The 53,264-nt window shown below is 68.5% G+C and carries 63 protein-coding genes and 2 pseudogenes; 26 read left to right on the top strand and 39 right to left on the bottom strand.

Features of this window, described 5'->3' with window-relative positions:
* Positions 1-443: 443 nt before the first annotated feature.
* The 4 genes and pseudogenes from ACXC9Q_RS17085 to ACXC9Q_RS17070 form a co-directional block, all read right to left on the bottom strand.
* Positions 444-914, bottom strand: coding sequence for an ATP-binding cassette domain-containing protein (locus ACXC9Q_RS17085; protein WP_457057489.1), 471 nt, complete (start codon positions 912-914; stop codon positions 444-446).
* 100 nt (positions 915-1,014) lie between these two features.
* A pseudogene (locus tag ACXC9Q_RS17080) lies at positions 1,015-1,176 on the bottom strand (ATP-binding cassette domain-containing protein); the annotation flags it as partial.
* Positions 1,177-1,220: 44 nt separating this feature from the next.
* Positions 1,221-1,445 carry a hypothetical protein gene (locus ACXC9Q_RS17075; RefSeq protein WP_457057488.1) on the bottom strand — a complete coding sequence of 75 codons (225 nt, stop codon included), beginning with the start codon at positions 1,443-1,445 and terminating at the stop codon, positions 1,221-1,223.
* Positions 1,406-2,560 carry a 2-isopropylmalate synthase gene (locus ACXC9Q_RS17070; protein WP_457057487.1) on the bottom strand — a complete coding sequence of 385 codons (1,155 nt, stop codon included), beginning with the start codon at positions 2,558-2,560 and terminating at the stop codon, positions 1,406-1,408. Before ACXC9Q_RS17070 ends, ACXC9Q_RS17075 begins: the two co-directional genes overlap by 40 nt.
* A 196-nt stretch (positions 2,561-2,756) precedes the next feature.
* Here ACXC9Q_RS17070 and ACXC9Q_RS17065 point away from each other — a divergent pair, with 196 nt between their 5' ends.
* A complete protein-coding gene (locus ACXC9Q_RS17065; RefSeq protein ID WP_457057486.1) occupies positions 2,757-3,425 on the top strand; it encodes a FadR/GntR family transcriptional regulator in 669 nt (222 codons plus the stop codon).
* On the opposite strand, the gene ACXC9Q_RS17060 is transcribed toward ACXC9Q_RS17065, so the two are convergent.
* From ACXC9Q_RS17060 to glpX, 3 genes are read right to left on the bottom strand one after another with little or no spacing between them, the layout of a single operon-like run.
* On the bottom strand, positions 3,422-3,892 hold the full coding sequence (locus ACXC9Q_RS17060) for a hypothetical protein (RefSeq protein WP_457057485.1): 471 nt from the start codon (positions 3,890-3,892) through the stop codon (positions 3,422-3,424). The two genes, ACXC9Q_RS17065 and ACXC9Q_RS17060, sit on opposite strands and share 4 nt — an antisense overlap.
* A 2-nt stretch (positions 3,893-3,894) precedes the next feature.
* Entirely contained in the window at positions 3,895-4,842 is a 948-nt protein-coding gene (locus tag ACXC9Q_RS17055) for a carbohydrate kinase family protein (RefSeq protein ID WP_457057484.1), read from the bottom strand.
* Positions 4,839-5,873 (bottom strand): class II fructose-bisphosphatase, encoded by a 1,035-nt coding sequence (glpX, locus tag ACXC9Q_RS17050; RefSeq protein ID WP_457057483.1) that lies wholly within the window; start codon positions 5,871-5,873, stop codon positions 4,839-4,841. Before glpX ends, ACXC9Q_RS17055 begins: the two co-directional genes overlap by 4 nt.
* A 69-nt stretch (positions 5,874-5,942) precedes the next feature.
* On the opposite strand from glpX, the gene ACXC9Q_RS17045 reads away from it, so the two are divergent.
* Entirely contained in the window at positions 5,943-6,674 is a 732-nt protein-coding gene (locus ACXC9Q_RS17045) for a DUF4245 domain-containing protein (protein ID WP_457057481.1), read from the top strand.
* 188 nt (positions 6,675-6,862) lie between these two features.
* A complete protein-coding gene (locus tag ACXC9Q_RS17040) occupies positions 6,863-7,540 on the top strand; it encodes a nucleotidyltransferase family protein (protein WP_457057480.1) in 678 nt (225 codons plus the stop codon).
* 35 nt (positions 7,541-7,575) lie between these two features.
* Here ACXC9Q_RS17040 and ACXC9Q_RS17035 read toward each other — a convergent pair whose 3' ends face one another.
* Entirely contained in the window at positions 7,576-7,896 is a 321-nt protein-coding gene (locus ACXC9Q_RS17035) for a DMT family transporter (protein ID WP_328526773.1), read from the bottom strand.
* Positions 7,896-8,498: a flavodoxin family protein gene (locus ACXC9Q_RS17030; RefSeq protein WP_457057479.1), complete on the bottom strand. Its 603-nt coding sequence runs from the start codon at positions 8,496-8,498 to the stop codon at positions 7,896-7,898. The genes ACXC9Q_RS17035 and ACXC9Q_RS17030 overlap by 1 nt, the downstream gene beginning before the upstream one ends.
* 40 nt (positions 8,499-8,538) lie before the next feature.
* Between ACXC9Q_RS17030 and ACXC9Q_RS17025 the strand changes: the two genes are divergently transcribed.
* On the top strand, positions 8,539-9,165 hold the full coding sequence (locus tag ACXC9Q_RS17025; RefSeq protein ID WP_457057477.1) for a TetR/AcrR family transcriptional regulator: 627 nt from the start codon (positions 8,539-8,541) through the stop codon (positions 9,163-9,165).
* Here the strand turns inward: ACXC9Q_RS17025 and ACXC9Q_RS17020 are convergent.
* Together ACXC9Q_RS17020 and xseA are read right to left on the bottom strand one after the other, a co-directional pair.
* Positions 9,162-9,380 carry an exodeoxyribonuclease VII small subunit gene (locus ACXC9Q_RS17020; protein WP_457057476.1) on the bottom strand — a complete coding sequence of 73 codons (219 nt, stop codon included), beginning with the start codon at positions 9,378-9,380 and terminating at the stop codon, positions 9,162-9,164. The two genes, ACXC9Q_RS17025 and ACXC9Q_RS17020, sit on opposite strands and share 4 nt — an antisense overlap.
* Positions 9,377-10,597: an exodeoxyribonuclease VII large subunit gene (gene xseA, locus ACXC9Q_RS17015; protein ID WP_329481335.1), complete on the bottom strand. Its 1,221-nt coding sequence runs from the start codon at positions 10,595-10,597 to the stop codon at positions 9,377-9,379. The genes ACXC9Q_RS17020 and xseA overlap by 4 nt, the downstream gene beginning before the upstream one ends.
* Positions 10,598-10,995: 398 nt before the next feature.
* On the opposite strand from xseA, the gene ACXC9Q_RS17010 reads away from it, so the two are divergent.
* Positions 10,996-12,036 carry a 4-hydroxy-3-methylbut-2-enyl diphosphate reductase gene (locus ACXC9Q_RS17010; RefSeq protein ID WP_457057475.1) on the top strand — a complete coding sequence of 347 codons (1,041 nt, stop codon included), beginning with the start codon at positions 10,996-10,998 and terminating at the stop codon, positions 12,034-12,036.
* Here ACXC9Q_RS17010 and ACXC9Q_RS17005 read toward each other — a convergent pair.
* The 9 genes from ACXC9Q_RS17005 to ACXC9Q_RS16965 all read right to left on the bottom strand — a co-directional run bounded on the left by ACXC9Q_RS17005 (position 12,029) and on the right by ACXC9Q_RS16965 (position 20,113).
* Complete coding sequence (locus ACXC9Q_RS17005; RefSeq protein ID WP_457057474.1) at positions 12,029-12,802, bottom strand: hypothetical protein; 774 nt, start codon at positions 12,800-12,802, stop codon at positions 12,029-12,031. The genes ACXC9Q_RS17010 and ACXC9Q_RS17005 overlap by 8 nt on opposite strands.
* 3 nt (positions 12,803-12,805) lie before the next feature.
* Positions 12,806-13,324 (bottom strand): SigE family RNA polymerase sigma factor, encoded by a 519-nt coding sequence (locus tag ACXC9Q_RS17000; protein ID WP_457057473.1) that lies wholly within the window; start codon positions 13,322-13,324, stop codon positions 12,806-12,808.
* Between the two features lie 102 nt (positions 13,325-13,426).
* On the bottom strand, positions 13,427-14,539 hold the full coding sequence (locus ACXC9Q_RS16995) for an aromatic ring-hydroxylating oxygenase subunit alpha (protein ID WP_457057472.1): 1,113 nt from the start codon (positions 14,537-14,539) through the stop codon (positions 13,427-13,429).
* Between the two features lie 39 nt (positions 14,540-14,578).
* A complete protein-coding gene (locus ACXC9Q_RS16990; protein ID WP_457057471.1) occupies positions 14,579-15,028 on the bottom strand; it encodes an SRPBCC domain-containing protein in 450 nt (149 codons plus the stop codon).
* Positions 15,025-15,405 carry an ArsR/SmtB family transcription factor gene (locus ACXC9Q_RS16985; protein WP_457057470.1) on the bottom strand — a complete coding sequence of 127 codons (381 nt, stop codon included), beginning with the start codon at positions 15,403-15,405 and terminating at the stop codon, positions 15,025-15,027. Before ACXC9Q_RS16985 ends, ACXC9Q_RS16990 begins: the two co-directional genes overlap by 4 nt.
* Before the next feature lie 40 nt (positions 15,406-15,445).
* On the bottom strand, positions 15,446-16,639 hold the full coding sequence (locus ACXC9Q_RS16980) for a glycoside hydrolase family 64 protein (RefSeq protein ID WP_457057469.1): 1,194 nt from the start codon (positions 16,637-16,639) through the stop codon (positions 15,446-15,448).
* Between the two features lie 324 nt (positions 16,640-16,963).
* Complete coding sequence (locus ACXC9Q_RS16975; protein ID WP_457057468.1) at positions 16,964-18,133, bottom strand: DNA recombination protein RmuC; 1,170 nt, start codon at positions 18,131-18,133, stop codon at positions 16,964-16,966.
* A 122-nt stretch (positions 18,134-18,255) separates the two neighbouring features.
* Positions 18,256-19,026 carry a polysaccharide deacetylase family protein gene (locus tag ACXC9Q_RS16970; protein ID WP_457057467.1) on the bottom strand — a complete coding sequence of 257 codons (771 nt, stop codon included), beginning with the start codon at positions 19,024-19,026 and terminating at the stop codon, positions 18,256-18,258.
* Between the two features lie 73 nt (positions 19,027-19,099).
* Entirely contained in the window at positions 19,100-20,113 is a 1,014-nt protein-coding gene (locus ACXC9Q_RS16965) for a DUF817 domain-containing protein (RefSeq protein WP_457057492.1), read from the bottom strand.
* Between the two features lie 120 nt (positions 20,114-20,233).
* Here ACXC9Q_RS16965 and ACXC9Q_RS16960 point away from each other — a divergent pair, with 120 nt between their 5' ends.
* The 5 genes from ACXC9Q_RS16960 (at position 20,234) to ACXC9Q_RS16940 (ending at position 23,706) form a co-directional block, all read left to right on the top strand.
* On the top strand, positions 20,234-20,764 hold the full coding sequence (locus ACXC9Q_RS16960; RefSeq protein ID WP_328526789.1) for a GNAT family N-acetyltransferase: 531 nt from the start codon (positions 20,234-20,236) through the stop codon (positions 20,762-20,764).
* A gap of 50 nt (positions 20,765-20,814) precedes the next feature.
* Complete coding sequence (ychF, locus tag ACXC9Q_RS16955; protein WP_457057466.1) at positions 20,815-21,891, top strand: redox-regulated ATPase YchF; 1,077 nt, start codon at positions 20,815-20,817, stop codon at positions 21,889-21,891.
* 126 nt (positions 21,892-22,017) lie between these two features.
* Positions 22,018-22,320 (top strand): helix-turn-helix domain-containing protein, encoded by a 303-nt coding sequence (locus ACXC9Q_RS16950; RefSeq protein ID WP_457057465.1) that lies wholly within the window; start codon positions 22,018-22,020, stop codon positions 22,318-22,320.
* A complete protein-coding gene (locus ACXC9Q_RS16945) occupies positions 22,317-23,555 on the top strand; it encodes a type II toxin-antitoxin system HipA family toxin (RefSeq protein WP_457057464.1) in 1,239 nt (412 codons plus the stop codon). The genes ACXC9Q_RS16950 and ACXC9Q_RS16945 overlap by 4 nt, the downstream gene beginning before the upstream one ends.
* Positions 23,556-23,565: 10 nt before the next feature.
* Complete coding sequence (locus ACXC9Q_RS16940; protein ID WP_457057463.1) at positions 23,566-23,706, top strand: hypothetical protein; 141 nt, start codon at positions 23,566-23,568, stop codon at positions 23,704-23,706.
* 108 nt (positions 23,707-23,814) lie between these two features.
* On the opposite strand, the gene ACXC9Q_RS16935 is transcribed toward ACXC9Q_RS16940, so the two are convergent.
* Both ACXC9Q_RS16935 and ACXC9Q_RS16930 read right to left on the bottom strand, forming a co-directional pair.
* Positions 23,815-24,267: a WYL domain-containing protein gene (locus ACXC9Q_RS16935; RefSeq protein ID WP_457057491.1), complete on the bottom strand. Its 453-nt coding sequence runs from the start codon at positions 24,265-24,267 to the stop codon at positions 23,815-23,817.
* Between the two features lie 356 nt (positions 24,268-24,623).
* Positions 24,624-24,779, bottom strand: a pseudogene (locus ACXC9Q_RS16930) (HTH domain-containing protein); the annotation flags it as partial.
* Positions 24,780-24,840: 61 nt separating this feature from the next.
* Between ACXC9Q_RS16930 and ACXC9Q_RS16925 the strand changes: the two are divergent.
* The 4 genes from ACXC9Q_RS16925 (at position 24,841) to ACXC9Q_RS16910 (ending at position 28,250) form a co-directional block, all read left to right on the top strand.
* Positions 24,841-25,815, top strand: a complete 975-nt coding sequence (locus ACXC9Q_RS16925; protein ID WP_457057462.1) for an ABC transporter ATP-binding protein — start codon at positions 24,841-24,843, stop codon at positions 25,813-25,815.
* Entirely contained in the window at positions 25,812-26,579 is a 768-nt protein-coding gene (locus ACXC9Q_RS16920) for an ABC transporter permease (protein WP_457057461.1), read from the top strand. The genes ACXC9Q_RS16925 and ACXC9Q_RS16920 overlap by 4 nt, the downstream gene beginning before the upstream one ends.
* On the top strand, positions 26,576-27,361 hold the full coding sequence (locus ACXC9Q_RS16915; RefSeq protein ID WP_457057460.1) for an ABC transporter permease: 786 nt from the start codon (positions 26,576-26,578) through the stop codon (positions 27,359-27,361). Before ACXC9Q_RS16920 ends, ACXC9Q_RS16915 begins: the two co-directional genes overlap by 4 nt.
* 169 nt (positions 27,362-27,530) lie before the next feature.
* Positions 27,531-28,250, top strand: coding sequence for a class I SAM-dependent methyltransferase (locus ACXC9Q_RS16910; protein WP_457057458.1), 720 nt, complete (start codon positions 27,531-27,533; stop codon positions 28,248-28,250).
* Here ACXC9Q_RS16910 and ACXC9Q_RS16905 read toward each other — a convergent pair.
* The 4 genes from ACXC9Q_RS16905 to ACXC9Q_RS16890 are packed head-to-tail and all read right to left on the bottom strand — an operon-like array spanning position 28,237 to position 30,177.
* Positions 28,237-29,124: an aminoglycoside phosphotransferase family protein gene (locus ACXC9Q_RS16905; protein WP_457057490.1), complete on the bottom strand. Its 888-nt coding sequence runs from the start codon at positions 29,122-29,124 to the stop codon at positions 28,237-28,239. The two genes, ACXC9Q_RS16910 and ACXC9Q_RS16905, sit on opposite strands and share 14 nt — an antisense overlap.
* A 58-nt stretch (positions 29,125-29,182) precedes the next feature.
* Positions 29,183-29,341, bottom strand: a complete 159-nt coding sequence (locus ACXC9Q_RS16900) for a hypothetical protein (protein WP_457057456.1) — start codon at positions 29,339-29,341, stop codon at positions 29,183-29,185.
* Positions 29,304-29,492, bottom strand: a complete 189-nt coding sequence (locus ACXC9Q_RS16895) for a hypothetical protein (RefSeq protein ID WP_457057455.1) — start codon at positions 29,490-29,492, stop codon at positions 29,304-29,306. The genes ACXC9Q_RS16900 and ACXC9Q_RS16895 overlap by 38 nt, the downstream gene beginning before the upstream one ends.
* 34 nt (positions 29,493-29,526) lie before the next feature.
* Positions 29,527-30,177 (bottom strand): LysE family translocator, encoded by a 651-nt coding sequence (locus ACXC9Q_RS16890; protein WP_457057454.1) that lies wholly within the window; start codon positions 30,175-30,177, stop codon positions 29,527-29,529.
* 91 nt (positions 30,178-30,268) lie between these two features.
* Between ACXC9Q_RS16890 and ACXC9Q_RS16885 the strand changes: the two genes are divergently transcribed.
* Together ACXC9Q_RS16885 and ACXC9Q_RS16880 are read left to right on the top strand one after the other, a co-directional pair.
* Positions 30,269-30,451, top strand: a complete 183-nt coding sequence (locus ACXC9Q_RS16885; protein ID WP_329481294.1) for a hypothetical protein — start codon at positions 30,269-30,271, stop codon at positions 30,449-30,451.
* A 78-nt stretch (positions 30,452-30,529) separates the two neighbouring features.
* Complete coding sequence (locus ACXC9Q_RS16880) at positions 30,530-30,706, top strand: DUF5302 domain-containing protein (RefSeq protein WP_158441106.1); 177 nt, start codon at positions 30,530-30,532, stop codon at positions 30,704-30,706.
* 739 nt (positions 30,707-31,445) lie between these two features.
* On the opposite strand, the gene ACXC9Q_RS16875 is transcribed toward ACXC9Q_RS16880, so the two are convergent.
* Positions 31,446-31,886: an SRPBCC family protein gene (locus ACXC9Q_RS16875; RefSeq protein WP_457057453.1), complete on the bottom strand. Its 441-nt coding sequence runs from the start codon at positions 31,884-31,886 to the stop codon at positions 31,446-31,448.
* Positions 31,876-32,193, bottom strand: coding sequence for an ArsR/SmtB family transcription factor (locus ACXC9Q_RS16870; RefSeq protein WP_457057452.1), 318 nt, complete (start codon positions 32,191-32,193; stop codon positions 31,876-31,878). The genes ACXC9Q_RS16875 and ACXC9Q_RS16870 overlap by 11 nt, the downstream gene beginning before the upstream one ends.
* A gap of 60 nt (positions 32,194-32,253) precedes the next feature.
* On the opposite strand from ACXC9Q_RS16870, the gene ACXC9Q_RS16865 reads away from it, so the two are divergent.
* The 3 genes from ACXC9Q_RS16865 to ACXC9Q_RS16855 all read left to right on the top strand — a co-directional run bounded on the left by ACXC9Q_RS16865 (position 32,254) and on the right by ACXC9Q_RS16855 (position 35,432).
* Positions 32,254-33,435 (top strand): cytochrome P450 family protein, encoded by a 1,182-nt coding sequence (locus tag ACXC9Q_RS16865; RefSeq protein WP_457057451.1) that lies wholly within the window; start codon positions 32,254-32,256, stop codon positions 33,433-33,435.
* Between the two features lie 98 nt (positions 33,436-33,533).
* The gene (locus ACXC9Q_RS16860; protein ID WP_329481287.1) at positions 33,534-34,163 is read left to right on the top strand and encodes a DedA family protein; all 630 of its coding nucleotides are present in this window, start codon (positions 33,534-33,536) and stop codon (positions 34,161-34,163) included.
* A 75-nt stretch (positions 34,164-34,238) separates the two neighbouring features.
* The gene (locus ACXC9Q_RS16855; RefSeq protein WP_457057450.1) at positions 34,239-35,432 is read left to right on the top strand and encodes a hypothetical protein; all 1,194 of its coding nucleotides are present in this window, start codon (positions 34,239-34,241) and stop codon (positions 35,430-35,432) included.
* A gap of 160 nt (positions 35,433-35,592) precedes the next feature.
* Here the strand turns inward: ACXC9Q_RS16855 and ACXC9Q_RS16850 are convergent, their stop codons facing one another.
* Entirely contained in the window at positions 35,593-36,417 is an 825-nt protein-coding gene (locus tag ACXC9Q_RS16850) for an acyltransferase domain-containing protein (RefSeq protein WP_457057449.1), read from the bottom strand.
* A 49-nt stretch (positions 36,418-36,466) separates the two neighbouring features.
* Between ACXC9Q_RS16850 and ACXC9Q_RS16845 the strand changes: the two genes are divergently transcribed.
* The gene (locus tag ACXC9Q_RS16845) at positions 36,467-37,303 is read left to right on the top strand and encodes a helix-turn-helix domain-containing protein (RefSeq protein ID WP_457057448.1); all 837 of its coding nucleotides are present in this window, start codon (positions 36,467-36,469) and stop codon (positions 37,301-37,303) included.
* Between the two features lie 11 nt (positions 37,304-37,314).
* The gene (locus ACXC9Q_RS16840) at positions 37,315-37,668 is read left to right on the top strand and encodes a VOC family protein (RefSeq protein ID WP_457057447.1); all 354 of its coding nucleotides are present in this window, start codon (positions 37,315-37,317) and stop codon (positions 37,666-37,668) included.
* A gap of 12 nt (positions 37,669-37,680) precedes the next feature.
* Here the strand turns inward: ACXC9Q_RS16840 and ACXC9Q_RS16835 are convergent, their stop codons facing one another.
* The 10 genes from ACXC9Q_RS16835 to ACXC9Q_RS16790 form a co-directional block, all read right to left on the bottom strand.
* Positions 37,681-37,968, bottom strand: coding sequence for a 4a-hydroxytetrahydrobiopterin dehydratase (locus ACXC9Q_RS16835; protein WP_328526809.1), 288 nt, complete (start codon positions 37,966-37,968; stop codon positions 37,681-37,683).
* Between the two features lie 9 nt (positions 37,969-37,977).
* Positions 37,978-39,471 (bottom strand): carboxylesterase/lipase family protein, encoded by a 1,494-nt coding sequence (locus ACXC9Q_RS16830; protein ID WP_457057446.1) that lies wholly within the window; start codon positions 39,469-39,471, stop codon positions 37,978-37,980.
* Position 39,472: 1 nt separating this feature from the next.
* Entirely contained in the window at positions 39,473-40,042 is a 570-nt protein-coding gene (locus ACXC9Q_RS16825; protein ID WP_457057444.1) for a TetR family transcriptional regulator, read from the bottom strand.
* A 14-nt stretch (positions 40,043-40,056) separates the two neighbouring features.
* Positions 40,057-41,466, bottom strand: a complete 1,410-nt coding sequence (locus ACXC9Q_RS16820) for an MFS transporter (protein WP_457057443.1) — start codon at positions 41,464-41,466, stop codon at positions 40,057-40,059.
* 34 nt (positions 41,467-41,500) lie between these two features.
* On the bottom strand, positions 41,501-43,477 hold the full coding sequence (locus ACXC9Q_RS16815; RefSeq protein ID WP_457057442.1) for an ABC1 kinase family protein: 1,977 nt from the start codon (positions 43,475-43,477) through the stop codon (positions 41,501-41,503).
* A gap of 316 nt (positions 43,478-43,793) precedes the next feature.
* Positions 43,794-44,546, bottom strand: a complete 753-nt coding sequence (locus ACXC9Q_RS16810; RefSeq protein WP_457057441.1) for a succinate dehydrogenase/fumarate reductase iron-sulfur subunit — start codon at positions 44,544-44,546, stop codon at positions 43,794-43,796.
* Positions 44,543-46,423 (bottom strand): fumarate reductase/succinate dehydrogenase flavoprotein subunit, encoded by a 1,881-nt coding sequence (locus tag ACXC9Q_RS16805; protein WP_457057440.1) that lies wholly within the window; start codon positions 46,421-46,423, stop codon positions 44,543-44,545. The genes ACXC9Q_RS16810 and ACXC9Q_RS16805 overlap by 4 nt, the downstream gene beginning before the upstream one ends.
* An 18-nt stretch (positions 46,424-46,441) precedes the next feature.
* Positions 46,442-47,242 carry a hypothetical protein gene (locus ACXC9Q_RS16800; RefSeq protein WP_457057439.1) on the bottom strand — a complete coding sequence of 267 codons (801 nt, stop codon included), beginning with the start codon at positions 47,240-47,242 and terminating at the stop codon, positions 46,442-46,444.
* A complete protein-coding gene (locus ACXC9Q_RS16795) occupies positions 47,242-47,556 on the bottom strand; it encodes a hypothetical protein (RefSeq protein ID WP_457057438.1) in 315 nt (104 codons plus the stop codon). The genes ACXC9Q_RS16800 and ACXC9Q_RS16795 overlap by 1 nt, the downstream gene beginning before the upstream one ends.
* A gap of 82 nt (positions 47,557-47,638) precedes the next feature.
* Positions 47,639-48,280 (bottom strand): hypothetical protein, encoded by a 642-nt coding sequence (locus tag ACXC9Q_RS16790; protein ID WP_457057436.1) that lies wholly within the window; start codon positions 48,278-48,280, stop codon positions 47,639-47,641.
* A gap of 41 nt (positions 48,281-48,321) precedes the next feature.
* Here ACXC9Q_RS16790 and ACXC9Q_RS16785 point away from each other — a divergent pair, with 41 nt between their 5' ends.
* The 5 genes from ACXC9Q_RS16785 to ACXC9Q_RS16765 all read left to right on the top strand — a co-directional run bounded on the left by ACXC9Q_RS16785 (position 48,322) and on the right by ACXC9Q_RS16765 (position 52,619).
* A complete protein-coding gene (locus tag ACXC9Q_RS16785) occupies positions 48,322-48,690 on the top strand; it encodes a (deoxy)nucleoside triphosphate pyrophosphohydrolase (RefSeq protein ID WP_329481260.1) in 369 nt (122 codons plus the stop codon).
* 131 nt (positions 48,691-48,821) lie between these two features.
* Positions 48,822-49,118, top strand: a complete 297-nt coding sequence (locus tag ACXC9Q_RS16780; protein ID WP_457057435.1) for a LuxR C-terminal-related transcriptional regulator — start codon at positions 48,822-48,824, stop codon at positions 49,116-49,118.
* Between the two features lie 76 nt (positions 49,119-49,194).
* Positions 49,195-50,106 (top strand): N-acetyl-1-D-myo-inositol-2-amino-2-deoxy-alpha-D-glucopyranoside deacetylase, encoded by a 912-nt coding sequence (gene mshB, locus ACXC9Q_RS16775; RefSeq protein WP_457057434.1) that lies wholly within the window; start codon positions 49,195-49,197, stop codon positions 50,104-50,106.
* Between the two features lie 66 nt (positions 50,107-50,172).
* A complete protein-coding gene (locus ACXC9Q_RS16770) occupies positions 50,173-50,691 on the top strand; it encodes a flavin reductase family protein (RefSeq protein ID WP_457057433.1) in 519 nt (172 codons plus the stop codon).
* A 149-nt stretch (positions 50,692-50,840) separates the two neighbouring features.
* Entirely contained in the window at positions 50,841-52,619 is a 1,779-nt protein-coding gene (locus ACXC9Q_RS16765) for a VanW family protein (protein WP_457057431.1), read from the top strand.
* Positions 52,620-53,264: the final 645 nt, after the last annotated feature.

The following is a 53,264-nucleotide window of genomic DNA, read 5'->3' as shown; positions in this document are numbered from 1 at the left end:
CGAGTCAGGACGACCACTGCGGGGGACCACACCCATCATCCTCACTGTGAGTGGTGCGCGTCCGGTCCGCGGCGCGGCATCACCAGACCCGCCACCGCCGCCCGGCCGGGGTGTGGCGGACTTGCAGGCCATCACAATCACCGAGACGCCGCGATCGTCGGTGGGAGGCCTTCGTCGTCGCCTCGTTGTGATGGCCTGGCGATTCGGTCGACGGCGCGGGCAACGCCCACGGAACCGACCGGAGCGCCGGACATCCCCCGAAGTTGCCCGTTCGAGACCGCAAGGGATCCCGGCGACCGGTTCCTCGGGCGGGAGACGTCGTACCGGTCGAGTACGTCGTCGCCCGTCCGGCGGATGGTCGTAGTACTTGGGCCGTTGTGGCGGCGCGGTCGGACGGGTGTTCGGGTTGGCGGTGGCCGTCGGATGCGCCGTGCTGGGAGTTCTCAGTGGGGTCGGTTGGCTTGTTGGGCGGTGGCGGTCCAGCGGCCGGTGGTGTGGTGGATCTGGATGGGGTGGTTGAAGGTCTCTGAGATGCGGGCGGTGGTGAGGACCTCTTCGGCGGGGCCGGCGGTGAGGACCCGGCCGTCGCGGAGGAGGGCGGCGTGGGTGGTGCTGGTGGGGAGTTCCTCGAGGTGGTGGGTGACCAGGACCCAGGCCAGGTGGGGATGCGACGCGTGGATCTGGTCGAGGGTTTCGAGGAGCTGCTCGCGGGCCGCGACGTCGAGCCCGGTCGACGGCTCGTCGAGGAGCAGGAGACGAGGGTCGGGGATCAGCGCGCGGGCGATCAACGCCCGGCCGCGCTCGCCCTGGGACAGCGTGGTCCAGCGCGCCGCGGACAGGGCGCTGATGCCCAGCAGTTCGATCAGCTCCAGAGCCTGCGCTCGCTGAGCCGCCGTCGGCTGCCAGCGAGGCATGAGTTCGATGGTCCCCGTCAGCCCGGGTGAGCACAATGTCCACGATGCTGAGCGGCGACCGCAGCGGGTGTCGTGGGTTGACGTGGCCGATCGACTCGCGGAGCTCCCGGATGTCGACGGTGCCGAGGCGGCGGCCGAGGATCTCGACCGTGCCTCGGGTCGGGTGGGTGATCGCGCCGCACAGGTTGAGCAGCGTGCTCTTCCCCGCGCCGTTCGGCCCGAGCAGCGCCCATCGCTCACCCTCGCCGACCGTCAGCGACACCCCGCCGAGCAGCAGCTTGCCGTCCCGGACGAAGTCGACGTCCTTCAGTTCGAGCACCCGAAAACCTCCTCGTACAACCCCTTCAACTCCTCCGCACTCGCTTCCCGCCCGGTCCGGTCGGTGTGCCGCTGCACGTGCTGCGCGAACGCCCTCTCCTGCGACGCTGACAGCCGAACGCCGTGCGCAGTCTCCAGTACGTGCGCGATCCCGCCCTTCCCCGATTGGCTGTTCACGCGTACGACGGCCTCGTAGCCCCGACCCACATCCATCGGATCGATCGGCAGGTACGGCACCTCCCAAGGACCAGACCCTGGACGGCGAATCCCTTCCGGATCGCGTCCTGATGCGTCCCCGAGAACGCCGTGTACACGAGCTCCCCGACGTACGGGTGCCGTGGATGGATCGGCATCCGCGTGCAGTACTCGACCACCTGCCGGATCCCGTCGATGTCGGAGAAGTCGATCATCGGGTCGACGCCCTGCGCGTGCAGGTTCAGCGCGAGCGTGGCGATGTCGACGTTCCCGGTCCGCTCGCCGTTGCCGAAGATGCACCCCTCGACCCGCTGAGCACCGGCGAGTACGGCGAGCTCCGCGCAGGCGATGCCCGTGCCGCGATCGTTGTGCGGGTGCACCGACAGGATCACGCCGTCCCGCCGCGGCAGGTTCTTGTGCATGTACTCGATCTGGTCGGCGTACACGTTCGGCGTCGCGGCCTCGATCGTGGCCGGCAGGTTGAGGACCACCGGCCGCTCCGGCGTCGCATCCCACTGCTTGGTCAGCTGATCGCTCAACTCCAGCACGTAGTCCGGCTCGGTCAGGTTGAACACCTCGGGCGAGAACTGGAACCTGATATTCGGTTGCCCGTCGGTGAGTCGCAGGATCTCCTCCGACCCCGAGTAGATCATCGACGCCAGGTCGTCGCGGGTACGACGCAGTACGACGTCGCGCCACACCGGCGCGGTGGCGGCGTACATGTGGATCACCACCTGACCGCGCATCCCGGCCACGGACTCGACGGTCCGTCCGATCAGGTCGGGCCGGGCCGGCGTGAACACGACGATCGTGACGTCGTCCGGTACCAGGTCCGATGTCGCCAGCATCCGGACGAAGTCGAAGTCCGGCTGCGAGGCGGACGGGTAGCCGACCTCGATCTCTTTGTAGCCGATGGCAACCATCAGCTCGAAGAAGCGGCGCTTGCGCTGGGGATCCATCGGGTCGGCGAGAGCCTGGTTGCCGTCGCGGAGGTCGACCGGCACCCAGAGCGGTGCGGTGGTGATCCGGCGGTCCGGCCACTCGCGGTCGACCGGAGCGACCGGCACCTTGCGGAAGATGTCGCGGTAGCGGTGGCTGGGCAGGGGGGAGTGCTGCTGGCGGTTCCAGTCCATGAGCTGTCCTTCGGTTTGCTGGCGTGAGACCGGCGGACGACGGCACTCCACGGAGGGAGCGCCGATCGAATCAGCTCCCGCCGTGGCGGCCGAGGAGGAGAAGGCCGAGCAAGAGGTTCGAGGACATGCCGACCACGCTAACCCGAAACCAACTCCTCAGACAAGCTGAGAACTTCAGGCGACTAGACTGACCGCCATGATTCGCCGTCACCCGCTCGCCGAGCAGGCCGCTGAGGAGCTGCTCCGCCGCATCGGCAGTGGCGAGTGGGCGCTCGGCCAGAAGCTCCCCGGCGAGACGACGCTGGCCGCGCAGCTGGGCGTCGGCCGGTCCACGATCCGCGAGGCGGTCCGGGAGCTGGCCGGTCGCCGGGTGCTCGAGAGCCGTCAGGGCGCCGGTGTGTTCGTGATCGCCCACCAGGCCGCTGAGGACTGGGACAAAGTCCTCCGCCGCGCCGACATCACCGACGTCCTGGAAGGCCGGCTTGCGATCGAGACCGAGGCGGCCCGGCTCGCCGCTGCCCGCCGTACGCCGGCCGACCTGAAGAACTTCCGCTACACGCTGGCGGACCGGAAACGGGCGTCCGAGAAGTCACCGGACGACTGGTACGTCGAGGCCGACCTGGCCTTCCATCGCGCGGTCGTCACGGCCGCGCACAACGCCGTACTGACGGAACTGTTCGACACATTCGTGCCGCGGATCCGGCGGGCGATGCTCGACATGTTGAAGCTCGACGACCAGCACCGGCATCGCCACGACCAGGCGGCTCACGAGGCGATCGCCGACGCGATCCGGGCGCGCGATCCCGACCTCGCCGCGGACTGCGCCCGCGAACACCTGAGCGCGGTCCGGAGCAGCGTGTCCTAAGGCTGGTGCTGATCGAGCAGCGAGCGCAGCCAGGGCGTCAGCGTGTCCAGATCCTCGACGTTGTCCTGCGGGATGCTGATCGGCCGCGTCCGCCGATCGACCGGCCGGATCAGCACGCTCCGGAACCCCGGCAGTCCGGCCGGGTCGTCGATGCTGGTGATCCCGGACCACTGCAGGCTCCGGCCGCGGGTGATGCCGTCGGCATCGACCCGGACGACCGGACGGTTGGTGATCAGCTGCCACAGCGTCAGCCCGGTGCCGTAGACGAACGCTGCCAGCGCCGTGATCCGCAGTACGCCGAGCATCCCCGACACGTCATCCGCGCGGAGATGGTCGAGGTTCGACCACGCGGACAGCGCCATCAGCAGGGCGAACCCGGCCAGCCGGAGCGCGAGTCGCCCCCGGCGCGGCCGGAACACCACGCTGCCTTTGGACTCCAGTTCCGACGTCCAGGTCTCGGCGGACACTCTCAGGAACCCCACTTCGCCTTGTGCTCGGCGGCGGTCGGCGGGTCGGCGCCGGGCCGGGTGCAGGTGATCGCGGCCGCCTTCACCGCGTAGTCGACGACATCCTGCAGGTCCTCGGGGGTCAGCCCGGTCAGCCGCGTCGCACCGAGCAGGCCGCGCGCGTTCAGCCCGGCCAGCAGCGCCGCCATGAACGAGTCGCCCGCGCCCACCGTGTCGACGACCTCGATCGCCGGCGCCGGCACCTCCACGCGTACGTCGCGGCTGATCCCGAGCGCACCGTCCCCGCCGCGCGTGATCACCACGCACTGGGTCCGCTCGACCGCCAGGAGCTCGGCGGCGATCTCGTCCGGTGCCACGCCGGGACGCAGGAACTCGCAGTCCTCATCGCTCAGCTTGACCAGATCGGCCAGCCCGGCCAGCTGCCGTACGGCGGCCCACGTCGCGACTGGGTCGGGGGTGATCGACGGCCGGGCGTTCGGGTCCAGCGTCACCGTGACCGGTTGCGGCGCGACCGACTCCAGGAAGCTCCGGATCGCCGTCGCCCCCGGCTCGAGCATGGTTGCGATCGAACCGGTGTGGATCGCCGGGCACCCGCGTGTCAACGACAACGCCGGCGGATCCCAGGTGATGTCGAACTGGTACGACGCCACTCCGGCCGCATCCAGCGTCGCCGTCGCGGTGCTGGTCCGGAACCCGGGGTCGACCGCCCCAGGGGCGAGTTGGACGCCGTTCCCGAACAGGTGTGCTCCGAGCTGGTCGCCGTACGCGTCGGTCCCGAAGCGTGCCACCAGTTCGGTCGGTACGCCGAGCCGCGCGAGACCGACCGCAACATTCGCAGCGAAACCGCCCGGGGTCGCCTTGCCCTTCCCGTTGCCGTTGCGGGTGGTACGCGGCGCCGGCGCAATGATGTCCACGAGCGCCTCACCGATAACGAGGACAGGTGCACTCATCGGGCGTGCTCGAAGTCGATGGCGGAGTAGGCGCGCAGCTTCTCGAGCTGGTGCACGCTCTCGATGCTGCGGATCGTGCCACTGCGCGAGCGCATCACCAGCGAGTGGGTCCGGGCGGTGGAGCGGCCGTAGCGGACACCGCGGAGCAGTTCGCCGTCGGTGATCCCGGTCGCGACGAAGAAGCAGTCGTCACCGCTGACCAGGTCGTCGGTGCTGAGCACCCGGTCCAGGTCGTGGCCGGCGTCGATCGCCTTCTGCCGTTCCTCGTCGTCGCGCGGCCAGAGCCGGCCTTGGATCAGTCCACCCACGCACTTCATCGCGCAGGCGGCGATGATGCCCTCCGGCGTACCGCCGATGCCGAGCAGCATGTCCAGACCGGTATCCGGCCGGGCCGCCTCGACCGCGCCGGCCACATCGCCGTCGCTGATGAACTTGATCCGCGCACCGGTGGCCCGGATCTGCTGGGTCAGTTCCGCGTGCCGCGGCCGGTCCAGAACGACGACCGTGACGTCGTCGACCGACGAGCCCTTCGCCTTTGCGACCCGGCGGATGTTCTCGGCGACCGGGAGCCGGATGTCGACCACGTCGGCCGCCTCCGGGCCGACCACGAGCTTCTCCATGTAGAACACCGCGGACGGGTCGTACATCGAGTTCCGCGCGGACACCGCCATCACCGCGATGCCGTTGTTCATGCCCTTCGCGACCAGCGTCGTACCGTCGACCGGATCGACCGCGACATCGCACTCCGGGCCGTCGCCGTCGCCGACCTGCTCGCCGTTGTAGAGCATCGGGGCGTTGTCCTTCTCGCCCTCGCCGATCACCACCACGCCGTTCATCCCGACCGTGCCGATGAGCGTGCGCATCGCGTTCACCGCCGCGCCGTCGGCGCCGATCTTGTCGCCGCGACCGACCCAGCGGCCCGCCGCCATCGCCGCGGCCTCGGTGACCCGGACCAACTCGAGGGCCAGGTTGCGGTCAGGCGCGTGCGCGTCGACCTCCAGATGGGCAGGTGGCGTGGTCGGGTCGCTCATGTCAACGGATCGTAGCCAACCGGTGTGGGCGCTGTTCGGGCGCATTGGGCGTCGCGAGACACTGGTGCCATGAGTACGACAGGTCAGGGCCCATCCGGCGACAGCGCACCCGCGCCGACCGACGACCCGCGGGCGGCGACGGAAGCGCCGCAGGCCGCGGCGGAGGACCCGCGGGCCGGGACGCAGGACCCAACGGCCGCGGCAGAGGACCCGCGGGTCGCGGCGGAGGCGCGGGAGAAGGCGCGGGCCCGGGCCGAGGCGATCACTTACCGCGAGCAGAACCGGAAGGACCGGGCCAAGGCGCGCACATTGACCAACATGGTCTGGGCGCTGCTGGCCTGTTTCGTCGTGGTCGCGTTCCTGATGATCGTCACCTGGCGGCCGAAGGAGGAGAAGGTCCGCGCGGTCGAATACACCGCCCAGCTGCAGGACGCCCGGAAGGTCGCCCCCTGGGTCCGCGGCCCGGAGCCGATGCCGGCCGGCTGGGCGGCGACCAGCGTCGAATTCCGCGCCCCGGAGCAGCAGCCGATCACCTGGCACCTCGGCGTCGTCACCGACGCGAAGAAATACGTCGGCCTCGAGCAGTCCAATGTCACCGGTGGGGAATTCCCGGCCGACAAGCTCGGCCGCACCACCGACGACGGCACCTCGGCGGTCGGCGGCGTGACCTGGCAGCGCAAGGTTCTGCTCGACCGCACGCAGGAGAACGCCTTGGTGCTGGTCGGTTCCGGCGTCACGACGATCGTCACCGGGAATGCGGGATATCCCGCGCTCGAAGCCTTTGCTTCGACGTTGCGCTGACATTCAACTGCGTACTGTCACCGCCGGAGCGACCATATTTCCGGGCATTCCTGACCACTTACCGGACGCACGTTGACACAACTGTCCGCCGCGGGTTTCCATCAATGCTCGGCTTGTCCACGCTCGGGGAAACAGCGCGAAGGAGCCTCACGTGAGTGCGCCATCCCGGGCGGGGGGTTGATGCGGCCATGTTCGTCACGGGGTTGCTACTCGCCGCGGAGAGTTCACCGCACCTCGGCGTACCGCGGCAATTGCTTGCCTATCACGGTGAAACCCTGCTCGGCGCGACGCTGGAGACGGCCCAGGAGTGCGGGTTCGACCAGTTGATCGTGACGTTGGGTAGCGCGTCGGAGCAGATCCATGAGCGGGTCAACCTGGACGGCGTTCGCGTGGTCGAGTCACCGCATGCGGACACCGGCAGCTCGTCGATCGTGCCGGCGCTGGACGCGGTCGACCGCCGCTCCGACGGCATCGTCGTAATGCTCGGCGATCAGCCTGGCGTGACGCCGGCCGCCGTGTGGTCGCTCGTCGCCGAGGTTGCCGGACCCGCGACGCCGATCGGAGTCATCCGGTACGCCGACGGCCACGGGTACCCGTGCTGGTTCGGCCGGGAGCTGTTCGGCGAACTGCGGCAGCTGCGCCATGACGGCGACCTCTGGGCCCTGATCGAGGACGGCCACTACCCGATCACCCAGGTAGATGCCATCGGCAACGTTCCGCTGCGCGCCAGTACCTGGGACTCCTACCGCCGCCTGGTCTCCGGCTACAGCCCCGCCCCCGGCACGGTCACCCCCGGCGCCTTCGACGACACCCACCCCGTCCCCCTCCCCAGCCGCACCCGCCCCCGCCGCCGCACCCCGCACTAGCCCTCGCCGCCCCGCAGTGAGTTCCGGCGGTTCGTCTACTCGGCGCCGACCAACCGCAGGCCGACGACGCCGCTGACGATCAGGGCGATGCACGCGAGGCGGGCCGGGGTCAGGGGTTCGTCGAAGAGGACGATGCCGAGGGTGACCACCCCGACCGAGCCCAGGCCGGTCCACACCGCGTACGCCGTGCCGACCGGGAGGCGGTCCAGGGTCCTGGCCAGCAGGACGACGGAGATGACACCGAACACGAGCACGCCAAGCGTCGGCCAGAGCCGGCTGAAGCCCTCGCTCGGTTTCAGACTGAGCGCGAAAGCAATCTCGAACGCCGCAGCAGCGAGAAGTACGAGCCACGCCATCAGGCCGCCAGCGCTCCCCGCAGGTGCCGCTGCGTGACGGTCGCGACCCGAGCGCCGAGCGTTGCCGCGGTCCGCAGGTCCGTCGCCGGTGGTGCCTTCTCGGCCGACAGATCGGCATCGGACTGCGCCATCGCACCCAGCCAGCTGCCGAGCCGGTTGAGGTCCTCGATGCTCGCGGTGCTCTCCGCCCAGCCGGGGTAGATGTCCAGCCCGACCCAGATCATCCCGTGCTGCGCCGCGAACACGGCGAGGTCGACCAGGCTGTTCAGCTTGTCACCGGACATCGCCTTCGAGTTGGTGAACCCGGCGGCGATCTTGTCCCGCCAGGCCAGGTCGGCGGCCCAGATCCGCACACTCTCCTCGGCGAACTTCTTGAACACCCAACTCGGGCTGCCCATGTACGTCGGTGTTCCGAAGATGATCGCGTCCGCAGCGGTCAGCCGCGCCCACACGTCGTCGGTCAGCGGCTCGTCGAGGAGGACGAGGTCGGTCACCGTGCCCGGCACGGACTTGGCACCGGCGGCAACCGCCTCGGCCTGCTTCGCGGTGTGGCCGTATCCGGAGTGAAAAGCGATCGCAATCCGGGCGGGGGTGTTGCTCATGTGCTTCCTCCCACGTCGTTAGCGGACTACAGTCCGTCTTATGAACGACAGTACCGGACCGCAGTCCGCTTCACAACGGGGTCTGCCGCTCGTCGGCGAACCCCGCCCGGAACGCGCGGATGCCCGGCGCAATCGGCTCCGGGTGCTGGAGGCGGCCGACCGCCTGTTCACCGAGCAGGGCGTGAAGAACGTGTCGCTCGATGCGATCGCCGCCGCGGCCGGCGTCGGCAAAGGCACGGTCTTCCGCCGCTTCGGTGATCGCGCCGGCCTGGCGGTCGCGCTGCTCGACGAGCGCGAGCAGGAACTGCAGGCCAAAATCCTGACCGGCCCGCCGCCGCTGGGCCCGGGCGCGCCGCCGGTCGTCCGGGTGATGGCCTTCCTCGACGCCTACCTGGACCTACTCGATCGTCATGTCGAGCTGTTCATGGACAGCGAGAACGCATCGGACGGCGCGCGCTACCGCATCGGCTCGTACCATCTCTGGCACCGCCACCTGTCCCACCTGATCGAAGCCGCCCGCCCGGACCTCGACGCCGACTACACGGCCCATGTCCTCCTGGCCCCGCTGGCGGCGGACCTCCACAGTGCGCTGCGCACGCAGGGCTTCGACCTCGAGCGCATGAAGGCAGGTCTTCAGGCCATCGCCACGAACCTGCTGAGCCCTTAGGGCGTGGGCTTCTCCTCGTGGGCGGCCTGGGCCTTGGCAAGGCGCTCGCGGGCGCCGTCCAGCCAGCGTTGGCAGGTGGACGCCAGCTCCTCGCCGCGCTCCCACAGTGCGAGGGATTCCTCGAGGGACGTGCCGCCGGCCTCGAGTTTGCGGACCACCTCGACGAGCTCCTCGCGGGCCTGCTCGTAGGAAATCTCCGGTCGGTCGCCGCTCACGTGTTCTCCTCGGACTTGACTTCGACCGCGAACCGGCCGTCACTGACCCGCGCCTGCAGCAGGTCGCCAGGCGCCACCTGCGCCACTTCCCGTACGGCGCTCCCGTCGGCCAGCTGCAGCACGGAGTACCCGCGCTCCAGCGTCGCCTTCGGGGACAGCGCCCGTACGCTCGCCAATCGGTGGGTGATGTCGTCACTCGCGCGATCCAGGCGGTGCGTCAGCGTCCGCCGGCTCCGCTCGACCAGCGCCGCGATCTCATCGGAACGCCGTTGCAGATCCGTCACCGGCGCCGCCAGGGCAGGCCTGCTCCGGATAGCCGCCAGCGCATGCGTCTCACGCTCCAGCCACGAAGTGATCGCCCGCAGTCCGCGCTCCCGCAGCAGCCGTACGCCGTCCAGCTCCTCGCGCACATCCGGCACGATCCGCTTCGCCGCGTCCGTCGGCGTGGACGCGCGCAGGTCCGCGACCAGGTCGAGCAGCGGCGAGTCCGGCTCGTGCCCGATCGCGCTCACCACCGGGGTCTTCGTCTGCGATACAGCCCGGATCAGCCCCTCGTCGGAGAACGGCAGCAGATCCTCCAGCGATCCGCCGCCGCGCGCGATCACGATCACCTCGACCGTGTCGTCCGCGTCCAGCTTCCGTAGCGCCGTCATCACCTCGCCGGCCGCGGCCGGCCCCTGCACCGACGCGTACTCGATCCGGAACGCGACCGCCGGCCACCGCCGCTTCGCGTTCTCCAGGACGTCCCGCTCCGCCGCCGAGTCACGCCCGCAGATCAGCCCGATCGTGTGCGGCAGGAACGGCAGCTTCTGCTTCCGGTACGACGCGAACAGCCCTTCGGCCGCGAGGAGTTGCTTCAACCGCTCGATCCGGGCCAGCAGCTCGCCGATGCCGACGTGCCGGATCTCGCTGACCGCGAGCGCGAGCGTGCCGCGCCGGGCGAAGAAGTTCGGCTTCGCGTTCACCACGACGCGCGATCCGTCGGTCACTGGCGGATCGACGGCCTCGAAAACCCTCCGATTGCAGGTGAACCGCAACGAGATGTCCGCGTCCGTGTCGCGCAGGGTCCCGAACACTGTCGTCGTACCGCGCCCGATCGAGACGTCCGTCAGCTGCCCCTCGACCCACACGGCGCCGAGCTGGTTGATCCAGCTGGCGATCCCGTTCGCAATCGTGCGAACGGCCGCGGGTGCATCCGGCGACGTCTCCAAAGCCACCCCCAGACCCTACGACCCCGCACCGACAAACCCTGCGCGGCGCACCTAACGTTGAGTGATGCGCCCACTCCTGCTCCTCGACTTCGACGGCCCGCTGAACCCCCACCGGGCCAAGACCGTCCCGCCCGGCTACCAGCCGCACGAAATCACCGAGGGCGCCAAGACCTGGCGCGTCCTGCTCAACCAGCACCACGGCCTCGAGCTGAACGCCCTCGCGGATCCGCGCTTGGGCGCGCGGAAAATCCTTTGCGGGCAAGGCGTTCGGGCCGCATCCTTGAACACAGGTAACACCTCCCACGGGGGAGCCGTCCGGACAGGGCGGACGGCTCCTCGACGCACCGTCTGTCGTGATGCTGCTCACAAAGGTAGGGATCGGCGGGCCACATGTGGCCCGTACCATGGGGAGCGTGACTGCCCAGCCTGACGACCCTGGTACGACGACCGGCGTGCGGACCAAGCGGGTGCTGCTCGCTGCGCCACGCGGGTACTGCGCCGGCGTGGACCGGGCGGTCGTGGCGGTGGAGAAGGCGCTCGATCTGTACGGGCCGCCGGTCTACGTGCGCAAGGAGATCGTGCACAACAAGCACGTCGTGCAGACCCTGCAGGCGCGCGGCGCCATCTTCGTCGACGAGACCGACGAGGTGCCCGAGGGCCAGACGGTGATCTTCTCCGCACACGGTGTCGCCCCGGTGGTGCACCAGGAGGCTGCCGCGCGGCAGCTGAAGACGATCGACGCGACCTGCCCACTGGTGACGAAGGTGCATCACGAGGCCAAGCGGTTCGCGGCCACCGATTACGACATCCTGCTGATCGGCCACGAGGGTCACGAGGAGGTCATCGGGACCAGCGGCGAGGCGCCGGAGCACATCCACCTCGTCGACGGGCCGCGCGACGTACCGAATGTGACCGTCCGCGACCCCGAGAAGGTGGTCTGGCTGTCCCAGACCACGCTGTCGGTCGACGAGACGATGGAGACGGTGCGGCGGTTGCGCGAGCGGTTCCCGAAGTTGCAGGACCCGCCGAGTGATGACATCTGCTACGCGACGCAGAATCGCCAGGCCGCGGTCAAGAAGCTGGCCGCCGACGCCGACCTGATGATCGTCGTCGGCTCCCGCAACTCGTCGAACTCGGTGCGCCTGGTCGAGGTCGCCGTTGAGCATGGCGCCAAGGCGGGCTACCTGGTCGACTACGCCGACGAGATCGACGAGTCCTGGCTGGCAGGCGTCGACTCCGTCGGCGTCACCAGCGGCGCGAGCGTGCCGGAGATCCTGGTCCGCGACGTGCTGCGCTGGCTGGCCGAGCGCGGGTACGCCGACGTCCAAGAGGTCACCACGGCCGAGGAGAGCTTGACGTTCGCCCTGCCTCGTGAGCTCCGCAGTGACCTCAAGGCCGCCGGCCTCCCCACGACCGGCACCTCCGACCACGCCTGGACTATTTGACCGTCACCTGCGTGGTCTTGGTCACCGGCACCCAGCCCTTGGTGCTGCAGTAGCGGACCGTGTAGCTGAAGTTGTACGTGCCGGCTTTCGAGTACGTGTGCGTGCCTACGGGTTCGGCCTGCAGAGTGTAGGTCTGGTGTCCGGTGGTTCGTTTGGTGCCGCTCAGGCAGTTCACCGCGCCGGCGTCGGAGCCGCTCTGGCCGCCGTCGCCGAAGAAGTACTGCGTCCCGCCCAGCAGGTCGAGGAAGGGCGTGGTCGCCGTCGACAGCGGCGTGCCACCCGCGGCCGTCGGCACCAGCGCGGTCCCGGACAGCGTCACCTTCATCGTCAAGAGCCGCCCCTTCACGGTCGGCTTCAGGCTGATGTGCACCCCGAGCGGCGGTGCGGCCGGTGTGTTCGGGGTCGACGGCGGTGGAGTGTTGTTCTTCGGCGTGTGCACCGCGCCCGTCACGCCTGAGGTTCCCGTGGTCTTCGCCGGTGGCCGGACCGTCGGCACGGTGGTCGGCGTGGTGGTCGGCGGGCCGGTGACGATGGTGGTCGGTGCGCTGGGCGTGTGGCTCACCGGCGGGCTGCTGTCGATGTCGGTCATGTTGCCTGCGGCAACGGCGACGGCGACCACCGCGGCCGCGGCCAGCGTGAGCACGCCGGCGGTCCGGCGACGCCGTACCGTCCGGACTTTCGCGAACACGGCCTCGCTGGGCACCGCGCTCGGCGGCGGCGGATCGGCGACGAGCCGCTCGAACTTGTCCTTGAGATCGTCGGTCATAGGTCAGCCCTCCTTCTGGGCCGGAGCGGAAACGGCGTCGAGCAGGTGGTGTTCGCGGAGCTTGGCCAGCCCGCGGGAGACAGTGGACTTCACGGTGCCGATCGAGCAGCCCATGATCTGGGCGATCTCGGCTTCCGGCCGGTCCTCGAAGTACCGCAGCACCAGCGCCGCGCGGGTCCGGCGGGGGAGTTCGGCGAGTGCCCGCAGCAACAGGTCGCGGTCGTCGACGGCGCCGTACTGCTCCCGGGCGTGCGCCTCGGGCAGTTGTTCGGTCGGCGTCTCACCCCGCCACTTCCGCCGCCACCACTGGGTGCTGGTGTTCACCATCACGGTCCGGGTGTAACTCTCCAGCGCGTTGCCGCTGCGCAGCGAGTTGCGGTGGAACCACACCTTGGTGAGCGAGGTCTGCACCAGATCCTCGGCCAGATGCCATTCCCCGGTCAGCAGATACCCGAACCGTTGCAGTGCGGTGAACCGCCCGTCCACGAACTCGGCGAACTCGTGGTCGCGTCCTGGATCCATCCCAACCCCCATCTCGTCCATCTCGGTCAGAAGTGTGATGACCGGGTGGGATCAAAAGGTTGAGTCGCAACCGGCCGCAGCGGAGGTTGTGACCTTTCCGACTCAGCTGAGTGGCTTGCCCAGGTATCCGCGGGCGATCATTGTCACCCACTGGTAGACGGCGTCCTCCGCGGGGGCCAGCGGGCCCGGGCGGAAGTGCGGCGACTCCGCGCCGCGCTGGACCGACTCGCAGGCAGCCCAGTCCTCGCGATTCGTGACGTCCCAGAAGTCGACGGCGTACGACGGATCCGTCACCTCGGCGGGGAAGTACCACGAGCACTCGATCGCGGTCAGTCCCGGCGCGCGCGGCTCGAAGCGGTGCGTCATCACGTAGTCCGGGTGCAGCGAGAGCAGCAGGTTGGGGAACAGCCCGAGGTAGTTCACCCGCCGCGGGTCCACGCCCGGCAACGGGATCCCGCGCGACCGCCCGTCGAGCGACATCGTCTCGGCATCCGGGCGGAGGTCCATCAGCCCACCGATCCACGCGCCCGGGAGGTTCCAGTTGTCGCCCGAGGTCGGCGGCGAGACCTTGCACAGCTCCGGGTGAATCAGCGGGCAGTGGTAGCACTCATGGTAGTTCTCGGCGATCGTCTTCCAGTTCGACGCCACGTCGTACTCGTGCCGCGCCTTCAGGACGAGACTTTCCGGCGCGTACGGCGCGACCAGGTCGGTGATCCCACCGAGATGCTCGGCGAACGACGCCGCCGTACCGGTCGCATTCACGAACAGCCAGCCGTGCCACGCCTCGGCGGGCAACTCGACCAAGTTGTACGGCGTGGGGTCGAAGTCCTCGCCCATCCGGGGTGCCGTCTTCACCGCGCCGTCGAGCTCGTACGACCAGCCGTGATACGGGCAGATCACGGCGCGGCGATCGCTGGACTCGTCCCGCTGGAGCAGTTCGTGCCCGCGATGCCTGCAGGTGTTGGCGAACGCGCGCGGCCTCTGGCTGAAGGTCAGCACGACCCCTATGTCGCCGACGGTCACCGCGCGATGCGTCGTACCAGCCGACAACTCGTCGAGTCGGCCGAGACACGTCCAGCTTCCGGCGAAGAAGTGCCGGCGTTCCCACGCGAGTACGGCCGGATCGGTGTACGCCTCGCGCGGCAGCATGACCGACTCGCCATGCGGCCGCAGCGAGGCCTCCAGGGCGCGAGCATCAACGGGAGCGTTCGCCATCTGCCAACTATCAGGCGTGTACGGCGACCAAGTCGAGGCCTACTGCCAGGAGGTCACGTACCGGCCCAGGACGTAGTCCCAGCCAGTGTCGTAGCCAGTGCGAGCACGGACGCCGTCGGGACGGCGCTCCCAGCCGCTGTGCACGAGTTCGACCTCGGTACCGTCGCCGACGGGCGTGAACGTGACTGTCACCTGCCCCGCCTGCTGCGGATCGCTGCCCGGGTGCCAGGTGAAGCTGACCGACTTCGGCGGATCCCAGTCCGACACCGTGCCCCAGGTTGCGATCTCGCCGTCGTCGCCGTACTCGACGATCCGCCCACCCACGGCTCCCTCGAGCCGCACCTCGCGCGCCTGGTCCTCCCCGACCGAATGCGACGGCAATGGCCACCACGCCGACATCTCCGCCGTGAACACCTCGAACGCCCGCTCCACACCAACTGGCACGACAACCTTCTTCACCAGCGGCGCAAGCCCCTGCTCCACAGTCATCCCCGCTCCTCCTTGGTACGGCGCCCAGCCGTGGGCGGCTCGTCCGCACGGATCTCGGTCCGCCGGACGTGATCGGCGTACGCATCCAGTGCGTCACCCCAGAACTGGTCGAGCCACTCGCGCAGCTCGTCGAGCCCGGCCCGGTCGACGCGGTAGATGTTCCGCGTCCCGCGCGACTCGTGGTCGACCAGCCCGGCGGCCCCCAGCACCTTCAGATGCTGGGAGATCGCCGGCCTGCTGACGGGCACCCGCTCGGCCAACGCAGTGACCGAGCTGGGCCCGCCCCGCCGCAAAGTCTCCAGAATCACCCGCCGCGTCGGATCTCCCAGTGCGTCCAGCACCGGGCCCGCCGCCTCCAGCAATCCGTAAGTCCCCACGAACGGTAAGCTGCCACTAACCAAGTCCGGAGTCAAGCCCTCAGTTGAACGGGTCGAGGGTGAGGTTGGCCTGCTGGGGGTTGCCGTCGTGGACGAGGGACTCGTGGTTGCCGACATCGTCGAAGGCGAACGCGTACGCGTTGCCGTCAGCCATCTGGGCGTGGATCTTGCGGGCGTAGTGGTTGGTGACGGTGTCCTTGTAGAAGTTGCTGCTGTTCGGGTCGGGCTGGTTCGGGTTTACGAGCAGGGTGGAGCGGTTGTAGCCGGCGCACAAGGTGCGCGAGATCGGCCCGCGGACCTGGTCGTTGGGTGCGTCGAGCAACTTGAAGCAGCCGAAGATGCTGGCCGCGTCCGGCTTCTGGAACGAGGTGACGACGGCGCCCGAGCTGTTGGTGAAGTTCAGGACGTTGCCGGAGACGCGACCGAAGTATTTGGTGTTCGGCTGGTCGCCGAAGGGGGTGACCGTGAGGGTCTCGTTGCTGTACTTCGCCCACACCCGGTTCACGTAGTCGTCCATCACGTTCGCCGGGAGCGCACCCGTCTCTACGGCGTACGTCGGCGAGAGCGCACGCAGTACCGAACCATCCGGTGCCGTCTGGATCAGGTTGGCCCAGCCGCCCGGCTGACCGCGCAGCGCGTTGTAGAAGTTGTTGTAGCCGCCGGCCACGAGGTGACCGGTGGTCTTGGTGCTCCCGTCCGCCAGCCGCACTCCGACGGCGTACGGCGCGGAGAACATGTCGACCTGAGTGCTGTTGATCCACAGCCCCGAGTCGTTGAGCGTGTACTCCGACCAGTTGAACAGGATGTTGCGGTTCGAATCGGTCGGATTCTGTACGGCGGGTTGGACCAATCCGCCTGTGGTCAGCTTGAAGACCAGCTTCTGTCCGTAGGAGAAGTACACGCGGCCGGAGAACTTCGGCATCCGGATCGTGACCGACTGCCCGTTGCCGGGCCCGGCGATTGACGCGTCCGGGGCGGGAGTCGGCGGGTTGCCGCCGGCCGGCCAGGCATGGAAGTTGCCTGCGGCATCGGCCCACCCCTGCTGTCCGGTGGCCAGGTTGGTGCCCAGGTTGTAGACGTAGACCGCGTCACCGCGGCCGGAGTTGTTAGTGATCTGCAAGGGAATGGTTGCCGGCACAGCAGCCTCTGCCGACCGGTCGACGCTTGTTGTGATGACGCCGGCAACACTCGCCGCAGCCGCGACGATCGCCAGTACGCGAATTCTGGACCGCACAGTTCCTCCTCAGGTCAGTCCCGTACGAGAAGGCGACGCGCCGGCCGACCTGCCGCACCACCAGGCGGCAGCAGGATCCGAACCGGCGCTCAGGTCCGAACGGCGAGGGACGGTAGACCGCCGAACGACCGAGAGAGCGCTCTCATCGTTCCGCAATCCGACCCCCCACTGTCAACACCCCACGCCTGTCGGCTTTCCGACAGGCGTGGGGTGCGTGCAGCGATGGGCAGGCCGACGCGTCTCCGCGCGGAGCGCCCTCGCCGACGAGGCCGTCGATCGACTCGCGGATGAGGTCGGCGTGGCCAGTATGCCGCGCGTACTCGGTCAGCCGGTCTGGGGCGGGGGCCAGCGTCGGGTGGAGTGGGGGTCTTCCAGGGCGACGAATTCGGGCGCGGTGAGTGGGCGGACGGAGGCTTCGATGGATTCCATCGCGGTGAGTTCGGCTTCGGTGACGTGGAGGTCGCGGAGCTTGCGGGCGGTGATGAAGACGCGTCGCTCGAAGGAGCCGACGGTGCCGTTGTAGGCCTCGACAGCGGCGGTCAGGGAGCGACCGACCCGGCCGAGGTGATCGCCCATGGTGCCGAGACGTTCGTACAGTTCGCGTCCGAGCTCGAAGACCTGCTGGGCGGACTCGGTCAGCGCCGACTGGTTCCACGCGTACGCCGCCGCGCGCAGGGTGGCGATCAGCGTCGTCGGTGTCGCCAGGATCACCCGGCGCTCAGCGGCGTACTCGAGCAGGGACGGCTCAACGTCGAGCGCGGCGGACAGGAACGACTCGCCGGGCACGAACAGGATGACGAACTCCGGTGACGGCGACAGTCTTGTCCAGTACGCCTTCGCCGACAGTTGATCGACGTGGATCCGCAGATGCCGGGCGTGGGCCCGCAATCGGTCCTCGCGGAAGTCGGCGTCGTCCGACTCGGTCGCCTCCAGGAATGCTGCCAGCGGCACCTTCGAGTCGACGACGAGATTCTTGCCCTCGGCAAGCCTCACGACGAGGTCCGGCCGCAGCAGCCCGTCCTCGCCGACCGTCGTCGTCTGCTCGGTGAAGTCGCAATGCGCCACCATCCCGGCCAGCTCGACAGTCCGACGCAGATGCAGCTCACCCCAACGCCCGCGCACCTGAGGCTTGCGCAGCGCGGTCGACAGCGACGCCGTCTCGCGCCGCAGCGCCTCGCCGCTGATCCGCACTTCGTTGACCTGTTGATGGAGTTGGCTCTGCCAGGCCGCGCGACCTTGCTCGAGCTGATTCAGCTGTGCGTGCAGGCGATCCAGCGCGTCCTTCACCACCGCCTGCCCGGACATCTGCTGTCCGACCGCGGTCCGCTCGCCGGTCAGCTCCACCACCCGATCCTCGGCCGCGTCCCGCTCAGCCGTCACGCGAGCCAGTTGAGCCCCGTCGCGCCCGCGCACCCAGAGCACACCGAACACCGCCCCGAGCAGCAACCCCACCAGGAGAAACAGCAGCACCAACAACACCGTCGTACCGGTCATGTCACAGATAGTGCCGAACTCCACCGACAGTTTCGGCGCATCACGCCGGAGCGCCGGGAAAGTGCCGGGAGAATGCCGCCTCGGTGCCGGGTGTGGACCGGGTTCGATTGGCAAGCTGAAAGTCAGCAGTCCATGGCTGGGAACGAGTAGCCCTGGGCTTCGAGGAGGGGCAGGACCCTGTCCAGGGCGGCGACCGTCTCCGAGCGGTTTCCGCCGCCGTCGTGAAGGAGGATGATGTTGTGGTTGTGCGCGTGAGTCAGGATGTTGTGCACGATCGCCTGGGTGCCGGGGCGGGCCCAGTCGCGGGGGTCGACGTCCCAGAGGACCTGGACCATGCCGGCGGCCTTGATGTCGGCGCGGACCTTCGGGTTCGAGGCGCCGTACGGCGGGCGGAAGCAGGTCGACCGCGGTCCGTCGAAGATCTCGTGGTGCCGCCTGGCCGGCGAGATCGCGGTCAGCTGCGGGTGCGTGATCGAGTGGCTGCCGATGGTGTTGCCGGCGGCAAGCACCTGCTCGCGCAGTCCTGGGTGCGCGGCCTGCATACCGCCGAGCTCGAAGAAGGTCGCGTGGGCGCCGTGCTTCGCCAGCGTCTGGAGGACCTTCGGTGTCCACAGTGGGTCCGGACCGTCGTCGAAGCTCAGGAACAGAACCTTTTTGTTGCCTGCGGCAAGCGCTGCGGTCGGGTTCGGGGCGGGCCGGTGCGGCGTCGACGGCGGAGCGTTGACGCTGGGGGTCTCGGTTGGCGTCGGGGACGGGGTGGTGGGCGACGTCTGCGTGGTCGCGGCGGCCGGCTTCGGCGGCCGCGAATGTCCGAGCGCCAGGACCAGCAACGATCCGACGACGACGGCCAGCGCCACTCCGGTCGCGACGAACGCGGCGAACTTTCGGGACATGATGCTCCCTTGCAGATCGGGCGGATGTTCCCCAGTCGCTCCCGCTCAGGAGCCTCACATGGAAGGAGACGCCCTACTGTCCGCTCCGGTTGGCGCCGTCATGTTGCGGTGAGGTCTCAGCGATCGCCGCAGTCTCCACCTGGCTCCTCGCCGCGCGCTCTGCCCTGGCCTCTGCAGTGCTCTCCGCCGCGCGCTCTGCAGTGGTCTCGGCAGCGCTCTCCGCCGGGCTTCCCGTCGCTCTTCCTGCCGCGCTCTCAGCCGGGCTCCCTGTCGCGCTTTCCGCCGCGCCGAGGTCGGCGGCTGTGATGGTGGTCGCCTGCGGGGTCGCGACCGTTGCGGGTACGCCGCGGTGGTAGAGGCGGCCTTCGAGGGACTTGATGCTGGCGACCAGGACGAAGCTCATGCTGACCAGCAGCGCCCACGCGCCGAACTTGGCCGGGTGGACGAGGTGCCAGACGTTGACCTGGTCGGGGTAGTTCCACGCGTCCAGGAAGGTGCCGAAGTTCTCCGCGATCCACAGGAAGAAGCCGATCAGTCCGAACGCCACCGCGAGCGGCATGCGATGACGCCGTGCGCCGACCGTGTAGAAGACCCAGGTACGGCGGAGTGCGATCAGCAGACCGAGTGCGATCGGGATGCGCAGGTCGGGCAGCCAATGGTGGGCGAAGAAGTTCGTGTAGATCAGCACGGCGAGGATCGTGGTCAGCACCGGGCGGTATCCGCTCACCCGCAGGTCGAACCGTCGCCAGGCCTGACACAGGTAGCTGCCGACCGCGGCGTACATGAAGCCGGCGAACAGCGGCACCCCGGCGAGCTTGGTGACCGCGTCGCCCGGGTACTGCCATGACCCGATCTGCACCTTGAACAGTTCCAGCCCGAGCCCGATCAGGTGGAACGCGAAGATCACCGCGACCTCGCGCCATGTCTCCAGCCCGACCACCCAGAACAGGAGTGTCAGACCGAGGCAGTAGAGCAGCAGAGCGTCGTACCGGGCGATCGGGAGATCGACGTACTTCGAGATCGCGAGGCCGGCGAACAGACACGCGGGGAACAGGCACGACACCAGTTCGAGCCACCCGAACCGCAGGAATTGGAGGCAACCGAACTCGGCCGGTGATCTTCCAACTGGTCACAGAGTGGAGACGTCGCTTGCCCTCGACTGGTTGGGACGGATAGATGATTCGGCAAGCGATGGGGAGGTGCCGCGATGGATCCCAAGGTGGTTTACGAGACAGACCGGCTCGTCGTGCGCGACTGGGTGGACACCGACGAGGACCGGGTGTTCGACATCTACCGCCGCTGGGAGGTGTCGCGCTGGCTCGGCGCCGAGCCGCGGGTGATGGCCGACCGTGGCGCCGCCGCGAAGGTGATCGAGCGCTGGAACGCGCGCAACCAGGACCCGACGTACGGCGTCTGGGCCGTCGAGGAGCGGTCGACCGGCACGGTCGCGGGGACTGTCCTCCTCGTGCCACTGCCCCAGCCGTCCGACGGGACCGCGAGCAAGGGCGAGATCGAAGTCGGCTGGCACTTCCACCCGGACGCGTGGGGCCGGGGCTTGGCGACGGAGGCGGCGCGCGGCGCGATCGCGCACGGCTTCAAGGCCGGGCTCGGCGAGATCTACGCGGTGGTCCGCCCGGACAACGCCGCCTCGCTCGCCGTCTGCCGCCGCCTCGGCATGCGCTCGATCGGCCGCACCAACCGCTGGTACGGCGCCGAACTGGAGGCCTTCCTGCTCTGAAAGCCTCCGGATTGGGGTGCGAGGGCCCCGGCCGCGTAACCTTGACGCCCGTGGCACTCACCATTGGAATCGTCGGACTCCCCAACGCGGGCAAGTCCACCCTGTTCAACGCGCTGACCAAGAACAACGTGCTCGCCGCGAACTACCCGTTCGCGACCATCGAGCCGAATGTCGGTGTGGTCGGCGTACCGGACGCACGGCTGGGCAAGCTGGCCGCGCTCTACAACTCCGCGAAGGTGATCCCCGCCACCGTGCAGTTCGTCGACATCGCCGGGATCGTCCGCGGTGCGTCCGAGGGTGAGGGGCTGGGCAACAAGTTCCTCAGCCACATCCGCGAGTCGGACGCGATCTGCCAGGTCACCCGGGTGTTCCGTGACGACGACGTGACCCACGTCGACGGCAAGGTCTCGCCGGCCGACGACATCTCCACGATCCAGACCGAGCTGATCCTGGCCGACCTGCAGACCGTCGAGAAGGCGATCCCGCGGCTGGAGAAGGAAGCCCGGCTGAAGAAGGAGAGCGCCGTCGTCCTGGAGGCTGTCCGGGCCGCGCAGAAGCACCTCGAGGCCGGTACGCCGATCATCGCGACCGACGTGGACCGCGACGCGATCCGCGAACTCATGCTGATGACGGCCAAGCCGTACCTGTTCGTCTTCAACTGCGACGCCGACGAGCTCGCCGACGAGCCGCTCAAGCAGCAGATGCGGGATCTGGTCGCGCCGGCCGAGGCGATCTTCCTGGACGCGAAGTTCGAGGCCGAGCTGGTCGAGCTCGGGGACGAGGACGAGGCGCGCGAGATGCTCGCCGAGATGGGCATCGACGAGCCCGGCCTCGACGTACTGGCCCGGGTCGGCTTCGACACCCTCGGCCTGCAGACCTACCTGACCGCCGGTCCGAAGGAATCCCGCGCCTGGACGATCAAGCGCGGCGCCACCGCCCCCGAGGCCGCCGGCGTCATCCACACCGACTTCCAGCGCGGCTTCATCAAGGCCGAGATCGTCTCCTACACCGACCTGATGGACGCCGGCTCCATGACCGCCGCCCGCTCCGCCGGCAAAGTCCGCATGGAAGGCAAGGACTACATCATGCAAGACGGCGACGTCGTGGAGTTCCGCTTCAATGTCTGAACCTCTCCCGGGTTGAACGCTCGCCGGCTTCGAGAAGCGCGTCGCGGTAATGGCAGCTCTGCTGAGCATTAGCGGCTATAATGGCTAGCGTGCTTGCCCTTACTGGCGATTGGAGAGGTGATAGCTATGGCGCCATCGGCTGTGCCGGTGCGAACGCGCCTCGCCGCCCAGCGGATCGGTGCGCACCTGACCGCGTGGCGCAAACTTCAGAGCCTCACAGCCGAGCAGGTCGCGGACCGGGCCGGCATCTCGCGGACCACCCTGCGTAACCTCGAGCGCGGTGAGACGACCGTCGGCCTCGAGGCGTTCCTCAATGTCGCCCGGGTGCTCGGCACTCTGGATCGGCTCGTCGATGCGCTCGACCCGTATGAGACCGACCTGGGGCGTGCCCGCGCCGATCAGGTTCTGCCGAAGCGGGTTCGGCGATGAGCGATGCTGTGCTGGTGTCGGTCGAGTTTGCCGGTCGACCCATCGACGTCGGCGTCGCGTACTTCAGCCGCCGTCACAACGTGCTGTCGACGACGCTCCGCTACGCCGAGGTGTACCTCGCACGGCCGGATGCGTATGCCATCGACCCCGCGGCCCCGCTGGCACAGGGCAATCACGTCTTCGCCGGTCTGCCGGGGTCGTTCAGCGACTGCTCTCCGGACCGCTGGGGGAAGAATCTGATCGCCAAGCTGATGCGGCTCAGAGCGCTTCGGGACGAAAAGACACTGCCGTCGATCAGCGATGTCGACTCTCTGTTGGGTGTCAGCGACCTGACTCGGCAGGGAGCGCTGCGGTTCCGCATCCAGGCTGACGGGCCATACGTCGATCCGGACCTGACTGTTCCCAAGCTTGTGGAACTGCCGAGGCTGCTGCGTGCCGCCGACGCGGTGGCCCGCGATCCCGACGACATGGCCGCCGTCAAGGATCTGCTGGACGCCGGCTCGGGATCGCTCGGTGGTGCTCGGCCGAAGGCTTCGGTGCGCGACGGCGACCGCTTGCTCATCGCCAAGTTTCCGCATCACGGCGATGACTGGGATGTCATCGCGTGGGAGAAGACAGCTCTAGACCTGGCGGAACGTGCCGGCATCGAGGTGCCTGCCCGACAACTCGCCACGGTCGGTGGCAGACCCGTCCTCGTGCTGGATCGATTCGATCGCGAGAACGGTCGGCGCATCGGGTACATGAGCGCGATGACGTTGGTCCAGGGCCGGGACGGGAGCCCGGGCGACTACCTCGAGGTGGCCGAGACCTTGACCGAGTTCGGGTCGCGGGTCAGCGTCGATCTACGGCAGCTATGGCGGCGGATCGCTTTCTCGGTCGCTATTCATAACACGGACGACCACCTGCGCAACCATGGCTTTCTCCGGGACGGGGCCTCAGGCTGGCGGTTGGCGCCGGCGTTCGACATCAACCCGAACCCGGATGCCGGAGCCCAGCGAGTGACCGGGATTGGCGGCGCCCACGGTCGTGGCGACGAGCTGACTGGGCTGATGGCCTACGCGGAGTCCTTCCGATTGCCGGCGGAGGAATGCCGGCGGATCCTGCACGAGGTCCTGGCCGGTGTTGCAGGGTGGCGAGAAGTTGCTCTCAGCAACGGTGTACCGGCGACGGAACTGCCGCGGTTCGAGGAGGCCATGGAAGGTCTCCGATCCGCGATGGCCGAGCTGGCCGACTGAAGTCCATGTCATGCAAGAAGACGATGGTTGCGTCGATCCGGGTGTGTTGCTGCCGGGCGGCCATGGTGGCGAGCTGCACCTCGATCGGACGGTCGGGACGGACAGTCCGTCGCAGTTCCGGGTGTCCCGCTCGTGCCACACCAACCGCTGAGCGCAGTTGCTGCGCTGCCGAGGAGCATCCACTCGATGCGGCCACCGTTCAGTTGCTCGGCGACGGCGGCCAAGACCATGGTCCATGGGGTGCTCATGCCTGTTGAAGCTAGTTGTCGCCATGGACAGTCGGGCGAGTCGCCCGAGTGTGTAAGACGGAGATCGCGTCCGAGGCGTCGCGGACCAGATCTGCTAGTTCTGGTGGGGCGACGACCGCGGCGTCGCCGGCTTGGGCTAGGACGGCGGCTCGGGCTTCGTGGATGTTTTCGAGGTCGGCGTGGATGATCCACCAGCCGTCGTCGCCGGAGGGGACGAGTGGGGTGGTTGGGCGGAAGCGGCGTACGGCGTGGTCGCGGACGCGGAGGACGATCGGGTACGACGGGCGGGTGGCGCGGAACTCGCGTTGGGAGTCGGCCCAGTAGTGGGCGAGGTCGAAGTCGGGTGGTCGCGTGAACGTGTTGTCGGTGAGGGTTGCTGAGGTGAGGCGGCCGAGGCGGTAGGTGCGGAGGCGGCCGTCGGAGCGGGCCGCAACGAGGTACCAGGTGCGGGCCTTGGCGACCAGGCCGAGGGCGCGACTGTGAACGGGTCGGTCCGGTCGGCGTACGTGATCGTGATCCGGCGTTCCTCCCAGACTGCCTCACGGCACAGGTCGAGCCAGCGCGGCACCTCGCGCCGGTCGTCCCAGCCGGCGTGATCGATCAGCAGCCGCTGGCGGGCGAACTCGGCCTCGCGTCGCGTCCCCTCGGGCAACGAGGCGATCAGCTTCGACACGGCCTGATCGCTGGACGCGTCGAGACCCAGATCGGCCAGCACCTGGGCGGTCGCACCGACGAAGACCGACATCACCTCGGACGGCGTGAGCCCGGTGAGCCGGCTCCGGTAGTCGGGGAGCAGTGCCCACCCACCACCGCGGCCGCGGATCGAGTAGACGGGAACGCCGGCCAGGCTGAGCGCGTCGAGGTCGCGCTGCACGGTCCGCGGCGAGACTTCCAAAGACTGCGCGAGCTGGTCCACCGTCGACTGACCGCGGGTCTGCAGGTGCAGCAGCAGTCGGAGGAGCCGTTCGGCGCGCATGGTTCGACTATGTCAGGAAAACAAGCCATCAGCTGGCGTGTTTTCTCTCTACGGTCGGCGCATGACTGTTGTCGAGGTCGACCAACTGTCCATGTCCTACAAAGCCCCGGTCCGCAAAGGCGGCCTCCGCGCGGCGCTGGGTTCCCTGGTACGGCGTGAGTATCGCGAAGTCCAGGCACTCGACCAGGTGTCGTTCACGATCGAGCCAGGTGAGGTCGTCGGGTTCATCGGTCCGAACGGAGCCGGCAAGACCACCACGATGAAGATCCTGTCGGGCATCCTGCACCCGACCGGCGGCCGGGTTCGCGTCCTCGAGTCTGTCCCGTGGCAGCGTCGTTCCACCTTCCTGAAGCGGATCGCCTTCGTGCGTGGCAGTCAGCCGGTCGGCGGTTCCCAGGAGCTGACGGCGATGGACTCGCTCGAGTACCAGCGCCTCCTCTACGACATCCCGCACCCGGACTTCCGCCGTACGCTCGGCGACCTGGAAGAACTCCTGAAACTCGGGCCACTGCTCGAGCGGCAGTTGCGCGCGCTGAGCCTCGGCGAGCGGATGCGGATCGGGCTCGCGATGGCGCTGATCTACCGGCCCGAGGTGCTGTTCCTCGACGAACCGACCATCGGGCTCGACGTCACCGCGGCGAGTCAGATCCGCGAGTTCGTCGCCGACTACGTGCGACAGACGCGCGCCACCGTGTTGCTGACCAGCCACTACATGGCCGATGTCGCGTCGTTGTGCCCGCGGCTGATCCTGATCGACCAAGGCCGGGTCGAGTACGACGGTCCACTCGCGGAGCTGTCCGCACGACTGTCGCCGTACAAGCTGATCCGGATCGCGGCGCGCGGCGATGGGGACCCGGACGAGTTCGGCGAAGTGGTCGAGTCATCGGAGGGCCAGTGGGTGCTCCGGGTCCCACGGGATGACGTCGCGCAGACGACTTCTCGACTGCTCCAAGCTCTCGACGTCGTGGACCTGTCGATCGAGGAACCACCGCTGGAGAAGGTCATCGACCGGGCATATCGTGAAGGCCTGCGATGAGAACCGCGCACCTGCTCGGGTTCCGCATCCGTCAACAGGTGCTGGATTGGTCGGGCGCCTGGTGGTTCCTGCTGACTCTCGTCGTCCAAGCGGTCGTCGCGCCGTTGATCGGGCTGTTCGTCTGGTCGGCGGTGTACCCGGACGATCCGGGGATCGCGCGGTACTACGTCGCCATCATCCTCGTGACGTTGATGACCGAGTCGTTCGAGCAACACACCTTCTCCGAACGGATCTACGACGGGACACTCAGCCACGAACTCCTCCGCCCGCAGCCGGTGGTGATCGGCGTACTCGGCGAGAATCTCGCCATCCGTGCCTGGCTCACCCTCCTCGGTGCGCCCATCGTGCTGTTGACCGGGATCTCGCTCCAGGCCGGCTTCGACTGGCGGTCGGTGCTGCTGAGCGTCCCGTGCGTGGCACTCGCCGCGGTGCTTGTCTTCTTGTGGACATTCCTCTTGTCGACAACCGCGTTCTGGACCGATCGCGTCCATGCGGTCGTGGGCTTCGGCAGTCAGTTGATCTTCCTGTTCGGTGGTACTGCGGCGCCGATCGACTTCCTGCCGGACCTGTGGCGCCAGATCGCCCAGGCGTCGCCGTTCTACGGCATGAACGGGCTCCCGGCCGAGATCGCGGCTGGTACGCCGTACGAAGGATCGCTGACGGCCGCGCTCGGATATCAGCTCTTCTGGGTGGCGGTGTTGATCGTCGTTGTCACAGCGGTCTGGCGAGCCGGCGTACGGCGGTACACGGCGGTGGGATCGTGAAGCTGCTTCGCCTGCTGGGTGCGGGCTTCTCGATGTCGTTGCGGCGCAGCGTCGCGTTCCGGATCAACCTGGTCTTCGATGTGCTGCTGGCGTTCACCGGCCTCGGTACGGCGATCGCCGCCGTACTGATCGTGTTCACCCGGGCCGACAGCCTGGCGGGCTGGTCGAAGGCGGAGTTCCTGGTGCTGATCGGCACGTATCAGTTGATCACCGGGTTGCGGGGGACGTTCATCGATCCGAATCTGTCCTGGTTCCCGGAGACCGGGATCCGCAACGGCAGGCTCGACGGGTATTTGTTGCAGCCGGCATCGAGTTTGTTCCTGGCGAGTCTGTCGCTGTCGTCGCCGTTGGCGTTGATCCAGTTCGTGCTGGGGCTCGGGGTGCTCGGGTGGGGCATCGGCGCGGCCGACGCGTCGCCGAGTCCGGGCGGTGTGGCGAGCTGGGTTGCGCTGGTCGTGGCGGCGCTGGTGGTGACGTGGGCGCTTGGAGTGTTGCTGGCTTGCTTGGCGTTCTGGGCGCCGAAGTTGCAGCTCGACGTGTTCTACCACTCCGCTTGGCAGCTCGGGCGGTATCCAACGGATGTGTTCGCCCGGCCGATCCGCGTGCTGCTGACGTATGTGTTCCCGATGGCGCTGATCGCATCGGTTCCAACCGCCGCTCTGCTGCGCGGCCCGCAGGTTCGTGTCCTTGCGGCTGGCGTGGCAGCGGCCGCAGGTGCCGCTGTGCTGGCAACCCAGGCCTGGCGAGCCGGCCTGCGCCGCTACACCGGTGCCACCTCATAGGTGTGCAGACCGACAGGAGGTAGGGGGCTCGCAGCCGTTCCCCGGTCACTCGGCAGGCGGGGTGGGGCATATGCGTAGACCTCTACGTCCTGTCGAACGGCACAACCTGTCGACGTGGTGCTTCGGAATTCGGTCGCCGGGAAGTGGATGGTGGGGTTAGCGTCGCGGGATGGTTGATGCGTTGTTCGGGGTGCCTCGGTTGGTGGCGGTGTATGACGCGCTGGATGCGGATCGCGGCGATCTGGAGCACTACACCGCGATGGTGACGGAGTTCGGCGCGCGGCAGGTGCTGGATGTCGGCTGCGGGACGGGTGAGCTGGCCTGTCTCCTGGCCAAGGACGGGATCGAGGTCGTCGGGGTCGATCCCGCGGAGGCGTCGCTGGAGGTTGCTCGAGGCAAGGAGTTCGCCGATCGGGTGCGCTGGATTCACGGTGACGCGACGACGTTGCCGCCGCTGCAGGTAGATCTCGCGGTGATGACGGGGAACGTGGCGCAGGTGTTCCTGACCGATGAGGAGTGGTCGGCGACGGTGCGCGGCGTACGGGATGCACTTCGGCCCGGCGGGCGGTTCGTGTTCGAGACCCGCGATCCGGCGCAGCGGGCGTGGGAGGAGTGGACACGGGAGAACACGTACCAGCAGAAGTTGGTCGCGGGCGGCGAGACGGTGGAGAGTTGGTCCGACCTGATCGGCGTGGAGTTGCCGTTCGTGTGCTTCCGGGGCACCTACGTCTTCGGGTCGGATGGCGCCGTACTCACGTCGGACTCGACGCTGCGATTCCGCGAACGGGGTGAGCTGGAAGAGTCGCTGGCCGGGTTCAGCATCGACGAGGTGCGGGGGGCTCCGGATCGGCCGGGCAAGGAGTTCGTGTTCGTGGCTACGCGGCAGTGAGGAGCGCGGTCAACGTGTGGTGGGCGGTCCGGGACATGACCGGGTTGGTCTCGACGTAGTACCAGAGGCAGTTGACGGCCTGGGCGAAGGCCCAGCCCATGCCGCGACGCCACTCGTCGTCGTCACTGCCGAGCGCGGCACGGAAGGTCGAGCGGGCCTGCGCGTCCAGAAGGTTCCAGGCGGCCTGGAGATCGATCGCCGGGTCCGCGACCGTGAGCGTGCCCACGTCGATGACGCCGGCCAGGCGGCCGTCCGCGACCAGGAGGTTGCCGGGCATCAGGTCGCGATGCGCCCAGACGTCCGGCTCGGTGCGCGGGGTGGTGCGCAGCTCGGCCCACAGGCGGGCGAGCGCGTCGACGTCGATGATCCCGCGATTGCGCTGCAGTCCGTCGGCGACGGCCTCGTCCTGCGATGTCAGTACGCCGCCCCGCCACGGGCCGGTGAACACGCGGCCCTCGGTCGGCGCCGCTCGCAGCGCCAGCACGAACCGCGCCAGATCCTCGGCGAACTCGGTCGATCCGGCGACATCCGCGTCGTACGCGATGGTCCCGTCCAGCCAGCTGTAGACGGCCCAGGGCAGCGGGTACCCCGCACCGGGATCGCCGATCGCGATCGGTTCCGGCGTCGGGTACGGCGACATGGCGCGGAGCCGGCGTGCGGCGTCGGCCTCGTCGTCGAGCTCCTTGCGCGTCGCAGCCTGGTCGCCGGGCCTGATCGGCAGCCGCGCGACCAGTTCGTCGCCGATCCGGAACAACGCGTTGACGGTGCCGTGCGAACGAACGGCGCGGACCGCGAGAGCGCTCCACTCCGGGAACTGCTCCCGGATCAGTCCTTCCACCAGTTCGGTGGTAACGTCCAACTGCCCAGCATGCATCGCCACGCCCTGCAGTATCCGTGAGCCCTCAAACTGCCGCACGTCAATTAGTCTGCCGTCAGACGAGGAGAGTCGGGGCGATCCGTGCTGATCCGATGCCGCGATCGGCCTTGCCGAGGCGGAAACGAACCCTGCCCTTCAGCACCGTCCCCGACTCCGCCCGCCCGTCGACCAGTTCCTCACCGGCGAACAGCGTGAACGTCCACTTCCTCGGCATGCTGCCATTCGTCAGGGGGGAACTCGGAGAGCAGGTACTCGCGGGTGATCGTCGGCAGGCCGCGGTCGCGGACGAGCGCGGCGATGGGCGCGCACGAACTCCAGCCGCTGGCGACCAGTCGATCGACCTCGGCGGCAACGAAGGCGTACATCCTGCGTCACGCTAGTGAGCCCCGCCGACAGTCCTCAGTGGGTGGCGAGAGGGCGGGCTCGGTCGGTGGCCAAGCGGATGGCGAAGACGGCGAGGGCGGTGCCGGTGATGTACCGATGGATCCGCATCCAGGTCGGGCGGCGGGCGAGGAAGACGGCGATCGAGCCGGCAGTGATGACGAAGACGGCATTCATCACGACTCCGACCGCGAGCTGGGTCAGGCCGAGGACCAGGCTCTGCGCGCCGAGGTGACCGCGGCCCGGGTCGAGGAACTGGGGGAGCAGCGAGATGTAGAGGATCGCGATCTTCGGGTTGAGCAGGCAGGTGAGCAGGCCCATGCCGAACAGCTTCCGCGGGCGATCGGGCTCGAGCTCCTGGGTCGCGAAGACGGAGCTCCCGCCGGGGCGCAGCGCGTTCCACGCGAGCCAGAGCAGGTAGGCGGCGCCGGCGAGCTTCAGAGTCAGGTAGATCTCCGGGACCAGCGCGAACAGCGTCGCCAGACCGACACTCGCCGCCAGGAGGTACACCAGGAAGCCGATCCCCACGCCCGCCAGCGAGATCAGCCCGGCCCGGCGACCCTGTGCGATCGACCGCGACACCAGATAGATCATGTTCGGTCCCGGGACGATCACCAGACCCAGCTCGACCAGCGCGATCCCGAGCATCGCCTCACCACTGACCAGCACCCTCGTCCCCTTTCCTCGATTCCGTCACGAAGCTAACAGTGGGCGGCGACGGTCCGCGGGGGTTTTCCTCAGGCTGAGATACCTTGCCCGCATGAGCGACCAGACGTGCATGCGGTGCGGCGAGCAGGTGGAGTCGAGCCGCGAGGATTACGAGGTGTTCGAGCGCATGCACTGGGACTGCTTCCACTACGCGTACGAGCACGATCTCAACGGCGAGGTGGCCGAATCCGAGGACTGTGGTCAGCCTGGCTGCCCGTCCGGTGAGCCTGGGTGACGGTATTCCAGTCGCGGTCTGTCCTTACACTCAATTAGCGTGGTGTCCGTACGCCTGACGGTTTGTGAAGGAGACGGTATGAGCGACAAGTCCAGCGAGCCGGCGGACGATCTGCAGAAGAAGTTCCGTGAAGCACTCGAGAAGAAGAACGCCCACCACAACGCGCACCCGGGATCGGGGACGCGGCGTGAGGGCGTCGGCGAGGCGCACAACGACAAGCAGAAGCGCCAATTCCGGCGCAAGTCCGGCAGCTGATCCGCCAACTGTCCATCCATCCGCCTGAGCCCTGGGTTACCGCCCAGGGCTCGACCTTTTCCAGCCGCGGGCCCCACCCGCCGGCCCGCCCACTCCCGGCCGCGGACTCCACCTACTGGCCCGCCACTTCCCGGGACCTTGAACCCATCTGGGGACCTGGGACAAGGTATTTCGGCTCTTGTGCTGGGTGTGTGGGTGATAGGGGCCGGGGGCTGCGGTGCGGTCGGTGGGTTCGGGGGCTGCGGGGTCACCTGTTGGGGAGTGCGGACATCGGGTGTGGTGTCCGCGGTCTCGATCAGGTGTCCGAGGTCCGGAGAGTTGTTTGATCGAGTCCCAGGGAGGACTCGGCGTACCGACGAACGGGTAGTAGTCGGCCACGCCGCACCCGAACGGCCGGCGTTCAGGCTGACCTCCTCACCCAGGTGCTCGCGCCGGCTGACCACTACCCGTCCGTCGGTACACCGGGGCCTCTCCCCCTCCTCCGCCCCGAGCCCTCCGGCCCCGATCGGTAGGTCGACCTCGGGCGGGGGGCGCGGGGTCGACTTTGGGCACGGGATGGTCGTTGTGCGGGCGGTTTCGTGGTTGAACCGTGCCCAAGGTGGCGAGCCCGGCCCGGGTACACCCACGGAAACGACAGGGGAGCCGGTATTTCCTGTCCGAGGTCCCGAGATCCTGTCCGCGCCCCGACTCCCCGCCGCGGCCGAGGCGGGGGAGCTGGTGGGAACCGTCGTACTGCTGGTCAGCCTCGGTCGGGTGTCGGGTCGGGGTGCTGAGTGATGAGCAGGCCGGTCAGACGGCCCATCTCGGGCTCCCAGCCCATCAGGTGGTTCGCGGCGTCTTCGGCGGTCGCGAAGCCGGTGTGGGTGAGCAGCATCCGGGTGCCGCCGTCGGCCTCGGACAGTTCGACATCGACCCGGGTCGGCTCGTCGTCGGTGCCGTCCCACTTCCAGCTGAACGCGAGCCGGTACGGCGGCTCGACCTCGAGATACGTGCCGCGGACGACATGCGGCCCCATCTCGACCACGTAGTCCCCGCCGACCCGGACGTCGGCGCTGACCTTCAGCTCCCAAGCCGGGTTCGGGCAGTACCACCGGGTGAGCAGGTCGGCCCGCGTCCAGGCGTCGTACACCTGCCCGATGGTTGCCGGCAGCACCCTGTCGATCCGCACTTCAGTGTCCATGCCCGTCCCCTCGCAACAGTTCTTCCAACCGATCCACGGTGCTGTTCCAGTACGCCGACATGTCCCCGAGCCACTGCTCGACCTCCGCGAACGCCTCCGGGCGGATCGTGCACACGACGGTCCGCCCGACCCTCCGCCGGGTCACCAGCCCGGCGTCGACCAGCACCCCCACGTGTTTGGTCATCGCCGGCAGCGTGATCCGGTGCGGCCCGGCCAGTTCGCCCATGGTCGCGTCGCCCCGGCTCAGCCGGCTCACGATCGCCAGCCGGGTCGGGTCCGCGAGCGCACCGAAGGTCGTCGTCAGCACTCGCAACACTTCACCAAATGGTGAAGTGTCTGTCAAGACGCCGAACGTAGGCTGGCCAGTATGAGGCAGCCGTTCACCGAAACGAGTGGGATCGCCCGGCACTGGGGCTTCGAGGACCTCGCGGAGAATGGACCGCTGCAGTACCTCATGCTGTTCACCGGTGTCCCGGTCTGGCTGGTCACCGGGTACGCCGAGACCCGCGAGCTGCTCGCCCACCCGGACGTGGTCCGGTCACCGATGGACGGCCCGCACCGAGACACGGTCGAGGACGAGCTGATCAACCGCACCGAGCGGCACATGCTCGGCGCCAACCCGCCCGACCACACCCGCCTGCGCAAGCTGGTCACGGCTGCCTTCACCCGGCGCCGGATCGAGGCGCTCGAGCCGCGCATCCGCGAGATCGCCGCCGGACTGCTGGACCAGATGGCCGCCGCGGGCAGCCCGGTCGACCTGGTGAACGCCTACAGCTACCCGCTGCCGATCACCGTCATCTGCGAGCTGATCGGCATCCCGCCGGTCCGCCGGGAGGACTTCCGTCGCTGGTCCTCGGTGTTCGTGAACGCGACCATGCACACCGCCGAGGAGTACGTCGAGGCGACCACGCTGATGCTCGGCTTCGTCCACGAGCTGATCGAGCAGAAGCGCACGGCCCCGGCCGACGACCTGCTGTCCGGCCTGATCGCGGCGCGCGACGGCGGCGACCGGCTCAGCGAGGACGAGCTGACCTCGATGATCTTCCTGCTGCTGGCCGCCGGCCACGAGACCACGGTCAGCCTGATCACGAACGGCGTCCTCGCGCTCCTTCGGCATCCGGACCAGCTCGCCCTGCTGCGGGCCGAGCCGGATCGCCTCCCGGCCGCCGTCGAGGAACTGCTGCGGTACGACGGCCCACTCCAGGCAGCGATCCCGTACATCGCCCAGGCGCCGATCGACATCGCCGGCTCCCAGATCGGGGCCGGTGAGGTGATCGTCTTCGCGTTACTGCCGGCCAACCGGGACGCGCGCAGGATCGACCGGCCGAACGAGTTGGACATCACCCGCACGGACAACGCGCACCTCGCGTTCGGACACGGGATCCACCACTGCCTCGGTGCACCGCTGGCCCGGCTGGAAGGCCGGATCGCGCTCGGCATGCTGTTCGAGCGGTTCCCCGAACTGCGGCTGGCCGAACCCGACCGCGATCCGGACCGCACCCCCGGACTGCTGATGAACGCGATCCGGGAACTGCCCGTACTGCTCTGACCACAGCCCGGCGTGCGCGCTGAACGTCTGATGAACCCCGGCTGAATCACAACGGTGGGATTGCGGCGTTGTTGGCGCGGGATGGCATCCTTGGCCGGGTGACAGACCTGATGGAGATCGCGCGACACCTGCTAGGCGTTGCGATGGCCTCGCACTGGTTGCTGCTCATCCTGTTCGCGGCCGCCGCGATCGACGCCGTCTTCCCGGTGGTGCCGAGTGAGGGCATGGTCGTCACCGCGGGCATGGCCGCGGCCGCCGGCCACCAGAACCTGCTGCTCGTGATCACGGTCGCGATGGTCGGCTCGGTCATCGGCGAGTCCACCTGCTACTTCATGGGCCGCGGCTCCGGCCCGGCGCTGCACCGCTGGATGAAGCGGCAGGAGCGCCGGCAGCAGATGTACGACAAGGTGTCGGCCGCGCTGCACTCCCGCGGCGGGCTGATCCTGATGACCGTGCGCTACATCCCCGGCGCGCGGATGGTCGCGACGCTGACCGCGGGCGCGACCCGGTACTCGTTCAAGAAGTTCATCGTGTTCACGTTCTTCGGTGTCACGGTCGCCTACACGTACGTCGCCCTGCTCGGCTACCTGGGTGGCGACGCGTTCGCGCACGACTCACTGAAGGCCCTGGCGTTCAGCCTGAGCCTGGCGGCGCTGATCGGCCTGCTGGTCGAGACATCCCGCCGGATCGCGGTGAAGCGCCGCGCGGCCAAGGTCACGAGCGCCTAACGATCGACCCCCGGGTTTCGACCCGGCTGCGTGTCCCGGACCGACCTGAGCAGGTCCGCATGCGTCAGTAGTCATGTGGTGAGGCCTGGGGCGAACCTCTTGGGCGCCGCGCTCGTACTGGCGGCGCTGCTGGCCGGATGCGCCGATGTGCCTCTGGAAGGCGCCCCAAGCCCGAGCAGTACGCCGACCAGGCCGACGCCGACCCGCAGTCCGACTCACGGCCCGAGTCAGAGTCCGACGCACAGCCCGAGCACACCGCCGCCGGTCACGCCGACACCACCGCCCGGGCCGCACCCGTCGGCCGCGGCCCCGGTCACCCGCACGTTTCCCGGCCGGCTGCCGAGTGGCAAGCCACCCCTGTTCGTCGTCGTCTCGTTCGACGGCGCGGGTGATCTCGCGCTCTGGGCGCGCTGGCGGGCCGTGGCCAAGCGGGTCAACGCCCGGATGACGTTCTTCCTCTCCGGCCCCTACCTGTACCCCGGAGACCATCGCGCCGACTACAAACCGCCGTACCACCGGCCCGGTGCCTCCGACATCGGCTGGGGCGACGCGAGCAACGTGCTGGCGCGGACGACGGTGCTGCGGCAGGCAATCGCCGAGGGCCACGAGATCGGCACGCACGCGAACGGTCACTTCTGCGGCACGACCGGTATCGGCCGCTGGACGACGGCGCAGTGGACCGCGGAGCTGAGCGCGTTCGACCAGATGGTGCGGACCGGTCCGACCCTGGCCGCGGGCAAGACGGTCGCACCGCCGTTCGACCCGGCGACGGTGAAGGGGATGCGGACGCCGTGCCTCGAGGGCAATCGACCGGCGTACCGGCAGGCGATGGTCCAGCGGGGCATGCTGTACGACGCCTCCGCGCCCGGGTACATCGCCTGGCCGAAGAAGGTCGACGGCCTGTGGAACTTCCCGCTGCAGTCGGTCACCCTGGCCGGCACCACCAAGCCCACGCTGACGATGGACTACAACCTGTGGTTCAGCCAGACCGGTGCGCGGGTGGCTCCGGTCGCACAGGCGCCAGCACTGAAGGCGCAGGTACTCGCGACCTACCGGCAGGCGCTCGCGAAGTCCCGCGCCAGTGGCAACCCGCCGCTGTTCCTCGGCAACCACTTCAACCGCTGGAACAACAGCGTGTACTCGGACGCGCTGACCACCTTCGTCGAGGAGACCTGCACCCAGCCCGACGTCCGCTGCGTCAGCAACATGGAGCTCGTCAGCTGGCTCGCCAAGTACGGCGTACCGTCCGGGCGGAACCGCCCGACCTAGCGTCCCGTAAGCGATGTAGCTTGACGCTATCGGCGCCCAGGCACGCACCTCACGGCACTTGCCCAGCGCCCACGATGCTCCGCATCGAGGCCACTGTCCAAGCACCGCGATGCACGCACCTGGACACCGCTATCGTTCAAGCTACATCGCTTACGGGACACTAGAGCCGTAGGTACCCGTACCCGCTCTGCCAGGTGCCGCCGTCCTTGATCCGGCCGACCACGAGACGTTGCAGCGTGGTGTCCTGCGGGAGCTCGTCCAGGTGGTCGGTGCCGTGGGTGCGGAAGGTGAAGAAGATCGCGCCGTCCTGGCTGTCGGTCGGTTCGCCGTACGGCGTGAAGCGGCGGCCGAACCGGACCATGTTCGAATCCTGCGGAAGGTTGTCGAGCAGGTACGGATCGATCAGCCAGGACCACAGGTTCGCGGTCTTCACCGGGTACTCGGGGAAGTACCGCGGGAAGAACTCGCGGGCCCGCGCGAAGCTGTCGTCGACCGCCTCGGGGGTCAGCGGACCGGTCTCCGGGATGTGGACACCGATGATCCATTCACCCGGCTCGGTCCCCGGCACCGGCTTGTCCGCCGGGACCTGGTGCAGCAGGAACTGCAGCCGGCCGAGCGCGTAGATCTGGCCGGTCCAGGCGATCGTCAGCCACCAGTGCGTCTCCAGGCTGTACTCGCCGTGCGTCCGGCGACTCACGTTCAGCTGCTGACCGAGGTCCGCGAGCGAGGCCCAGCTGATCTCGTCCGGGATCCCGCGCTCGGAGTGGAACCGGCGGATGTCGGGCACGGTGTCCAGGAACGCCTGCACCGAGTTGCGCGGATCCTCAGGCATCCGCAGCTCCGGCTCGCTGCCGAACTTCCCGATCTCGGCCCGGATCTGATCGGCCAGGTCCTTGACGATCGCGGGATCCGCGGCGAACGCCTCGGCCGCCTCCCGGTCGGCATCGTCGAAACCCAGCAGGCGGTATTCATCGGCAGTCGTCACTCGTCAACCGTAACCGATTCGGGCGCGCCAGAGACTTACGATCTACCTCGTGGGCTATCTGCGCTTTTCGCCGCCCGAGCACCTGCGCGACCTGGTCGAGCATGTCTGGCTCGTAGAGTCTCCGCCGCTGCCGTCGCTGCGCCGGGAGATCCTGATCCCGAACGGGCGCCCCGGCCTCGCCGTCGCGCTCGCCGACCCGGGGACGCGGCACGATCCGGTGACCGGGACCGAGTGGCCGAACGCGGCGTCGGTGTTCGGGATCATGACCCGGCCGCAGGTGATCGGCCAGACCGGTGCGTCCAGCTACGCGGGCGTGGAGTTCAAGCCGTGGGGGATCGCTGCGCTCGGTCTCTCCACCCTGCTCGTCGACGAGGTGCTGCAGTTCTCCGACTGGATCGGCGTGGGTACGACGGACGCACTCGTCCACGAGTTGCGCGCGGAACCGTTCGGCCAGTCCCGCGCCGACCGGCTGGCCGCCTTCCTGTCGCCGCGCCCGGATGGGGCTCGTGCCCAGCCGGTCGTCGCAGCCGCGGTGCGTGTGATCGACGAGGCCTTCGGCGGTACGACGGTCGCCGAGGTGGCCGAGCAGAGCGGGACGTCGTACAGCACGCTCTATCGGGTGTTCCGGCTGAGCCTGGGGATCGGGCCGAAGCAGTACGCCGAGATCATCCGCTTCTACCACTTCGTCGGCGGGCTGCTCGGTGGTCCCGCGGATGCTCAAGTGACGTTGTCCGCGTTGCACGGGTACTACGACCAGGCGCATGCGGCCCGGGACTTCAAGCGGTACACCGGGGTCAGCGCGACGTCGTTCCTCGCCGTACAGAACGGGATCGCGGCGTTGATGCATGGAAGATCCGTCCAAGACGGCGCGGCCGCCGACGGGTGAGGATCGGTCGCATGGGACGAATCATCCACGTCGAAATCGTTGCCGCGGACGACGACCGGGCGGCGGAGTTCTACAGCAAAGTCTTCGGCTGGCAGGTCACACCGGCGCCGGTGCCGGAGGGGTACCTGCTCGCCCACACCGGTGAAGGGGAAGGCATCGACGGCGCGATCATGAGCAGCCGGTACCAGACGCAGCCCACGATCGCCTGGATCGACGTCGACGACATCGAGACGACGCTGGACACGGTGCGGGGCGCCGGTGGCGAGCCGGTCGGTGACGTGCAGGAGCTGCCAGGTGTCGGACGGCTCTGCTATCTCCGCGACACCGAGGGCGTGCTGATCGGCCTGCGTCAGCGCTCCTCGTAGAGGACCTTTGGGTCAGCCGGCCGCGGTGTCGATGTGGCGGGCCAGGACCAGGTCGTCGTCGGTGATGCCGCCGGCGTCATGGCTGCTGATCCGGAACGTGATGGTCGTGTAGCGGATGTCCATGTCCGGGTGGTGGTTCATCGACTCGGCCAACTGGGCGACCGTGGCGACCAGGCGGATGCCGTCCAGGAACGTGTCCTTCTTGACGCTGCGGACCAGCTCCTTGTCGACGACCTTCCACTCGGGTAGGTGGTCACGGATCGCGAGATCGATCTGGTCGTCGGTCAGCAGCTCAGCCATGAGCTCACTCTAGACCCCAATCTGCGTCCAGAAAGCCAGCCGGTGCTCCTGTGCGTAATCGACCGGGCGGATCGCGTCCGGCGCTAGTGACAGAACGGTGTCAGGGGTGGTGAACCTCGGCCATTCCGGCAGGCCGGCGCCATTGGGATCACCGTGACGGGCGAACGTGGCCCAGTAGCGGATCATCGTGTCGGACAGGGCGAGCTGCGCTTGTGTCATGGCGTTCTCGTCCGTGCGGAACACGTATTGCACATCGCCGGCGTGCCAGGCGCCGGGCCGGAATCCCGGCGGGAACGGGATGTCCAACGGTGCGTCCCGATCCGCGAACTCGTAGAACCACAGCGGGTTCTTTGCCGAGAGCAACTGATTCTGCCGCAGTTGCGCGCGGGCCCACATCCGGTCGGTGACCACGGACGCCCAGGCCAGCGCCGGTGTCGGGTAGTCCTGTAACGGATACTCCGCGCCGATCTGTGCGGCCTCGTCACCGAAGGCGGTCCCTAGCAGCTCGGAGTAGTTCGTGGCGGTCACCGGACTGCCGGCCAGTTCCCGGAAGAAGGCGACGAACGTGGTGTGCTCGTCGCGCGTCGTACCGGAGAGCACCGGGACGTCGGCGAACTCGCCGGCCTCGAGTGCCTCCGCCGGATCCGCGGGAAGCTGATCGTTGCCGAGGGCGTACGGCTGGAAGATGTTCATCACCTGCGGTACGGCGAGGAGCTCGTCGACCGGGGTCGCGCGCAAGCCCGCGAGATCCTTGCAGCCGAGTTGCTCCGCGAGCGCGGCGCCTTGGGCCTCGGCGGCCGAGGTGGTGGTCCAGCCGTACCAGGGGAGGGCAGGGATGCCTGGGTAGACGACACCGGCCGGCATGTCCATCAGGGTGAAGCCGCTCTGCATGATCACCTTGTGGAACAGGCCACGCGACTCCTTCGACATCAGGTGTGCGCTGGTCGCGGTGGCGCCGTACGAGACGCCGAAGAGTGTGACGTTGCCGGGGTCGCCGCCGAACGCGGCCGCGTTGCGCTGGACCCACCGCAGGACGGCCCGCTGGTCCTGCAGGCCGATCGTGCCGGAGTCCCGCAGACCGGGGTAGCCGAAGGCGCCGAAGACTCCCAGGCGGAAGTTGAACGTGATGACCACGACGTCGCCGTCGACGGCGAGCCGGGTCGGGTCGAACTGGTCGCCGGAACCGATCGCCCCGTCGCCGTGGATCCACACCATCACGGGTTTGCGATGCTCGGGTGACGCGGTGGCCGGGGTGGTCACGTTGAGGAACAGGCAGTCCTCGTTCGTGCCGGCGAGATCGGCGATGGCGTTCTTGAGCTGAGGAGCCGGGCTGCCGGGTTTGGTCGCGTCGCGTTCGCCGGCCCACGGCCGGGCGGGTTGTGGGGGCGCCCAACGGAGATCGCCGACTGGCGGAGCGGCGTACGGGATGCCCTGGAAGATGCGGCGATCGGGGTGGACGATGCCGCGGACTGTGCCGGTGTCGGTCTGGACTGTCGCGTTCACGTCATGCCTTCCTGGTGGCTTGCTCGACGAGCGCAGCGAACTCACGGGCGGCTGCGTCGAGGTCGAGCTCGGGGTCGAGTTCCAGCTGGCGGATGATGCCGTCGCGGATGGACAGGACGAACACGGCCATCAGCTGCGGGTCGAACGTCCGCAGTACGCCGCTCGCCTGACCGCGCCGGAGTACGTCGGCGAGCTGAGCCTGATCGGATCGCGCGAGCTCGGCGGTGTCCTGCTGGATCCGCACCAGGGCCGCCGCATGGGCGCGATGGGTCTGCAGGAACGCGATGTTGGCCGTGACGAAGGCCTGCAGGACCTCGGCCGGCCCCGCGACGCCGGCGATCCGCTCACGCACGAACGCGCTGAACGCCTCGAGGATCTGTCGTCCGACCTCGTCGATCAGCTCCTGCCGGTTCGCGAAGTGGTACGAGATCAGACCGGTGCTGCTCAGCGCGGCCCGCTCCGCGATCACCTTGAAGCTGGCCTGCGCCCCACCCTCGGCGATCACCTCGATCGCCGCCGCCACGATCTGGTCCCTACGCGCCTGCTCGGTAAGCGTTCGCTTTGCTCGCACAAGCAAACTCTAGCTCATCCAAGCAAATCAGCTGGCTTTCGCACGCGGCCGGCGGTCAGCAGGCCCAGGAGAGCGATGAACGCGCCGGTGGTGATGATGGCGCCGAAGACCCACGGCCGCGGATCGTCGGAGTTGAACGCGAGCAGCGTGCCGCTGATCGCCAGGGCGGTCGAGATGCTCATGGTCCCGGCCATCTGCGCCGCGCTGCTGTTCCGCCCGGAGTTGTTGTGGTCGGACAGATCCAGCGTCAGCACGGACAGGCTCGACGAACTCAAGCCCATCCCGATCCCGGCGAAGGCCCAGCCGATCAGCCCGAACCATGTGGTCGCACCCGTCCACGCCAGCAGCGACGTGACCAGCAGCCCACCCGTCATGAACGCGAGCCCGGCCCGCAGGACGTTGACCCGCTGGATCCCGTGTTCCCGCCCCTGCAGCCAGGACCCGAAGGCCCAGCACACGCCCGTGATCGACAGCGTCACGCCGGCCCGCGACGGGCTGAAGTCGTGCTGCAACGTCAGCAGCAGCGGCAGATACGCACCCACTCCGGCGAACGCGGCGCCACCAAGCCCGCGTACGGCGACCACCGCCGGGAAGCCGCGTCGGGCCACGAACGTCCCCTTCGGCATCACCCGTACGGCGGCCAGCCCGAGCGTCACCAACGCCACCGGAATCGCGATCCCGCCGATCACCGGGTGCGCCTCGAGCTGACCACCGGCCAGCGTCATCGAAAACAGTGCGACCGATGCGGCGAATGCCCACGGAAGCGCGGCCCGCCAGGCCTCCAACTCGGCCGCGTCCTCGGCGCTGCGCTCAGGGGCCGGGGTGTTCAGCGACTGGCGCATGGCCGGGCCGAGCAGCATCCAGCTCGGCACCAGCAGGATGATCGCACCGAGGAACACCCATCGCCATCCGAACTGCTCGGTCACCAGACCGGTCAGCACCGGGCCGATCACCGAGGGCAGGATCCACATCGCCGCGAACAACGAGAACATCCGCGGCCGCAGTACTGCGGGCAGCGCCCGGGCGACCAGCACCATCAGCGAAACGTCGAGCAGCCCTTCGGCCAAGCCGCTCAGCAACCGGCCGGCGACGACGATCGGCATCGCCGTCGCGGTCCCGACCAGCAACTGCGCGAGGGTGAACGCGATCGCACCGACCCGCAGCGTCGGGATCGGGCCACGCCGGTCGGACCACAGTCCGGCGATCGCGAGCGAGATGAGGTAGCTCGCGTTCGGGGCTGCGCTCGCCAGGCCGAAGCTGCCCAGCGCGTCGAACTCGCGCACCATCGTCGGCAACGCCGTACCCACGGCCCGGTTCTCGAACGCGCTGAGCGTGACGAGACCGATCACGCCCAGCACGAGCGGCAGATGCGGACCACTGAACAGCCGTTGGCGAGGGGCGTCGACCGACGCGGTGGAAGTCATGGTGGTTATGGTCGAAGTTCAAGTTAGGTTGAAGTCAAGACGACCCGTGGTCCGGTAGCCGGAAGACGAGGACGAGTACGCGGAGCACGAGGACCGCGGAGATCACCAGCAGGTTGTAGCCGAACAACTGGAACAGGCTCATCGATTCGGTGACCGTCGGGCCGCCCGGCGTACCGAGCAGCAGGACGGACATGATGCCGGCCATCGCGCCGAGGACGGCCAGCAACGCCTGGTGGAGCAGGCCGGTGACGTGCCGGCGATGCCGTTCGTCGGCGAACAACCGCACGTTCAGGCCGAGCCGGCCGCTCTCCGCCGCGGCCGCGATCCGGTCGATCCGCCGCGGCAGCCGGCGCAACATCGGCAACAACGTCGCCAGTTCTTCAGTCGCCGTACGGCGTAACGCGTCGGGGGCGAGCCGGTCGGTGACATGCGCCGCGGCGAACTGGCGTGACGCGGCGACCAGGTCTAACCCGGGCGAGATCCGCGTGATCGTGCCTTCGATCGTCGCCAGTGCACGGAAGACCGCGGCCACCTCCGGAGGTACGCCGAGGTCGTGCGAGGTGATGATCCTGAACAGGTCGTTGAACATCGCCGGTCCCAACGTCACGCCGGCGGCCAGATGGCGGGTCATGAACTGGCCGACGGCCCGCTCCAGGGCGCGTTCGTCGATCACGTCGGGTCGGTAGACGATCTCCAGCAGGGCGTCGGTCGCCGCGACCGGGTCGCCGTGGTCGATCGCGAGCAGGAAGCGCTGCAACGCCTCCCGGGTGGCCGGGTCGAGCCGGCCGACCGAGCCGAGGTCGAGCATGCCGATCCGGCCGTCGGCCAGCAGCAGGAAGTTGCCGGGGTGCGGGTCGGCGTGGAAGACGCCGTCGATCGCGACCTGGCCGAGCAGGCAGTCGAACAGCGCCTGGCCGAGGCGGGCCGCGTCCAGGCCGCGGTCGGCGATCGCCTGCGCGGCGCCACCGAGGCCGATGCCGTCGAGTCGCTGCATGGTCAGCACCCGGCGGGTCGACTGGCCCGGGTACAGCTCGGGCACCACCAGGTCATTGCTCGCGGCAACGGATCGGCCGGCCGCGACGGTGGTCATGTTGCCGGCCTCGACGGTGAAGTCGAGCTCTTCCCGCATCGCGTCCGCGAACCCGTCGGCGAGGGCGCGGACGCCCATCGAGCGACCCCAGTCGGTGTTGCGCTCGAGCAGCCGGGCGAGCCGGCTGACGATGTCGAGATCCCGCTCGACCACGCCGGCGATGCCGGGCCGCTGCACCTTGACCACCACTCTCGGACCGTCAGGCAGGCGGGCGGCGTAGACCTGCGCGACGGAGGCGGCTGCGAGCGGTTCGGTGTCGAAGTCGGCGTACAGGTGGTGTGGTGATGCGCCGAGCTCGTCGGTGAGGACGAACTCGATCTCGGGCCAGGGCGCGGGCGAGACCTGGTCCTGCAGGCGACTCAGCTCCTCGGCGACGGACGGCGGGATGATGTCGCTGCGGGTGGACAGCACCTGGCCGAGCTTCACGAACGTGACGCCGGCCTCGTCGAGCGCGAGGCGCAGCGAACGGGCCAGTTCGGCCTGGCCGGCCGCGTTCTCGCGGCTGGGTCGGCGGCGGCCGCGCAGGTACGGGCCGAGGCCGTGCCTGATCGCGATCCGGAGGATCTGCAGGTAACGCCGGGTGCGCGCGATCCGGCCGCCCAGGTCGCGGCGGAGATCGCGGGCCCGGGGCAACGATCCGGTCGGCACCAGGGCTTCGGACAGCACCAGGAAGACCAGGCCGGCCAGCATCGAACAGACCGCGGTCAACGCCAGGAAGGCGACCGCGGCGGCGTTGGACCCCTCGAACGGCAGCTTGCCGACCAGCGCGTTGGCGATCGGACTGAACACCGTGAGGGTGAGCGCGGCGCCCAGGGCCAGCCGGATCAGGCCGAAACGCACGCCCAGCAGGCGCTGCGAGAAGGGGACGAAGATCGCCATGAAGACGGCGATACTGAACAGCCCGGCGACGAAGATGGCCATGACCGGAACCCTAGGCGTTTCATCAGCCCACCCGGCTCCCCCACCCGAGTGACCACCCCCGGGCCTGACCCCACCCACAACCCTCCAACTCAGAGGTGAACCCCGGAGTTGGAGGGTTGCCCCGTCGGATTCTCAGGGGGCAACCCCCCGGGTGAGGGGTTAACGCCGGAGTTGGAGGGTTGCCCTGTCGGATTCTCGGGGGGCAACCCTCCGGGTGAGGGGTCGACCCCGGAGTTGGAGGGTTGTGCGGGAAGGGGTGGTTGGGCAGCCAGGAGCCCCTGGCTCCGGGTGGGGCCAGGGGCTCGTGGGACTGGGATCAGGCGGGGCGGCGGCGGATCTTGTTGCCGAGCCAGACGATCGGGTCGTACTTGCGGTCCGCGACGCGCTCCTTCATCGGGATCAGCGCGTTGTCGGTGATCTTGATGTGCTCGGGGCACACCTCGGTGCAGCACTTGGTGATGTTGCAGAAGCCCAGGCCGTGCTGCTCCTGGGCCGCATGCTGACGGTCGGCCGCGTCGAGCGGGTGCATGTCCAGCTCGGCGATCCGCATCAGGAACCGCGGGCCCGAGAAGGACTCCTTGTTCTCCTCGTGATCGCGGATCACGTGGCAGGTGTCCTGGCACAGGAAGCACTCGATACACTTGCGGAACTCCTGCGAGCGCTCCACGTCGACCTGCTGCATCCGGTACTCGCCCGGCTTCAGGTCGGCGGGCGGCGTGAACGCGGGGATCTCGCGGGCCTTCTGGTAGTTGAACGACACGTCGGTGACGAGGTCGCGGATCACCGGGAAGGTGCGCATCGGGGTGACCGTGACGACCTCGTCCTCGGCGAACGTGTTCATCCGGCACATGCACATCAGCTTCGGCATGCCGTTGATCTCGGCGCTGCAGGAGCCGCACTTGCCGGCCTTGCAGTTCCACCGGACCGCCATGTCCGGCGTCTGCGTCGCTTGCAACCGGTGGATGACGTCGAGGACGACCTCGCCCTCGTTCACCTCGACCTCGTAGTCCTTGAGCTCACCGCCCTCGGAGTCACCGCGCCAAACCCGGAATTTCCCTTGGTAACTCATGTGGCGGGCAACTCCTCTTCGGTCAGGTACTTCTTCAGCTCGTCGAGTTCGAACAGTTCCAGCAGGTCCTCGCGCATCGGGATCTGGTCCTTCTCGACCACGTTCACCCCGCCGTCGGCGTCGAGCGAGCAGACCAGGAGCAGCTTGCGCCACTCGGCGTTCATGCCGGGGAAGTCGTCGCGGGTGTGACCGCCGCGGGACTCCTCCCGCTGCAGGGCCGCCTTCGCCACGCACTCCGACACGGTCAGCATGTTGCGCAGGTCGAGCGCCAGGTGCCAGCCCGGGTTGAACTGCCGGTGACCCTCCACCGTCATCTTCGCGATCCGGCCGCGGTAGTCGGCCAGCCGGCCGAGCGCCTGCTCCATCTCGTCCGCCTTGCGGATGATGCCGACCAGGTCGTTCATCGACTGCTGCAGTTCCTGGTGGATCGAGTACGGGTTCTCGCCGCCCTCGAGCTCGAACGGCGCCAGCGCCTCCGCGGCCGCCGCGTCGACGTCGTCCTCGGAGATCTTCGGCCGGCTGCCACCGAGCTGGTCGATGTACGTCGCCGCGCCCATGCCGGCCCGCCGCCCGAAGACGAGCAGGTCGGACAGCGAGTTGCCGCCCAGCCGGTTCGAACCGTGCATGCCGCCCGCAACCTCACCGGCCGCGAACAGACCGGGTACGACGGACTGCGCGGTGTCCGGGTCGACCTCGACGCCACCCATCACGTAGTGACAGGTCGGACCGACCTCCATCGGCTCGGCCGTGATGTCGACATCCGCCAGCTCCTTGAACTGGTGGTGCATCGACGGCAGCCGCCGCTTGATCTCCTCGGCCGGGAGCCGTGTCGACACATCCAGGAACACACCGCCGTGCGGCGTACCGCGGCCGGCCTTCACCTCGGAGTTGATCGCCCGGGCGACCTCATCCCGCGGCAGCAGCTCCGGTGGGCGCCGGTTGTTGTCGGCGTCCTTGTACCAGCGGTCGGCCTCTTCCTCGGTCTCCGCGTACTGCGCCCGGAACACATCGGGCACGTACTCGAACATGAACCGCTTGCCCTCGGAGTTCTTCAGGACGCCACCGTCACCGCGGACCGACTCGGTGACCAGGATGCCCTTCACCGACGGCGGCCAGACCATGCCCGTCGGGTGGAACTGGATGAACTCCATGTTGATCAGCGTCGCGCCGGCCCGCATCGCGAGGGCGTGACCGTCACCGGTGTACTCCCACGAGTTCGAGGTGACCTTGAACGACTTGCCGACGCCGCCGGTGGCCAGGATGACCGCGGGCGCGTCGAACAGGATGAACCGGCCGGACTCGCGCCAGTACCCGAAGGCGCCGGAGATCGCCTCGCCGTCCTTCAGGAGCTCGGTGACCGTGCACTCGGCGTACACCTTGAGGTTGGCCTCGTAGTCGCCGGTCGCCTGGAAGTCCTCCTGCTGCAGCGAGACGATCTTCTGCTGCAGGGTGCGGATCAGTTCCAGACCCGTCCGGTCGCCGACGTGCGCGAGCCGCGGGTAGGTGTGGCCGCCGAAGTTGCGCTGGCTGATCCGGCCGTCGGGCGTCCGGTCGAACAGTGCGCCGTACGACTCGAGCTCCCAGACCCGGTCGGGGGCTTCCTGCGCGTGCAGTTCGGCCATCCGCCAGTTGTTCAGGAACTTGCCGCCGCGCATGGTGTCGCGGTAGTGGACCTGCCAGCTGTCGTTGGAGTTCGCGTTGCCCATCGCGGCCGCGCAGCCACCCTCGGCCATCACGGTGTGCGCCTTGCCGAACAGGGACTTGCAGATGATCGCGGTGCGCTTGCCCTGCTCGCGAGCCTCGATCGCCGCGCGCAGGCCGGCGCCGCCGGCCCCGATCACGACGACGTCGTAGGAGTGTCGTTCCAGCTCAGTCATGTGAGAAGAGATCCTGTATCAGTTGAAGAAGCGCAGATCGGAGAACCAGTCGGCCGACAGTCCCATGATGTAGGCGTCGGTGATGATCACGGTGAACAGGGACGTCATCGCGAACGTGCCGTGCTTGGGGTTCAGCTTGGACACGAAGGTCCAGTACCGATAGCGCAGCGGATGCTTGGAGAAGTTCTTCAGCCGGCCGCCGACGATGTGCCGGCAGGCATGGCAGGACAGCGTGTAGAACCAGAGCATCACCAGGTTGACCCAGATGATCACCGTGCCCAGGCCGATGCCGAAGCCGCCGTCCTTGCCGTGGAAGGCCTGGATGCCGTCGTAGACGTTGAGCAGGCCGAAGACCAGCGCGCCGTAGAAGAAGTACCGGTGCAGGTTCAGCGCGATCAGCGGGAACTTGCTCTCACCGGTGTACTTCTTGTGCGGCTCCGGGACCGCGCACGCGGCCGGTGCGAAGAACAGCGACCGGTAGCCCGCCTTGCGGTAGTAGTAGCAGGTGCCGCGGAAGCCGGCCAGCACCACGAAGGTGATGAGGCTCAACGGCAGCCAGCGCGGGAATCCGCCGAACCAGGTGCCGAGGTGGGTGGAGCCTTCGACACACGAGCTGCTCAGGCAGGGCGAGTACAGCGGGGTGAGGTAGTGGAAATCGTCGACCCAGTACCACTTGCCCATGAAGATCCGGATCGTCGCATAGACGATGAAGAAGAGCAGGATCACCCCGATCCGCAGCGGCGCCAGCCACCAGCGGTCGGTTCGTAATGTCTTCTGCCCGATCTGTGCGCGACCGGGAGCGCTTACACCCGTGGCCATCAGGGGGCGTGCCTGTCAGGCGCGCCGAAGCCTTCATGCTCCGCGTCGGTCCACATGGACGCGTCATACTCCACGTCGGGAATCTCCTCGAGTTCCTCCGGAACGGGTCCGGGTCTGTGCCGGGGGTCGGGCGGGCCGAGCTCAGCCAGATCGTCGTTCAGCCGGGCCACATCGGACACCAGTCGGCGGATGCCGAGGGTGTCACCGTACTCCTGGCTGAGATTGCCCAGGGCATCATGTAGGCCCTCGAGCGCGCGGACGACTGCGGCAACGCCGCTGTTGCCTTCACCCATGCCGACTCCAGTGATGGTCATGTAGCTGTCAGTATGGGCCACACTTTGCCCCTGCCAGGCGTCCAACGGAAGACCCCTCGGTACGGCGTGTTTCCAGTTAGGGTCACCTCAGTTGCGACCGTGCCGACGGGTGGAGTAGTGGAACGAATCCGGCCTGCAGCACAACGAGATTCGCCGGTGGGGTGAGCACCTCGACCTCGCGCAGCCCGGGTGGCCGGCGGGGTTCGCCGTACCCGTCCCAGGTCCAGGGCAGGACCTGATGGTCCAGGACGAGGGCCGGGCCGCCGTCGTACCGGATCATCGCTCCGTCCGGGAGGCCGGCGAGGTCCTGGACCGTGGTGCGTTGCTGCCGGGTGCGTGGGACGACGCGCTCGCTGTGAAGCTGGGCGTCCATCGCGGGGGCGCGGGGCCGTTCGTCGAGACCGCGGCCCGTCGCCCAGGCGCCGGCGTACAGCAGGAAATCCCTGCGGCGGCAGTAATGGCAGGGGCGATGACCGGCGGCGAGGGCAACGGCCTCGTCGAAGAAGAACAGTGCGGTCCAGCGCCCGGGGGGCATCGGATCGCGCTGAACGCCCTTCCAGTCAAGGACGCAGCAGATCCACGCCTTCGAGCGCCAGCGGGTGGTGCCCAGGCGGCGATCCGGGCCGTGCAGGCTGCCGCGGTTGCCCATCAGCAGGCCGCGGCCGGGGTCGGCCACGATCTCTTGCGTGGGGAGAACCCTGTTCTGCAACGGCATGCGGCTCATCCTGCCAACGGTGACCGACAATCTCTGGCAGAGTCGCGACAATGCAGATCGTGGTCGGAGTGGCCGTCGTACGCGATGGTCTGGTGCTGGCGGCATACCGGCCTGGGCCCGACGGGGGCTGGGAGTTCCCGGGCGGAAAGGTCGAGCCGGGGGAGACCGAGGAGCAGGCGGCGGTGCGGGAGATCCGCGAGGAACTCGACCTGGAGATCAAGGTCGGAGCGTCGCTCGGTCCGGCCGTGGACATCTCCGCGGCCTATCGGCTGCACGTCTACCTGGCATCGATCGTCGACGGCGAACCGGTACTGCGGGAGCACGCCGAGCTCCGGTGGTTCGGCGCGGCGGAGCTGGACGAAGTGGACTGGCTGGTGCCGGATCGGCCGTTCGTCCGGGAACTTCGGACCCGGCTCTGAGTGGCGGAAGTCACATCGATGGCGGAGCTCAGTCCGGGGAACTGTATGGGTGGTTTGTATGGGTTGTACCTGGTAAGTGGATTAGACCACCGAGAGAATCCTTCCCTGAAGCTCTTGGGGAGGAGTGAAGTATGTCGGTGTTTCCGGCCGTTACCGCGGTGCGAAGAGAAGACTTCGCACCGGAGGTGGTGTGCGAGGTCTACGAACTGGGGTCGCGGCGCCGGACCCCGGTCGCGGTCAGCGAGCTGACCAGCCGTCAGGTGGCGATCGGCTGGATGATGTCGACGGGGGCCAAGGACGCCGCGATCGCACGCGACCTCGGGTTGTCGCTGCGCACCGTGCGCTCGGAGATCAGCGCCCTGATCGCGGGCCTCGGCGCCAAGTCCCGCTTCCAGGCCGGCTGCCTCCTGGTCCACGGCTTCGGCTGACCAGGCGGATCTGTCGTCGCAGGCCTTCGCGGGGTGAGCCCGGAGAACTGTCCGAGGCCCGACGTAGGCTTTCGCCATGGTTGAGCTTGCTGAGCGCCGGCTGCTGCTGGTGCACGCCCACCCGGACGACGAGACGATCAACAACGGCGTGACGATGGCGCGCTATGTGGCTGAGGGAGCCCAGGTCACACTGATCACCTGCACGCTCGGCGAGGAAGGTGAGGTGCTCGTTCCGGAGCTCACCCACCTGGCCGCCGACCAGACCGACCAGCTCGGCGAGCACCGGATCGGCGAGCTCGCCGCCGCGATGGCCGAGCTCGGTGTCACCGACCACCGCTTCCTCGGCGGCGCGGGCAAGTACCGCGACACCGGGATGATCTACAACGACGAGGGCAATGCGGACGTCCCACCGGAGACCCGGAAGGACAGCTTCTGGCAGGCCGACCTGCTCACCGCGGCCGACGACCTGATCCCGGTCATCCGCGAGGTCCGGCCGCAGGTGCTGGTGACCTACGACCAGTACGGCAACTACGGCCATCCCGACCACATCAAGGCCCACCGTGTCGCGACGTACGCCGCTGCCCTGGCCGGTGCCCGGTCGTATCGCGAGGACCTCGGCGAGGCCTGGGACATCCCGAAGATCTACTGGACGGCGATGGCGGAGTCCCGGATGCGGTCGCAGTTGCGCGAGTTGCGCGACGCCGGTGACATGACGACCTTCGAAGGGATGGACCCGGACGGCCCGCTCGGTCCGTTCGTCACACCGGACCGGTTCATCGACTGCGTGATCGAGGGCGACGAGTACCTGGATCGCAAGATGAACGCGATGAAGGCGCACGCCACCCAGATCACCGTCGACGGACCGTTCTTCGCCCTGTCGAACAACAACGGCAACCAGATCTGGGGCTCGGAGCCGTATCGCCTGGTCAAGGGCACAGCTGCCCCCGGCCCGGACGGCGTGGAGCGCGATCTCTTCGCCGGTCTGTAGACAGAGGTGACGGTTCCCACACGCTCGGTTGAGGCATCAACCTTCCGGCAGGCATAACCTGCTGGGGTGTCCTCAACCGAACCGAGCGGGAGTGTGGCGCCCGCGGAGTTCCGCGCGGCGCTGGGACGGTTCGCGTCCGGAATCACGATCATGAGCACGCTGCAGGACGGTGTGGCGCACGCGATGACCGCGAGCGCGTTCACCTCGGTGTCCCTGGATCCGCCGCTGGTGCTCGTCTGCGTCGACAAGGGTGTCCGGATGCACGCCGCCGTACAGGACTGTGGCTACTGGGCGATCTCGGTCCTGGCCGGCGACCAGCGGTCGATCGCGGACCGCTTCGCCCGGTCGGGGCGCGACCTCTACAGCCAGTTCGACGGCATCGGTACGGCGGCCGGCCCGAAGACCGGGTGTTCGCTGATCGCCGGCGCACTGTCGTGGCTCGAGTGCCGGACCTGGGCGACGCACGACGGGGGCGACCACACGATCGTGGTCGGCGAGGTGCTCAGCCTGGGGCTGGGCGAGCCGGCCGATCCCAGCGCGCTGATCTACTACTCCAGTCACTACCGGGATTTGCCCGACGCCTGAGCGTGATCGTTGGGCCAGGTGGGCGCAACCCGGGCCTGCCCCATCGGCCAGCGGGGCCTGCCCCGTCCCGTAGGATGTGCCCTTGTGCCCCGGGCTGTGCCCGTTTGGGTGCAGCCTGACCATGGCTTCGAGCAGGAGGACTCTTTCCGGTGGGGAGAAAGCAGCTCGCGGGGATCATTGCCGCCGCGGCGCTCGGTGTGCTCGTGGTGGGATACGGCGCGGCGTTCGCGTTCGCCGGCGACAAGATCCCCGGTGACACCACCGTTCTCGGAGTACCGGTCGGTGGTCTGTCCCAGAAGGATGCCAAAGCGAAGCTCGAGGCCGGTCTCAAGGACCAGATCGCCCAGCCGATCGCGCTGAAGGCGGGCGAGTCCAAGTTCGAGGTCAACCCGGCCGACGCCGGCCTGTCCGTGGACCTGGACGCCACCGTGGCCGCGGCGGGCGCAGGCCGAAGCCTGGCCCCGGGCCGGATCTGGCACGGCCTGACCGGCGGCGACTCGATCAAGCCCGTCGTCACCAGGGACGACGCGAAGCTGAAGACGGCGGTCGAAAAGCTCGCCACCCAGGTGAACCGGTCGGCGACCGAGGGCACGATCACGTTCGACGGCACGAAGCCGGTCACCCACGCGCCGGCCGATGGTCTGCAGCTGGACAACACGAAGGCCGAGGACGCGGTGGCCAAGGCCTACCCGACCGATGGCGAACCCAAGGACCTCCCGGTCGGCGTGACCAAGCCGAAGGCCGCTTCCGAGGCCATCGACAAGGCGCTGAAGGACTATGCCGAGCCCGCGATGTCCGGTCCGGTCCGGCTCACCGTCGGATCCAAGGCGGTCGAGCTGCTTCCGGCCGAGATCGCGCCGGCGCTGACGCTGACCGCGAAGGACGGCGACGTCACCCCGGCGCTGGACGCGAAGAAGCTGGAGCCGTTGTTCCAGAAGCGGTTCAAGGCACTGGAGACGTTGCCGAAGGATGCGACCGTGCAGATCGTCGGCGCCGGGCCGAAGGTCATCCCGGCCGTCGATGGCATGGTGGTCGACCGCACCAAGGTGGTGCCGGCGATCCTGGCGATCCTGCCCAAGCCGAGCGGCGAGCGCCGGGCCGTGGTGGGTCTCGCGCACACCCCGGCGAAGGTGACCACCGAGCAGGCGGCCGCGCTGGGGATCTCGGAGAAGATGGGCGATTTCACCACCCAGTTCCCGCACGCGCCGTACCGCAACACCAATATCGGCACCGCGGCGGCCAAGATCAACGGCACGCTGCTGAAGCCGGGCGAGACGTTCAGCCTGAACAAGATCGTCGGCGAGCGGACCAAGGAGAACGGCTTCACCGAGGGCAACATCATCAGCGGCGGGAAGTTCGTGCTGGACCTCGGCGGCGGGGTCTCGCAGTCGGCGACGACCACGTTCAACGCGGCCTTCTTCGCGGGGCTGAAGATCCTCGAGCACAAGGCGCACAGCGTCTACATCAGCCGCTACCCGGTCGGCCGCGAGGCGACCGTGGCGTGGCCGTCGGTGGACCTGAAGTTCCTCAACGACTCGGGCAAGGGCGTCCTGGTCCAGACGATCTTCAAGGCGTCGACGCCGGGTAACCAGGGCAGTATCCGGGTGGTCATCTGGGGCACCAAGACCTGGGACATCACCGCGGGGCAGTCGGCGAAGAGCAATCCCCGTCAGCCGGCGGTGGTCTACAACACTGCGGCGGACTGCCGGGTCCAGGCGCCGACTCCTGGCTTCGACATCACCGTCTACCGCTATTTCGCGAAGAACGGCACCCGGGTGAAGACCGAGTCCTTCACCACGAAGTACAACGCCGCCGACGACATCCGCTGCGGCCCCAAGCCCGGCACCACCCCGCCCCCGCCGCCCGGCAACACCCCACCCGGCCTCGGCAAACCCAGCACCAGCACCACCACCCGCCCACCCAGCTGACCGCCCCGATCCATCCGGTTGACCGCCACCCGCCCATCCAGTTGGCCGCCGCCTGCCCGCCCGGCTGACCGCCCCGGTCCATCCAGCCCGGCGCCGGCGCATTTGAGGGGTTATCCGGCTCTCTTGTCGTTTCCGTGGGCCGCCGGCCACGCCTCTTTGAGCACCCACCAACCAGAATCCGCGGCTGAAAACGGTTAGTGGGTGCTCAAAGTCGGGCGGTACGCCACCACCATCGCCACGGGCGCCACGTTGTTCGCTGGTTCCGTCGCCGATGCAGCGGGTCGTGGCCAGCGTCCGTTCGGTCCGGCGCCGTACCGCGGCGGGGGACGACTGGCGGCGTACGGCATGCCGGGAACCTCGGGCAGAAGTCGGGGCCTGGGACATGATGTCGGGGGCCTGGGACAAGTTCTGAGGTGTCGCGGACCTGCACCACTCAGCAAGCAACGCGATGCCAGAGCTGTCACGCTCGACCGCGAGCACTCGGCGGCCGACGGATCGGGTTAGTGAGTGTGCCACGTCCGCCCAGGCCGAGACTCCGCAGCGGGTAGCCCGGCCAGGCTGGGGAGGATCTTCCACGGCGAGATCAGGGGGTGGTCGCAACGCGGTGTAGGTCGTCGATGAGGAGGGTAGCGAACATTTCGCGGG

The organism is Kribbella sp. CWNU-51, assembly GCF_054073265.1.
The sequence above is the reverse complement of the archived record's forward strand: the minus strand, read 5'-3'. Positions and strand labels throughout refer to the sequence as shown.

Coding starts and splice junctions, on each gene's coding strand:
- ACXC9Q_RS17085 (WP_457057489.1), bottom strand. CDS start 914: ATGCCTCGCTGGCAGCCGACGGCGGCTCAGCGAGCGCAGGCTCTGGAG.
- ACXC9Q_RS17075 (WP_457057488.1), bottom strand. CDS start 1,445: ATGGATGTGGGTCGGGGCTACGAGGCCGTCGTACGCGTGAACAGCCAA.
- ACXC9Q_RS17070 (WP_457057487.1), bottom strand. CDS start 2,560: ATGGACTGGAACCGCCAGCAGCACTCCCCCCTGCCCAGCCACCGCTAC.
- ACXC9Q_RS17065 (WP_457057486.1), top strand. CDS start 2,757: ATGATTCGCCGTCACCCGCTCGCCGAGCAGGCCGCTGAGGAGCTGCTC.
- ACXC9Q_RS17055 (WP_457057484.1), bottom strand. CDS start 4,842: ATGAGTGCACCTGTCCTCGTTATCGGTGAGGCGCTCGTGGACATCATT.
- glpX (WP_457057483.1), bottom strand. CDS start 5,873: ATGAGCGACCCGACCACGCCACCTGCCCATCTGGAGGTCGACGCGCAC.
- ACXC9Q_RS17045 (WP_457057481.1), top strand. CDS start 5,943: ATGAGTACGACAGGTCAGGGCCCATCCGGCGACAGCGCACCCGCGCCG.
- ACXC9Q_RS17040 (WP_457057480.1), top strand. CDS start 6,863: ATGTTCGTCACGGGGTTGCTACTCGCCGCGGAGAGTTCACCGCACCTC.
- ACXC9Q_RS17035 (WP_328526773.1), bottom strand. CDS start 7,896: ATGGCGTGGCTCGTACTTCTCGCTGCTGCGGCGTTCGAGATTGCTTTC.
- ACXC9Q_RS17030 (WP_457057479.1), bottom strand. CDS start 8,498: ATGAGCAACACCCCCGCCCGGATTGCGATCGCTTTTCACTCCGGATAC.
- ACXC9Q_RS17025 (WP_457057477.1), top strand. CDS start 8,539: ATGAACGACAGTACCGGACCGCAGTCCGCTTCACAACGGGGTCTGCCG.
- ACXC9Q_RS17010 (WP_457057475.1), top strand. CDS start 10,996: ATGGGGAGCGTGACTGCCCAGCCTGACGACCCTGGTACGACGACCGGC.
- ACXC9Q_RS17005 (WP_457057474.1), bottom strand. CDS start 12,802: ATGACCGACGATCTCAAGGACAAGTTCGAGCGGCTCGTCGCCGATCCG.
- ACXC9Q_RS17000 (WP_457057473.1), bottom strand. CDS start 13,324: ATGGATCCAGGACGCGACCACGAGTTCGCCGAGTTCGTGGACGGGCGG.
- ACXC9Q_RS16995 (WP_457057472.1), bottom strand. CDS start 14,539: ATGGCGAACGCTCCCGTTGATGCTCGCGCCCTGGAGGCCTCGCTGCGG.
- ACXC9Q_RS16990 (WP_457057471.1), bottom strand. CDS start 15,028: ATGACTGTGGAGCAGGGGCTTGCGCCGCTGGTGAAGAAGGTTGTCGTG.
- ACXC9Q_RS16975 (WP_457057468.1), bottom strand. CDS start 18,133: ATGACCGGTACGACGGTGTTGTTGGTGCTGCTGTTTCTCCTGGTGGGG.
- ACXC9Q_RS16970 (WP_457057467.1), bottom strand. CDS start 19,026: ATGTCCCGAAAGTTCGCCGCGTTCGTCGCGACCGGAGTGGCGCTGGCC.
- ACXC9Q_RS16960 (WP_328526789.1), top strand. CDS start 20,234: ATGGATCCCAAGGTGGTTTACGAGACAGACCGGCTCGTCGTGCGCGAC.
- ACXC9Q_RS16950 (WP_457057465.1), top strand. CDS start 22,018: ATGGCGCCATCGGCTGTGCCGGTGCGAACGCGCCTCGCCGCCCAGCGG.
- ACXC9Q_RS16945 (WP_457057464.1), top strand. CDS start 22,317: ATGAGCGATGCTGTGCTGGTGTCGGTCGAGTTTGCCGGTCGACCCATC.
- ACXC9Q_RS16940 (WP_457057463.1), top strand. CDS start 23,566: ATGCAAGAAGACGATGGTTGCGTCGATCCGGGTGTGTTGCTGCCGGGC.
- ACXC9Q_RS16925 (WP_457057462.1), top strand. CDS start 24,841: ATGACTGTTGTCGAGGTCGACCAACTGTCCATGTCCTACAAAGCCCCG.
- ACXC9Q_RS16920 (WP_457057461.1), top strand. CDS start 25,812: ATGAGAACCGCGCACCTGCTCGGGTTCCGCATCCGTCAACAGGTGCTG.
- ACXC9Q_RS16910 (WP_457057458.1), top strand. CDS start 27,531: ATGGTTGATGCGTTGTTCGGGGTGCCTCGGTTGGTGGCGGTGTATGAC.
- ACXC9Q_RS16905 (WP_457057490.1), bottom strand. CDS start 29,124: ATGCATGCTGGGCAGTTGGACGTTACCACCGAACTGGTGGAAGGACTG.
- ACXC9Q_RS16900 (WP_457057456.1), bottom strand. CDS start 29,341: ATGCCGAGGAAGTGGACGTTCACGCTGTTCGCCGGTGAGGAACTGGTC.
- ACXC9Q_RS16895 (WP_457057455.1), bottom strand. CDS start 29,492: ATGTACGCCTTCGTTGCCGCCGAGGTCGATCGACTGGTCGCCAGCGGC.
- ACXC9Q_RS16885 (WP_329481294.1), top strand. CDS start 30,269: ATGAGCGACCAGACGTGCATGCGGTGCGGCGAGCAGGTGGAGTCGAGC.
- ACXC9Q_RS16880 (WP_158441106.1), top strand. CDS start 30,530: ATGAGCGACAAGTCCAGCGAGCCGGCGGACGATCTGCAGAAGAAGTTC.
- ACXC9Q_RS16875 (WP_457057453.1), bottom strand. CDS start 31,886: ATGGACACTGAAGTGCGGATCGACAGGGTGCTGCCGGCAACCATCGGG.
- ACXC9Q_RS16865 (WP_457057451.1), top strand. CDS start 32,254: ATGAGGCAGCCGTTCACCGAAACGAGTGGGATCGCCCGGCACTGGGGC.
- ACXC9Q_RS16840 (WP_457057447.1), top strand. CDS start 37,315: ATGGGACGAATCATCCACGTCGAAATCGTTGCCGCGGACGACGACCGG.
- ACXC9Q_RS16835 (WP_328526809.1), bottom strand. CDS start 37,968: ATGGCTGAGCTGCTGACCGACGACCAGATCGATCTCGCGATCCGTGAC.
- ACXC9Q_RS16820 (WP_457057443.1), bottom strand. CDS start 41,466: ATGACTTCCACCGCGTCGGTCGACGCCCCTCGCCAACGGCTGTTCAGT.
- ACXC9Q_RS16815 (WP_457057442.1), bottom strand. CDS start 43,477: ATGGCCATCTTCGTCGCCGGGCTGTTCAGTATCGCCGTCTTCATGGCG.
- ACXC9Q_RS16810 (WP_457057441.1), bottom strand. CDS start 44,546: ATGAGTTACCAAGGGAAATTCCGGGTTTGGCGCGGTGACTCCGAGGGC.
- ACXC9Q_RS16805 (WP_457057440.1), bottom strand. CDS start 46,423: ATGACTGAGCTGGAACGACACTCCTACGACGTCGTCGTGATCGGGGCC.
- ACXC9Q_RS16800 (WP_457057439.1), bottom strand. CDS start 47,242: ATGGCCACGGGTGTAAGCGCTCCCGGTCGCGCACAGATCGGGCAGAAG.
- ACXC9Q_RS16795 (WP_457057438.1), bottom strand. CDS start 47,556: ATGACCATCACTGGAGTCGGCATGGGTGAAGGCAACAGCGGCGTTGCC.
- ACXC9Q_RS16790 (WP_457057436.1), bottom strand. CDS start 48,280: ATGAGCCGCATGCCGTTGCAGAACAGGGTTCTCCCCACGCAAGAGATC.
- ACXC9Q_RS16785 (WP_329481260.1), top strand. CDS start 48,322: ATGCAGATCGTGGTCGGAGTGGCCGTCGTACGCGATGGTCTGGTGCTG.
- ACXC9Q_RS16780 (WP_457057435.1), top strand. CDS start 48,822: ATGTCGGTGTTTCCGGCCGTTACCGCGGTGCGAAGAGAAGACTTCGCA.
- mshB (WP_457057434.1), top strand. CDS start 49,195: ATGGTTGAGCTTGCTGAGCGCCGGCTGCTGCTGGTGCACGCCCACCCG.